General features: G+C 65.7%; 42 protein-coding genes and 1 pseudogene. 16 read left to right on the forward strand and 27 right to left on the reverse strand.

Translation table 11 applies throughout. The annotated features are described in order from the left end of the window. Positions 1-218: 218 nt before the first annotated feature. Together OC159_RS16140 and dapD are read right to left on the reverse strand one after the other, a co-directional pair. A complete protein-coding gene (locus OC159_RS16140; protein ID WP_265502197.1) occupies positions 219-671 on the reverse strand; it encodes a YaiI/YqxD family protein in 453 nt (150 codons plus the stop codon). Next, on the reverse strand, positions 671-1,492 hold the full coding sequence (dapD, locus tag OC159_RS16145) for a 2,3,4,5-tetrahydropyridine-2,6-dicarboxylate N-succinyltransferase (RefSeq protein ID WP_265502198.1): 822 nt from the start codon (positions 1,490-1,492) through the stop codon (positions 671-673). Before dapD ends, OC159_RS16140 begins: the two co-directional genes overlap by 1 nt. A gap of 105 nt (positions 1,493-1,597) precedes the next feature. Here dapD and OC159_RS16150 point away from each other — a divergent pair, with 105 nt between their 5' ends. Next, positions 1,598-2,431, forward strand: a complete 834-nt coding sequence (locus tag OC159_RS16150) for an LOG family protein (RefSeq protein ID WP_265502199.1) — start codon at positions 1,598-1,600, stop codon at positions 2,429-2,431. Between the two features lie 9 nt (positions 2,432-2,440). Here the strand turns inward: OC159_RS16150 and OC159_RS16155 are convergent, their stop codons facing one another. After that, complete coding sequence (locus tag OC159_RS16155; protein WP_265502200.1) at positions 2,441-3,322, reverse strand: DMT family transporter; 882 nt, start codon at positions 3,320-3,322, stop codon at positions 2,441-2,443. Between the two features lie 79 nt (positions 3,323-3,401). On the opposite strand from OC159_RS16155, the gene OC159_RS16160 reads away from it, so the two are divergent. Further along, a complete protein-coding gene (locus OC159_RS16160) occupies positions 3,402-3,893 on the forward strand; it encodes a MarR family winged helix-turn-helix transcriptional regulator (RefSeq protein ID WP_265502201.1) in 492 nt (163 codons plus the stop codon). Here OC159_RS16160 and rlmN read toward each other — a convergent pair. Beyond that, complete coding sequence (gene rlmN / locus OC159_RS16165) at positions 3,890-5,059, reverse strand: 23S rRNA (adenine(2503)-C(2))-methyltransferase RlmN (RefSeq protein ID WP_265502202.1); 1,170 nt, start codon at positions 5,057-5,059, stop codon at positions 3,890-3,892. The genes OC159_RS16160 and rlmN overlap by 4 nt on opposite strands. A gap of 129 nt (positions 5,060-5,188) precedes the next feature. After that, positions 5,189-5,710, reverse strand: coding sequence for an invasion associated locus B family protein (locus OC159_RS16170; RefSeq protein ID WP_265502203.1), 522 nt, complete (start codon positions 5,708-5,710; stop codon positions 5,189-5,191). A 151-nt stretch (positions 5,711-5,861) separates the two neighbouring features. Between OC159_RS16170 and OC159_RS16175 the strand changes: the two genes are divergently transcribed. After that, the gene (locus tag OC159_RS16175) at positions 5,862-6,848 is read left to right on the forward strand and encodes an asparaginase (protein ID WP_265502204.1); all 987 of its coding nucleotides are present in this window, start codon (positions 5,862-5,864) and stop codon (positions 6,846-6,848) included. A gap of 134 nt (positions 6,849-6,982) precedes the next feature. Here the strand turns inward: OC159_RS16175 and OC159_RS16180 are convergent, their stop codons facing one another. From OC159_RS16180 to OC159_RS16255, 16 genes are all read right to left on the reverse strand, one after another. Then, complete coding sequence (locus tag OC159_RS16180; protein WP_265502205.1) at positions 6,983-7,741, reverse strand: TSUP family transporter; 759 nt, start codon at positions 7,739-7,741, stop codon at positions 6,983-6,985. Positions 7,742-7,818: 77 nt separating this feature from the next. Further along, complete coding sequence (gene serB / locus OC159_RS16185; RefSeq protein WP_265502206.1) at positions 7,819-8,697, reverse strand: phosphoserine phosphatase SerB; 879 nt, start codon at positions 8,695-8,697, stop codon at positions 7,819-7,821. Positions 8,698-8,809: 112 nt separating this feature from the next. Next, on the reverse strand, positions 8,810-9,118 hold the full coding sequence (locus OC159_RS16190; RefSeq protein ID WP_265502207.1) for a tyrosine-type recombinase/integrase: 309 nt from the start codon (positions 9,116-9,118) through the stop codon (positions 8,810-8,812). Then, positions 9,088-9,837 carry a site-specific integrase gene (locus OC159_RS16195; protein WP_265502208.1) on the reverse strand — a complete coding sequence of 250 codons (750 nt, stop codon included), beginning with the start codon at positions 9,835-9,837 and terminating at the stop codon, positions 9,088-9,090. The genes OC159_RS16190 and OC159_RS16195 overlap by 31 nt, the downstream gene beginning before the upstream one ends. 166 nt (positions 9,838-10,003) lie before the next feature. After that, on the reverse strand, positions 10,004-10,510 hold the full coding sequence (locus OC159_RS16200) for a MerR family transcriptional regulator (protein WP_265502209.1): 507 nt from the start codon (positions 10,508-10,510) through the stop codon (positions 10,004-10,006). Positions 10,511-10,674: 164 nt separating this feature from the next. After that, on the reverse strand, positions 10,675-10,947 hold the full coding sequence (locus OC159_RS16205) for a hypothetical protein (RefSeq protein WP_265502210.1): 273 nt from the start codon (positions 10,945-10,947) through the stop codon (positions 10,675-10,677). After that, the gene (locus tag OC159_RS16210; RefSeq protein ID WP_265502211.1) at positions 10,944-11,234 is read right to left on the reverse strand and encodes a hypothetical protein; all 291 of its coding nucleotides are present in this window, start codon (positions 11,232-11,234) and stop codon (positions 10,944-10,946) included. The genes OC159_RS16205 and OC159_RS16210 overlap by 4 nt, the downstream gene beginning before the upstream one ends. Before the next feature lie 372 nt (positions 11,235-11,606). Beyond that, complete coding sequence (locus OC159_RS16215) at positions 11,607-12,302, reverse strand: RES family NAD+ phosphorylase (protein WP_322626739.1); 696 nt, start codon at positions 12,300-12,302, stop codon at positions 11,607-11,609. 49 nt (positions 12,303-12,351) lie between these two features. Then, on the reverse strand, positions 12,352-12,735 hold the full coding sequence (locus OC159_RS16220; RefSeq protein WP_265502213.1) for an MbcA/ParS/Xre antitoxin family protein: 384 nt from the start codon (positions 12,733-12,735) through the stop codon (positions 12,352-12,354). Positions 12,736-13,073: 338 nt separating this feature from the next. After that, on the reverse strand, positions 13,074-13,214 hold the full coding sequence (locus OC159_RS16225) for a hypothetical protein (protein ID WP_265502214.1): 141 nt from the start codon (positions 13,212-13,214) through the stop codon (positions 13,074-13,076). Between the two features lie 201 nt (positions 13,215-13,415). Beyond that, positions 13,416-14,600: a phage major capsid protein gene (locus tag OC159_RS16230; RefSeq protein WP_265502215.1), complete on the reverse strand. Its 1,185-nt coding sequence runs from the start codon at positions 14,598-14,600 to the stop codon at positions 13,416-13,418. Further along, a complete protein-coding gene (locus OC159_RS16235; protein WP_265502216.1) occupies positions 14,597-15,283 on the reverse strand; it encodes an HK97 family phage prohead protease in 687 nt (228 codons plus the stop codon). The genes OC159_RS16230 and OC159_RS16235 overlap by 4 nt, the downstream gene beginning before the upstream one ends. 152 nt (positions 15,284-15,435) lie before the next feature. Then, positions 15,436-15,675: a hypothetical protein gene (locus tag OC159_RS16240; protein ID WP_265502217.1), complete on the reverse strand. Its 240-nt coding sequence runs from the start codon at positions 15,673-15,675 to the stop codon at positions 15,436-15,438. Between the two features lie 874 nt (positions 15,676-16,549). After that, positions 16,550-18,046 carry a YfjI family protein gene (locus OC159_RS16245; RefSeq protein ID WP_265502218.1) on the reverse strand — a complete coding sequence of 499 codons (1,497 nt, stop codon included), beginning with the start codon at positions 18,044-18,046 and terminating at the stop codon, positions 16,550-16,552. Then, on the reverse strand, positions 18,043-18,924 hold the full coding sequence (locus tag OC159_RS16250) for a toprim domain-containing protein (protein ID WP_265502219.1): 882 nt from the start codon (positions 18,922-18,924) through the stop codon (positions 18,043-18,045). The genes OC159_RS16245 and OC159_RS16250 overlap by 4 nt, the downstream gene beginning before the upstream one ends. Further along, complete coding sequence (locus tag OC159_RS16255) at positions 18,921-19,175, reverse strand: hypothetical protein (protein ID WP_265502220.1); 255 nt, start codon at positions 19,173-19,175, stop codon at positions 18,921-18,923. The genes OC159_RS16250 and OC159_RS16255 overlap by 4 nt, the downstream gene beginning before the upstream one ends. Before the next feature lie 417 nt (positions 19,176-19,592). On the opposite strand from OC159_RS16255, the gene OC159_RS16260 reads away from it, so the two are divergent. The 5 genes from OC159_RS16260 to hspQ all read left to right on the forward strand — a co-directional run bounded on the left by OC159_RS16260 (position 19,593) and on the right by hspQ (position 24,117). Beyond that, the gene (locus OC159_RS16260; RefSeq protein ID WP_265502221.1) at positions 19,593-20,738 is read left to right on the forward strand and encodes a phosphoserine transaminase; all 1,146 of its coding nucleotides are present in this window, start codon (positions 19,593-19,595) and stop codon (positions 20,736-20,738) included. Between the two features lie 114 nt (positions 20,739-20,852). Beyond that, positions 20,853-22,442, forward strand: a complete 1,590-nt coding sequence (serA, locus tag OC159_RS16265; RefSeq protein ID WP_265502222.1) for a phosphoglycerate dehydrogenase — start codon at positions 20,853-20,855, stop codon at positions 22,440-22,442. 71 nt (positions 22,443-22,513) lie between these two features. Further along, the gene (locus tag OC159_RS16270) at positions 22,514-23,236 is read left to right on the forward strand and encodes a metallophosphoesterase (RefSeq protein WP_265502223.1); all 723 of its coding nucleotides are present in this window, start codon (positions 22,514-22,516) and stop codon (positions 23,234-23,236) included. Positions 23,237-23,239: 3 nt separating this feature from the next. Further along, positions 23,240-23,695: a CreA family protein gene (locus OC159_RS16275; protein WP_265502224.1), complete on the forward strand. Its 456-nt coding sequence runs from the start codon at positions 23,240-23,242 to the stop codon at positions 23,693-23,695. Positions 23,696-23,769: 74 nt separating this feature from the next. Continuing rightward, complete coding sequence (gene hspQ / locus OC159_RS16280; RefSeq protein WP_265502225.1) at positions 23,770-24,117, forward strand: heat shock protein HspQ; 348 nt, start codon at positions 23,770-23,772, stop codon at positions 24,115-24,117. On the opposite strand, the gene OC159_RS16285 is transcribed toward hspQ, so the two are convergent. Both OC159_RS16285 and OC159_RS16290 read right to left on the reverse strand, forming a co-directional pair. Continuing rightward, positions 24,118-24,624 (reverse strand): ATP-binding protein, encoded by a 507-nt coding sequence (locus OC159_RS16285; protein ID WP_265502226.1) that lies wholly within the window; start codon positions 24,622-24,624, stop codon positions 24,118-24,120. Continuing rightward, positions 24,621-24,953, reverse strand: a complete 333-nt coding sequence (locus OC159_RS16290) for an STAS domain-containing protein (protein ID WP_265502227.1) — start codon at positions 24,951-24,953, stop codon at positions 24,621-24,623. The genes OC159_RS16285 and OC159_RS16290 overlap by 4 nt, the downstream gene beginning before the upstream one ends. Positions 24,954-25,043: 90 nt before the next feature. Here OC159_RS16290 and OC159_RS16295 point away from each other — a divergent pair, with 90 nt between their 5' ends. The 4 genes from OC159_RS16295 (at position 25,044) to OC159_RS16310 (ending at position 29,577) form a co-directional block, all read left to right on the forward strand. Then, entirely contained in the window at positions 25,044-26,210 is a 1,167-nt protein-coding gene (locus tag OC159_RS16295; protein ID WP_265502228.1) for an acetyl-CoA C-acyltransferase, read from the forward strand. A gap of 174 nt (positions 26,211-26,384) precedes the next feature. Beyond that, on the forward strand, positions 26,385-27,794 hold the full coding sequence (locus OC159_RS16300) for a circularly permuted type 2 ATP-grasp protein (RefSeq protein WP_265502229.1): 1,410 nt from the start codon (positions 26,385-26,387) through the stop codon (positions 27,792-27,794). A 14-nt stretch (positions 27,795-27,808) separates the two neighbouring features. Further along, entirely contained in the window at positions 27,809-28,765 is a 957-nt protein-coding gene (locus OC159_RS16305; RefSeq protein WP_265502230.1) for an alpha-E domain-containing protein, read from the forward strand. A 2-nt stretch (positions 28,766-28,767) separates the two neighbouring features. Continuing rightward, positions 28,768-29,577 (forward strand): transglutaminase family protein, encoded by an 810-nt coding sequence (locus OC159_RS16310; RefSeq protein WP_265502231.1) that lies wholly within the window; start codon positions 28,768-28,770, stop codon positions 29,575-29,577. A 727-nt stretch (positions 29,578-30,304) separates the two neighbouring features. Here OC159_RS16310 and OC159_RS16315 read toward each other — a convergent pair. Beyond that, entirely contained in the window at positions 30,305-32,278 is a 1,974-nt protein-coding gene (locus OC159_RS16315) for a bifunctional 2',3'-cyclic-nucleotide 2'-phosphodiesterase/3'-nucleotidase (RefSeq protein ID WP_265502232.1), read from the reverse strand. A gap of 149 nt (positions 32,279-32,427) precedes the next feature. Between OC159_RS16315 and OC159_RS16320 the strand changes: the two genes are divergently transcribed. Beyond that, entirely contained in the window at positions 32,428-33,153 is a 726-nt protein-coding gene (locus OC159_RS16320) for an Ntn hydrolase family protein (protein WP_265502233.1), read from the forward strand. A gap of 101 nt (positions 33,154-33,254) precedes the next feature. After that, a complete protein-coding gene (locus tag OC159_RS16325; protein ID WP_265502234.1) occupies positions 33,255-35,525 on the forward strand; it encodes an NADP-dependent malic enzyme in 2,271 nt (756 codons plus the stop codon). 44 nt (positions 35,526-35,569) lie between these two features. Here OC159_RS16325 and trhO read toward each other — a convergent pair whose 3' ends face one another. After that, on the reverse strand, positions 35,570-36,445 hold the full coding sequence (gene trhO, locus OC159_RS16330; protein ID WP_265502235.1) for an oxygen-dependent tRNA uridine(34) hydroxylase TrhO: 876 nt from the start codon (positions 36,443-36,445) through the stop codon (positions 35,570-35,572). Between the two features lie 38 nt (positions 36,446-36,483). Next, a complete protein-coding gene (locus OC159_RS16335; RefSeq protein ID WP_265502236.1) occupies positions 36,484-38,082 on the reverse strand; it encodes an SLC13 family permease in 1,599 nt (532 codons plus the stop codon). 123 nt (positions 38,083-38,205) lie between these two features. Here OC159_RS16335 and pncA point away from each other — a divergent pair, with 123 nt between their 5' ends. Beyond that, positions 38,206-38,802, forward strand: coding sequence for a bifunctional nicotinamidase/pyrazinamidase (gene pncA / locus OC159_RS16340; RefSeq protein ID WP_265502237.1), 597 nt, complete (start codon positions 38,206-38,208; stop codon positions 38,800-38,802). Between the two features lie 65 nt (positions 38,803-38,867). Further along, complete coding sequence (pncB, locus tag OC159_RS16345; RefSeq protein ID WP_265502238.1) at positions 38,868-40,160, forward strand: nicotinate phosphoribosyltransferase; 1,293 nt, start codon at positions 38,868-38,870, stop codon at positions 40,158-40,160. A gap of 130 nt (positions 40,161-40,290) precedes the next feature. Here the strand turns inward: pncB and OC159_RS16350 are convergent. Beyond that, a pseudogene (locus OC159_RS16350) lies at positions 40,291-40,644 on the reverse strand (IS5/IS1182 family transposase); the annotation flags it as partial.

The following is a 40,644-nucleotide window of genomic DNA, read 5'->3' on the forward strand; positions in this document are numbered from 1 at the left end:
TCGATAGCTGAACAGCGACCGGCTCTATCCGTCCGCTCCGCGCATGATGACCCCCGCCGTCCTCTTCCAGGCAGCAAATCATGTTCTGCAAACCGCCTCGAGAGCCGACTGTTTCAGCGGCCTGTTAAAGGGCGCGCCATGTCGCGTCGCCGGCCCCTCCGGCCGGTGCCGTGGCAGCGCGCGTCCGGGCCTCGATGGTCCGGACGCGCGCTTCCCGCTCAACGTTTCAGCGCCCGGCCCAGCTCGCGGTCCAGCGTCTGCAGGAACCGCGCCCGATCCGCCTTGGCGAAGGCCGCGCCGCTGCCCTGACGGAACGGGTCGGCGCTGCGCAGGTCCGCCATCAGGTCGCGCGTCGCCAGCCGAGGCCCGATATTGGCCGCGTCCAGCACCTCGCCCGCATGGGTCAGCACCGCCGCCCCTGCCTTGATGCAGCGATCCGCAAGCGGCAGGTCGCCCGTCACCACCACGTCACCCGCGCCGCAATTGTCCGCGATCCACTTGTCGGCCTCGTCAGGCCCCTCGGCCACGATCTGCAGCCGAACCAGCGGATGCGTCGGCATCCGCAGCCCGCCATTGCAGACCAGCACCATCGGCACACCCATGCGGACGGCCACCCGCTCGGCCTCGGCCTTGACCGGGCAGGCATCCGCATCGATGTAGAGCGTGCTCATCAGTCGCGCAGCAGCTCGTTGACCGAAGTCTTGGACCGCGTCCGCGCGTCCACGCGCTTGACGATCACCGCGCAATACAGGTTCACGCCGTTCTTCGACGGCATCGACCCCGACACGACGACCGATCCCGCCGGAACCTCGCCATACATGACCTCGCCCGTCTCGCGGTCGACGATCTTGGTCGACTGGCCGATATAGACGCCCATCCCCAGCACAGATCCTTCGCGCACGATGCAGCCCTCGACCACTTCGGACCGGGCGCCGATGAAGCAATCGTCCTCGATGATGGTGGGTCCGGCCTGCAGCGGCTCCAGCACACCGCCGATGCCGACGCCGCCCGACAGGTGGACGTTCTTTCCGATCTGCGCGCAGGACCCGACCGTGGCCCAGGTGTCGACCATCGTGCCCGCTCCCACATGGGCGCCCAGGTTCACGAAGGACGGCATCAGCACCGCGCCCTTGCCGATGAAGGCCGACCGCCGCACGATCGCGCCTGGCACGGCGCGGAACCCCGCCTCGCGCCACTGGTTGTCGCCCCAGCCGTGGAACTTGGACGGCACCTTGTCCCACCAGTTCGATCCCTGCGGACCGCCCGACATCTCCTCCATGTCGTTCAGCCGGAAGGACAGCAGCACCGCCTTCTTCGCCCACTGGTTGACGTGCCAGTCCGCCCCCCGCTTTTCCGCCACGCGCAGCGCGCCGCTGTCCAGCTGGCGCAGAGTTTCCTCGACCGCCTCGCGCGTCTCGCCCCCGGTGGCGCTGGTGATCTCGGCGCGGTTCTCCCACGCGGCTTCGATGGCGGATTCCAGGGCTTGGGTCATGGCGGCCTCTCCTCGGGCAGGCGGGTGGGTGGAAAATCTCTCGACCGGGCTATATGCGTCGGGACAGGCCCGCGCAATCCGCGCAAGGGCGCAGACGAGGCTTCGATGACCGACACGCCCCAACCGGACCGCATCCACCCCCTGCCCCACAGCGACCAGGATGCCGACCGCGCCGCGCGCATTCCCGACACGCCCCAAACCCGCGCGCCCAGCTATCGCCTGGCCTTCACCGACCGCGACTTCCTTCTGCGGGACGAGCTTCGCCCGGTCCGCCTGCAGCTGGAGTTGCTGAAGCCACAGATGGTCATGGACGAACGCGGCATCGGGTCGACGGTGGTGATGTTCGGCGGCGCGCGCATTCCCGCGCCTGATGCCGTCGGGCAGGCGCGCACCAATGGCCTGGCCGCGCTGTCGAGATACTATGCCGAGGCCCGCGTCTTCGCGCAGCGCATGACAGAACGCAGCCTGGCCGCGGGCGGCGGCGAATTCGTCATCTGCACCGGCGGCGGCCCCGGCGTCATGGAGGCCGGCAACCTCGGCGCGGCCGAAGCCGGCGGCCAGTCCATCGGTCTGGGGATCGTGCTGCCGCACGAACAGGCGCCGAACATTCATGTCACGCCGGACCTGTGCTTCAACTTCCACTATTTCGCCATCCGGAAGATGCATTTCCTGATGCGCGCGCGGGCCATCACGGTCTTCCCCGGCGGCTTCGGCACCCTGGACGAGCTTTTCGAGGCCCTGACCCTGATCCAGACCGGCCGCATGGCGCAGGTCCCGGTCCTGCTGTTCGGGGCCGAGTTCTGGGACGGCATCATCAACTGGCAGGCCCTGGCCGATGCCGGCACGATCAGCGCCAGCGACCTGCAACTGATCCGCTATGTCGAAACCGCCGACGAGGCGGTCGACATAATCGACAACTGGCCGCGCCCCGAGTGCTGAGACTGACTGCTAGGCCGGCCGAGCCGCAGGGGCGCGCCGCATCAGCATCAGCGCGGTGCCCGCCCCGACCAACATCGCGGCCAGGGCGAAGTTCCGCGGCAGCGGCTCGGCGAACAGCCACAGTGCCCCGCCCGCGCCGGTGACGGCCGCGACCGGGCCCAGCAGCGACAGCGTGACCGGCCCGCCAAGGCGCTGCAGCTGGAAGAAGGCGACGTACTGGATGACGAAGATGGCCACATCCAGGCCGACCAGCCCCCGCAGCCCAGCATCGCGCCACAGCCCGATGGCGCTTCCGTCCAGCACCATCGCCAGCGGCACGCACGCCAGTCCGCCCATCAAGAGCGTCAGCGCCGACAGCGCCATGGGCCGCGCCCCGGCAGGCCAGAAGCGCGAACGATAGATGTTGCCTCCGGCAATCACCACCGGCATTGCCGTCGCCGCGACCAGCCAGCCCGTCGCGCCAGGGGGCAGATCGGTCAGCTTGGCCAGCGCCAGCGTAACGCCTCCGGCCAGGCCCAGCCCGACGGCCAGCGCCCGGCGGGGGTCGGCACGTTCCAGCCCCAGCAGGCGGGCCAGCGCCCAGGTCAGCAGGATCGGGAAAGCAAAGGTCAGCGCGATGTATCCCGCCCCGACATGCGCGACCGCCAAGTATCCCAGCGCCATCGGCCCCGCCAGCAGCGTTCCCGCCCCGGCCGCGAAGGGCAGCATCCGCAGAACGCCGCGCAGCTGCCCCAGCAGGCCTGCCAGGACCAGCTGCACCAGCCCGCTTCCCGCCATGACGACCGCCAGAAACCAGACCATCGGCGCCCCCGCATCCGACGCCATGCGAGAAATCAGGATCGTCACCGCCAGCGCGGCCCCTGCCGTCACCAGGCATCCCAGAATCGCCAAGCGTCCTTGCGCTTCCGTCATTGTTGCATCCCCGCTGCCGGTGCTGATATCTTGCCGAAAAGTAACTTGTTGGCAAGACATGTCCCAGCCTGACCGTGCGGCACGCGCCGCAGCCGCCTGGCGGCGCGAACGTCCCGAGATCGACGTGGAGGCGATGGAGATCATCGGCCGCCTGAACGAGCTGTCGGCCCTGCTGACGAGGCAGCTTCAGCCCGTCTTCGAGGCACATGGGCTGCAGGGCGGTGAATTCGACGTGCTGGCGACGCTGCGGCGGGCGGGGGCGCCGTACCGCCTGACGCCCACGGCGCTTTACGAGGCGACGATGCTCAGTTCGGGCGGCATGACGGCGCGGCTGGACCGGCTGGAGGCGCGGTCGCTGATTCGGCGCCTGCCGAACCCCCAGGACCGACGGGGCACCCTGGTCGAACTGACGCCCGAGGGGCTGGAGCTGATCGATGTCGCCGTCGTGCCGCATGCAGCGAACGAGACGCGCCTTCTGGCGGGACTGCCGCCCCGGGACAGGGCAGCACTGAACGATCTGCTGTCGAAACTGCGGGCGGTCCTGCCTTAGCCTGCCTCGGCGGCGATCTGGGCGCGCGACTTGCGGCCACGTTCGGTCGCGGACTTCAGCTGGCCGCAGGCGGCCATGATGTCCTCGCCCCTGGGCGTGCGGATCGGGCTGGCATAGCCCGCCTTGTAGATGATGTCGGCAAAGGCGCGAATCCGGTTGTTGCTTGACCGCTTGTAGGGTGCGCCGGGCCATTCGTTGAAGGGAATCAGGTTGATCTTGGCCGGAATGCCGCGGATCAGCTGGACCAGCCGGCGCGCATCATCGTCGCTGTCGTTCACCCCGTCCAGCATCACGTATTCGAAGGTGATGCGCTCGCTGTTCGACAGCCGCGGATAATCGCGCAGCGCCTCCAGCAGGGTCTGGATGTTCCAGCGCTTGTTGATGGGGACCAGCTTGTCGCGCGTCTCGTCCGTGGTGGCGTGGAAGCTGACGGCCAGAAGGCAGCCGATCTCCTCGGCCGTCCGGGCGATCTCGGGGACGACGCCGCTGGTCGACAGCGTGATCCGGCGACGCGACAGGGACAGCCCTTCGCCGTCCATGACGACCTTCATGGCGTCGCGCACGTTCTCGAAGTTGTAGAGCGGTTCGCCCATGCCCATCAGGACGATGTTGCTGATCAGGCGCGTTTCGTCCTTGGGCGCACCCTGCACCGGCCATTCGCCCAGGTCGTCGCGCGCGACCAGCAGCTGGCCAACGATCTCTCCGGCGGTCAGGTTGCGCACCAGCTTCTGCGTGCCCGTGTGGCAGAAGGAGCAGGTCAGCGTGCAGCCGACCTGGCTGGATACGCACAGCGTTCCGCGGCCTTCCTCGGGGATATAGACCGCCTCGACCTCGTGGCCGCCGGCGATCTTCAGCAGGTACTTGCGGGTGCCGTCGCTGCTGACCTGCCGTGTCACGATCTCGGGCAGGACGATCTGGAATCGGTCGGCCAGAAGGGCGCGATAATCCTTGGCAAGGTTGGTCATCTGCGCAAAGTCGCGCACGCCCCAGTGATAGATCCACTGCCAGACCTGGCCCACGCGCATCTTCGCCTGCTTCTCGGGCGTTCCCGCCTCGACCAGCGCGTCGCGCAGCTGCTCGCGCGTCAGTCCGACGATGTTCGTCAGGCCACCCTCGGGCAGCTTGCGGGGAATGGTCAGCACGTCCTGCGTGATCGGGGCGTTCATGGCGTCACCGGCAATTTGAGAGAAGACCCGCAGATAAGCCAAACGGGCCGGCTTTTCAACCGGCCACATCTGCTCTGCCCGAATCTCTTGCAAGGTGACGGGGGGCAGAGCGCCCCCCGGGTCGCCGCCTTATTGGCAGCGCTCCTTCGCGGTGTTCGTCGCGGCGGTGATGCCCGACAGGCTGAACGTGTCCTTCGTGGTCGTCCCGCGCGAGGAACGCCCGGTCACCACGGCCGAGGATCCGCCCCGCAACGCTCCGACCAGCGCCTCGTCTTCCGACGGGCTGCCGGTCCAGGCGCTCTCGCCCTCGGTGAAGAGGTCGAACTTGCGGCCGCCGACATCCACCTCGACCGTCGAATCCGGTGCAAACGGATAGCCGCCGGTGAACGAAACCTCTCCGTTCTGGCCGGGGCGATAGGCCACGTACAGGCGGATGTCACCGCGTGCGACCTCGGTCGGCTGGCCGTCGCGCGTGTTGATCGTCGACTTGGGCGGAGAAACCGCCCAGCATTCGCGCGGGCTGTCGGCCGCGAAGACGGTCCAGTCGCCCTCGGTGGCCACGACATTGCTGCTTTCTTGCGCGATCGCCGTGCCCAGCCCGGAGATCAGGACCAGGCTGGCGCCAATACCGCGCAGCGTAGTGGTAATCATGCTCTGGCCTCCTGCCATTCATTTCGCCGCTTTGCCCGGCGTTGTTCCCGATTGCTGTGGTCTTTTCAACCATCTGCCGCCAGAATAGCGAAATTCGCTGCCCGCAAAAGGGCGTGCAAGCACAATCGCGCAATTGTCAGGGAGAATCTTCATGCGTTCAGCCGAGATGATCGAGTTGTGGCGGGGCGACATGCGGGAAAGCCTGCATCGCGGCCATGCGGTCATCTGCGATGCGCATGGTGTGGTCGAGGCCTGGGGCAAGCCCTCGCAGGTGATCTATCCCAGGTCGTCGTGCAAGATGATCCAGGCGCTGCCGCTGATCGAAAGCGGCGCGGCCGATGCCGCGGGCCTGACGGACCGCCAGCTGGCCTTGGCCTGCGCCAGCCATTCCGGCGCGGCGGTTCACGTGCAGGGCGTCGGGGACTGGCTGGAGGGCCTCGGCATGGCCGAGGGCGACCTGCGCTGCGGCAGCCACATGCCGCGCGATCCGGCCGAGAACAAGCGGCTGACCTGCTCGGACGAAAGCCCGTGCCAGCTGCACAACAACTGCTCGGGCAAGCATGCAGGTTTCCTGACGCTGAACCGCCACCTGAAGGGCGGGGCCGAGTATGTCGCGCCGGATCATCGTGTCCAGCAGGCCGTCAAGGCCGCCTTCGAGGAGGTGACGGACCAGACGAGCCCCGGCTTCGGCATCGACGGCTGCTCGGCCCCGAACTGGGCCTGCACGCTTGAAGGTCTGGCTCGCGCCATGGCCCGCTTCGCGAATCCGGGTTCCGACCGCCGGGGGCAGGCCATGCAGCGCCTGGTCGATGCCATGCGCGCGCATCCGGACCTTGTCGCGGGCGAAGGCAGGTCCTGCACCGCGCTGATGCGCGCGATGGGCGGCACCATCGCGGTCAAGACCGGGGCCGAGGCCGTCTTCGTCGCGATCCTGCCCGAACAGGGCTTCGGCGTGGCGCTGAAGATCACCGACGGCACCGCCCGCGCCAGCGAGGCCGCCATCACCGCGCTTCTGATCCACCTGGGCGTGCTGGACGCCGCCGATCCGGTTGCGCAAAGCTATCTGAACGGTCCGATTCGGAACTGGCGGGGGATGGTCACGGGCAGCCTGCGCACCTCGCCCGGGTTTCCCAGCTGACGGCCGCCGATTCGCGAATCGTCACGAAACCGACGCGATTGCCTGCTTGAATGACTGCGCAGGATCGTCCCCCGCACCTGCGCCCCTGCAAGATCGGCCGGCGCCCCTTGGCAGAGCGGGCGCCGGCATTCCCGTCAGATCATCTGCCAGATCAGCCTCAGTGCCAGCACCGACGACGTGATCACCAGAAGCGGCTTGATCAACCGGGCGCCAATGCGGGATGCCAGCCGTGCCCCAAGCGCCGCCCCGGCGATCTGCGCGACCCCCATCGCGATTCCCAGCAGCCACAGCGGCTGGCCGACCAATGCAAAGGCCCCCAGGCCGCCCAGGTTCGACGCGAAGTTCAGAAGCTTCGTGTGCGCCGTCGCCTTGAGCACGCCATAGCCAGCCAGCGTCACGAAGCCGATCATGTAGAAAGCCCCTGCCCCCGGCCCGATCAGCCCGTCATAGAAGCCGATGAAGGGCACCACCGTCGCCGCAAAGACCCCGGCCGACAGCCGCCGCGTGCGGTCGAGGTCGTCCAGGCCCGGCTTCAGCGCGAAAAACAGGGCGATGGCGATCAGGATCACCGGCAGGATCAGGCGCAAGCCATCGGTCGGGACCGCGCTGACCAGCGTCGCGCCCACGGCCCCCGCCGCCCCGGCCAGCAGCGCCGATCTCCACTGGCTGCGCAGGTCAACAAGGCCGCGTGCCGCATAGCTGAGCGCCGCCGTCCCCGCCCCGAAGACACCCTGCACCTTGTTGGTGGCCAGCGCCTGCGCAGGCGGAACGCCGGCCAGCATCAGCACCGGCAGGGTGATCAGCCCGCCGCCACCCGCGATGGCGTCGACAAAGCCCGCGGCGAAAGCGGCCGCGATCAGCAGCGGGATCAGGTCGAGCGTCAGTTCGAACATGTTGGCAAGGCTCCGATGGGCACCGTCGTTGCGGACCGTTGCAGCCGGGCGGTCGCCGCCTGCAACGGGAATGGCACTTAGACAGTCACGAAATCTTCGGCCACATACCCCTGCAGATAGAGGAGCGCCGTCAGGTCGCCGTGATTGATCCGGATCTGCGCCTGCGCCGCAACGGCGGGCTTGGCATGCAGCGCGACGCCGGCTCCGGCCATGCGGATCATGTCGAGGTCGTTGGCCCCGTCACCCACGGCAATGGCATTCTGCGGCGTGGTGCCGAGGCGCGCGGCGATCTGCTGAAGCGCCTCGACCTTGGCCTCTCGGCCCAGGACTGGAAAGACGACGTGGCCGGTCAGCACGCCGTCCTCGATCAACAGGGTATTGGCGCGATTTTCGTCGAAGCCCAGCTTGGCCGCCACCAGCTGGGTGAAGGCCGTGAAGCCGCCCGAGACAAGCGCCGTATAGGCGCCATGCGCGCGCATGGTGGCAAGCAGCGTCGCGCCACCGGATGCCAAGGTGATGTGGTGCTGAAGAACGGTGGCGATCACGCCTTCGTCCAGCCCCGCAAGAAGTCCGACGCGTTCCAACAGCGCCTCGTGGAAGTTCAGATCCCCGTTCATGGCGCGGGCGGTGATGTCGGCGACGCGCGGGCCCACGCCGGCGAAGTCCGCCAGTTCGTCGATGCATTCCTGGTCGATCATGGTCGAATCCATGTCGGCGATCAGGATGCGCTTGCGGCGACCCTCGGCCGGCTGAATCGCCAGGTCGATGCCGATGGCCTGGAGGTCGGACCAGACCCGGTCGGCATCGGCAGGCGCCTGCGGGATGTCGAACTCGGCCGCGATGCCGGGGGCAAGGATGCGCGACGCCCCGCCCTGCCAGCGCGACGCCAGCCCACCCGGCAGATCGACGTCCAGGTTGGCGGCGTGGGGCGAGGCGATCAGCGAGACGGTGAACATGGGCGCATCCTTTTCGGCTGCCGAGGGTCTATGCCAAACATTTTCCTTGCGCCAGAGCGGCCGTGGCCTTAGGTCGGCCAGTGGGACACCCCTCCCCAACGAGGGGTCGCGTTCATGCACCTTTTCCTTTTATGTTTCTGTGGCTTAGGCTTCTGTCACCCGCCTCTTGTGTCGGGTTTGTGGCAAAGATTGCGTCCGTTACGGTGCGATCTTTGATAGCGTGAGCGTAGTGCTTCAGGACAATTCCCGCGTCCATCCAGCCGCCCATCTCAGCGACCGTCTTCACGTCGAAGCCTGCGTGAAGCATGATCGTTGCAAAGCCGTCCCGGCAGCTGTGCGGCGTCAGTCTCTTGATGCCTGCCCGCCTCACCACGCTGTCCCATGACTGCTTCACATTCTGCGCGTCGAGGTAGAAAAACACCGGCTCTTCCGGCTGCCGATTGCTCGGGATATTTGCCAGCCCGCCAAGACGGGCGGTTGCAGATGTGCGGTGCGGGTCCAAGGACGAGGCTTCCTGCCGCTCATGGTCACGACCCGACCGGACATATCCACGTCAGCCCAGACAACTCGGACAGCCTCGCCGATCCGCGCTCCTGTCCCGAACATGAACATGCAGAGCGCTGCCAGGTGCGGAAGCCCGTCTGCCTTGGCTTGGTCTGCAAAAGTGATGATCCACGCCAGATCCGCGGCCTCGCGCTTCTTCGCCTCAATCGGGAACCGCTGCACCTTGAGCGGCGCGCACCAGTTCAGAGTTGCGGCGTGGTTTATGATCGCCTGCGTCGGGACAATGACCTGCCGGTTGCGGGTGGCACCCGAGGCTCTGGGGTAGAGCGTCAGGGCCGATTGCCGGATGCTGCCTGCTGTAATGTTGCGCAGAGGCGTGTCCCGCCAATGGTCCTCGATCTTGTCCAGGAACCGCGTCGGCTTTTCTGCTAGGCGATATGCAATAGCCGCCTGCGCCATAGTCACGTCCGCCCCTGGTCCATCCAGGTGACGTTTCCACTCTCGGGCTTCAGCTTCCGCCGCGATCCGCAGCGCGAGGGCTTTGTCCGCTGTGCCCGTAGTGCCTCGTAGTCGCCTGCCGGCAGCAGTGCCGCTGAAGTGCCAGATTTTCCCGCGCTTGTGGATCTTGATGGGCATGGCTTGAAAGCCTCCATGAACAGAGCAACGTCACCGTCTGTCATCAGCGTCTTTTTCCCAATGACCCTGCAAGCGCCGATCGCCCGTGCTTTGTCCCTTACCGTCCGTTCTGAGACGCCCAGGTGGGCAGCCAGTTCAGCGGGAGTGATATGCACGGGCAAGAGGCTCATTCAGGCTGGCTCTCGTACTCTTCCCGCAGCGTCAGCTGTGCACTGATACCAAGGATGGTCATCACGTCATCGAAGACTCGGGAGGCATCGATAATCGTTGCGCCAGAGCCGCCAGGCATGGCCGCCGCATAAAATGCGAGCGCGCTGGTTCCCTCCTGAAGCAGGAAGGCATCTGCTCGTGTCGGGCTGACGATGAACAAGGTTCGGCTGTTCGGCACTCCAAAGGGAAGCCCCGGAAGCCGTCTAGGACGACCCGGCCGCGATGTGCCAACGTGAGCGAACTCAGCGGCAGATCGAGAGATCAGTTTGAGGTCGGTATGGCCGACATCCAAGAGAGCCTTCGCTATGGAGATCTCTATCAGATTGAAGAAGCTGAACGTCCGATGCTTCCCCGGCTTTCCACCTCCCTCAACGTGAGCTTGCCCTATGATTAGCCCGCGCTTCATCCAATTCTGCAGTTGATCGTTCGTGACGCCAGTCGCTCCAACGATTTCAGCGTTCACGAAGCGCCTTTGGAAGATAGACATGACGTGCTCCAAGTGGTTACTTGACCACTTATCGTCCACTCTTGCTAAGTTGTCAAGCGACCACTTAAATTCGCCCGCGGCCAAAGTGACCGCGGGCAAACTCCGTCATTCGTCCGGCTGCTGGTCATGCGGCGGCGGGCTCAGGCTGCATCGTCCTTCTTCCAGATCCCGTGGCCGGTCTGGCGTTGCAGGAATTCGGCACCCTCGATGACAACGTCGTTCAGGGCTTCGGCGATCTCCAGGACATCAGCCACGGCATTGGCTTTCTGGTCTTCGTTGCAGATCCCGCTACTGTCGTTCTCAAGCGCAAGGCGCGCCGTGAGGATGAGCGAGCCAACTGCGTAAGCGACGTGGTTAGCCCACTGCATCGGCTCATCGGTGCGGATGATGTCCTCGATTTTGAGCGGCTTCATGCTGCACCGCCTTTCGCCGCATGGTGCGCTGCGATGACGAGGCCCTTCTCGTCGTTCAGCCACACCCAATCGATCGACATGCCGGTGTCGTTGCAGTGGCGCAGGAAGGCGTCGGTGAAGGTGCGCTCGTCCTTGGACCCTTCGAGGATCTTATCCGCCGGGAAGGGTGCCGTCCCGGTCCATTCAGCGAACAGGGCGAGGCGGTCGCGGGTGCCGGCGGGCACGCCGGCCACATACTTGCGGGTTTTACCATGCGTGCCGGGGGTGTTATGGCAATGATCAGCCATGCTCGATCTCCTCTAAGATCGGGTTTCGGTTAGGGCCGGACGGAAATCTCACCTTCCGTTCGGCCTGAATTCGTGTTAACACGAGAGCATGAAGCCGTCAACTCGTGATAACATGAAATCGAACAAGCGCCCTCCCGTTACCGGTACGCTCGTCGGCGTTCGGCTCCAGCCTGACCTTCTCGCCTGGCTGGACGACGAACGGAGCAAGCTAGACCCCGAGCCGACACGGCCTGAGATGGTGCGAATTTATCTGGAAGAGCGGCGCGGGCGGGCGATCTTCAGAGACTAATAGCTCCCGCGCTTTCTACATTATAGGGTCCGAGGTGCTTATCCCGGACCAGCAGCCACGCCGCTATGCACTAGTCGTGCGTACTACGCACCGCTATCAGTTGTCGGCTTAAATTTATGCGCTAGTGCCCTCAATCTCGGGTCATCTAAAAACAATTCAACAGGGCAGTCGAAGCGAGTCCGAGGCATCTCCCGGATTGCCTGAGCCCCTCCCGGGCCAAGGAAGATGTTCCAGGTTTCGACTTGTTGCGGAGTGCCGACAAAGCAGCTGGGGTCCATTAGAGCAAGGTTCCGTCCGGTGCCGGAAGGCTCACGGACAGATTGGTAGCGTATCAACTGAAGCCCTTCGCCTTGGCCTAAGTTAGCGACAGCCTGGCATGCTGAATAGTTCGCTCTGTCAACCCACCTGTCATGATCTGCTGAAAGGGGGTGCTGTGTGAGATCCAGGGATCGCTCACAGGCGATCGATACACTAAACAGAGAGTATTGCTTCGCGTCGGAAGGAAATTTTGTTTCTGGAGATTCAGCGAAAAAAAGAAGTCTGTAGAATATCATTTCATGGACGGCGGTCCGACTGTCTTCCGCCGCATAGAACACGCCGAAAGAACTTGCTGCGGTCCTGAAGCGAGAGTCGTGTCGTGAGCGATACCGAAATGGCGTCGACAGCAAGAACCCGTGCCCTCGCGCTGCCACAGGAACCGGAGGCTTGGAGGATTCGAGAATGTCTTCGAGCAGCTCCTGCTCATCAGTGGTGTCAACGAGCTTCATCGTTGACACCATATGTTGAGCCTCAACGCACCTATAGATCTCTCTCTCGTAGGCCCTAAATTCAGACCGGAGCGCGGCGGCAGTCCAAGTATCTAAGAACGTCACTTAATCCCTCTGCATTCTTGATGAGGTCAACTGGCTTGCCGCCAAGGGCCGAGTTTTCATTCTGTAGCCAACTCGCTGCAACAGCATCATCACCGCCCGTAATAGCATCAAGAGAGCGATACATCCTGATCAAGAACACACTTAGTTCATATGGCTTCGTTCCCTCAACAAGAGTATGATTCCCGGTCTTCATCCGAGAGGCAGTTGCTGGAGACACCCCTACAACCTTCGCCAGATCACGGGCTCCAATGTTCAACCTCTCGCAAGCGTTCACAACAGCTTTTGTTACAACAAAGCTTCGTCCAGACTTAGTAGCCCGGTCATTCAGGGTTATGTTCATCGGTTCCTCACGCGGCGAAGCACTGTTTCATCAGCAGCATTTTTTAGTTTTTACCTCTGTAGAAACAGTACAAACAGAGGAAAGTTCCTGCAATAAAGAAGTGCAGAAATTTGTCACTTTGTCGCAGCTTCGCCCTAAGCTTCGGGGACACCTTCCGGCATGTGACGGCGGCCGATCGTCAGGTAGAACACTTCCGCAGGGCAAATTTTTGGGGGGCAAACGGCCGTCATGTGCATGTTCCTCTTACCTAATAGTTCACAATAGCTCATTTGCGAGGATGTTGCCGCGGGGGCTTATCCTGCGCGCGCTATCTCAGCCCACTGCCGCATATGTCTACCTCATGAGTAGCGCTTCCTGTGGTTCTGATTGATCCGCTGTACCTGCTGCGGCAGCGTCTTGTTGTTCTGATGGACAGCCTGCGCTGCCACATCGCCGCTGATCTGCTCGACACGAGCCTGCCAGTTGTCGCCATCGTCCATGACACGCGCACGTCGACAGACCCGCCCGCGGTCGACGCTTGGGCGATGACTGTTGCCAGGACGCGATTGGAATAGTCCCGCAGCACGGAGCCGCGTTCTTCAATGCTCAGGCTCCTGGGGAAGCCGGGGGAAGTGCTTTCATGTCAGGGCCTCTGCACGCTGAGAAAGGGAAAGGGGCGCCCTGCAGCGCCCCTAGTGGCCTCAGGCGGCGGCGAAGCTGCCGTAGGTCAGGGCCAGCGGGTCCTTGATCGCCATGGCGAGGCGTTCTTCGGCCAGGATCGCGACCAGGTTGCGGGTGAAGAAGTCCGCGTGCTCCGTGCTGACCATCACGACGGGCTGCCACCGGTCATAGATCGTCGCGGCGCGGCGGAAGGCGCCGACCAGGAAGGCGCCCTGTGTCATCGAAGCCGTTTCGACCACGGGCAGGCCAAAGAGGCGCGGCTCGACCGTATCGCCGGGATTGCCCAGAATGTACTTGCCGTCAGCGTCCTTGAGGGTCCGCATCCGCATCCAGTCGGTTGGGTGCACGATGATACCATCGGCCGGCAGGTTGGCCGTAGCGTTCTGCAGAATGGCCGCTGCGATCGTGTCAATCAGCGTCGGCCCGGTGATGCCCAGGCTATCGACGAAGGCCGTCGCGTTGGGGATCAGGCCCGTCAGGTTTCCACCCGTGCCGTCGCCGTTCAGCAGCTGGTCTTCCTCCTTCTCGCGCAGGCCGAAACGAAGCTCCGTGTCGATCAGGTCGCGCAGCTGGGGCGAGTCGCTGAGGACCTGGCGCGATGCCGCGATCCAGTGAGCGATGACCTGGGTATTGGCGCTCCGAGCTTCCAGCGCCATGTCCGACTTCGGCTTCAGCGCGCCCTCAGCCACGATATCGGCGCCGGTCGGGCGTTGGGTCTGGACGATGTACTCGGCCGAATTGCTGCTGATCTGCACGACGGGCAACAGGCTGCGAACTGTCAGTTGCTGCCGGGTCAGAAGCGTGACCTGCGGGTCGCGGGTCGGCGTGCTGAGGGAACCGCCGCTGGCTGCTCCGGTGGTGATGTCCTTCTGCTCGATCTCCATGCGGAAACGGCCGGGACGGCTGCGATCTTCCTCGAATTGCTTCAGTTGCGGATTGGCAGCAAACTGCGCGCCCCAAGTCTTCTGGACGTGGCCGAAGGGGTTGCCAGGGCGGCTCGCCTTGCGATCCAGGTCATCGACCATGTCGTGCGCGTCCTTGGCGACCTGCTCGACCCTCTCGAAGCGCTTCACGGTCTCGTCGATGTGCTGGCCGAACTTCTTCGCCAGGATCTCGAACGGGTCGCCAGCGTCCTTGGTTTCGATCAGGTGCTGACGTGCGGAGATGATGGCGCGGGCGCCAGGGTTGCGGAATTGGGCGGTCATGTGATCCTCATGCGATTGGTGGCCTTCTCGATCATGTCGGCCAGTTTCTGGGCGCGCTCTTGCGCAAAGGGGTCTGCTGTCAGCGCCGGGAAGCCTCCCGCCGCGAAGCGTTCTGCAGCCGCCTTTGGAAGCCCTGCTTTGCGCAGGAACTCGACGGCTTCGGGTTTCGTGGAAAGGAAGGGCGCCGCCTTGATGGCAGTCACTACAGCGTTGGGATTGGCCGGGGCCGAGACGAGGCTGATCTCCACAAGGTCGACCTCCTCAAGCGCCCATGCGCCTTTGCCGAGATAGCGCCGGCCATTCTCGGGCGTCACGAAGCCGATGGAGAAGGAAGCGATATCACCAGCGCGGGCATGCTCGAAAGCTTCGCGCCCACGTTCGGTCTTGAGGTTGAACTTACCGGTGACACGGAGGCCCTTGGCCTCGTCCTGGATCTCGGTCCAGTGGCCGATCGGGTCTTCGATGCGATGCTGCCAGAGCATCGCCGGTCGCGAGCCGCGCGAGGCATGGCTTGCAAGCGATTTCGTGAAGGCACCTTTGACGACAATGTCGCCGTGCCTGTCGGGCTCGCCGTCATAGGTCGAGGCCCATCCGGATACGATGCCATCGGCTTCGGCTTTCGCCTCAAGCTCGACAGCGGACGCGATCCGCAGGTCATCTGAGTATTTCTGAAGGGGGTTCATTTGCCACCAATGCAGACACGGAAAAGGACGGGGAAAACCCGCTTGCTTTGCCTCGTGCCCGGTGTGGTGGCCGGTGCGGTCGAAGGGTGCCGTCGGTATGGTGGCCGATCTGACCCTTCGAATATGGCATGAGCAGCGGAGAACATCAAGTTCTAGTGGCGCTGCACATCTTCTAGGTGGTCGAAGATGCCGCTTTCCACGGCGTCAGCGCATCTGCGGAATGCCTCGGCTGCCTCTTCTTTGCTGGTGAAGCTGACCATGTGTGCCGCCGCGAAGGTCAGCAGGCGGTCGAGCATCATTTCGGGCGATGCGCCGATGCTGCTGATCATGGTCCTGCCAGCCTTCGTGATGGTGCGGTCGCAGGCTTTTTTCTGCTTCTCGGTAGGGGTCATCGTGTCGTTCCTTTCAGGGGAAGAGCCGCTCATTGGAGCGAGCGAGGGCGGCAAAACTCAGATGTCTTCAATTGTGGATGCGCGCTTCACGTCAGATGCTCTGAATTGTGAGCGCGCGCTTTTTGTAGTCTCGCCGGTCCTGAGCAGCGCACCGGCCAGGCTTTCGATGGGGGCGGGGGTCTGCCTCGCGCACGCGCGCGCACGAGGACGGAAAAACTGTGTTAGCAAACGACGCGCTTACTCACAGCGGTCCCATGCTGGGCGGTTCGTGGGCTTTCGAGGGGGGCGGGGTCACAGTCTGCTCCGACGACGCTCTGCATGCCATTGCCGGTGATGCAGCATGCACAACCAGCGCACTGCCATGGGCCGGTCATAGTCGTCGTGGTGGCCGTGGATCACAGCGCCTGCTTGGCCGTGTATAGCGCCGCATACCTCGCAAGGGCCGCGCTCGATGAGCCCTCGCCTGATGGCTGATGCCAAGGCGACATGCGCCCACTTGGCTTGCGGGTTGTTGCGGTCCCACTTCAGCTGAGGCGATGCAGCCATCAGGTTACCAGGCGCGCTCATGTCCATGCCCTCGGGTCGCGCGGGTCATCGGTTGCCGCGTAATCCTCGAAGGCGAGAACCACGGCAGCACTGACGGCGGGCGACATGGCCGATGAGCCATACTGACGGACTGACAAGACTGACAGAACCTCTGCCGATGCATCCGCTCCACTCTGCGCAGGAGCCATACTGACAGCCTGACGATACTGACAGAACCCACGCTCTGATTGCGCCTCTACGTTCGCAATCCTCCCAGAGTTGGGTTTTGTCAGTTCTGTCAGTGTGTCAGTACGCCACTCACCGGCCTTTGCCGCTTGAAGCCATCGGGTCATGCCTGAACCTCCAACACGATCGGGTTGACGGAGAACAAACGCTTAGGGGCGCCGCCTTTCGGTCCAGGGGGAACCTCGACTGCGCGGACCAGATCAGCACTTTCGAGTGCGCGGATTGCCGGGTTGATTGTCTCCATGTCCAACAGGTGCGCCCGCTGTTTCCGCCGCACCTCGCGGGCAGTGAAGGTCTTCCAGCCTTCCTCTTGGATCAGTGCAGCAAGCGCCCTGGCGGAACGCTGGGCAGGACCGCCGATGTGCTCGGCATAGGAGCGGCGAGCCATAGGCAGCAGGTAGCTCTCGACCAGATGCGCCGCACGGCCGAAGTGCTGGACCGTGATCTCGCTGGGCATGTCAGCCTCACCACTGGCCCAATCCAGCATTGCCATGACCAGCGACAGCCGCACTGCCAGTCCCGGCAGCTTGCCGATGAATGAAAGCAACAGCCCTTCGGCGTCTCCCTCCCATCTCCGGACCTCCAGACGGAAGGCGTCGAGCATGTCCCGTGCGGCCTCAGAGAAAGGGACAAACCACGGTCGCTGGCTGCCGTCCTCATCTGTCGGCATCTCCAGCGCCAGGAGGCGCCCGATAGCCGCGTCAATGAATGTCTCATCGTGGATACCATCAGGCCGCTTCACAGGCGCAGGATGCGGCCACACAGGCGCGAACCTCGCCAGCAGCCCGTCGTCGTCGGACTTCAGCAACAGGCTGCGCAGCTTGTCCGGCTGGATGCCTCCGAGAACTCCGATGGTCAGCCGGTCCACATAGACCGGATCTCGCCCCATCCTCTCGACAGAGAAGGAACGTCCGCCATAGGCTTCCAGCCAGAACGGCCGGTCAGATCCGCCAGAATAGCGCGACATGCCCTGCAGCCATCCTGCCAGTTCGTCTCTGGCAAGCAGCGTGCCCCGGGGCTGCCCTGCCATGATGACGGCCAGCTTCTCGACCGTGGCGTCTGAGACAGCCAGTCGAGGCATGACGGGCTCGGGACCGGGATTGGCAGATGCCGGCTTGGACGGCGGTTCGTCCCCCGCTTTGATGGCTGCCTTGACCGCCTCTTTCCAAGCGCTCTCCGCCAGCTTGGCGACTTCGGCCTTGCTCCGCCACTCCTCCAGGTCGTTCCGGGCAGCTTCGCGCAAGCCACGCTCGACCCGCTTGAGCGGAACCAGAACAGCGTCGATCGCTGGCGACTTTCCCGCCGACGGGCTGCCGATCACGACAGACCAGATGACCGGCGGCTCAGCCCAGCCCTGCCACGGCGACACCCAGCGAGTGTTCCCAATGAGAGAGCCACAAACTGACAGAACTGACGCAACGACGTAATCAGGCGGCGCGCCCTTGGCGACAGCTGCACCACGCAGCCAGGCAGCCCACTTCGGCAAGAACAGATCATCCAGCGCCAAGGCCGGCGGCTCCGGCAGATCCGTGCGCAGAAGGCGCGTGTCGGCGTCCGGCCATTCTGGCTTGAAGGGGATAGGTTCGGGCATCGCGTTCATGTGCTGGCCCCTTTCATCTGCAGAATGTCGTTCCAGTCGCGCCCCTGTGGCGCTGGAAGCAGGCTGACCGCCCAGCCCAAGGCATCGGCACGCTCGGCCAGCTTGTTGGCTGTGGTCATGCCCGCAGGATCTCCGTCGCTGGCGATAGTCAGGCGCTGCGGGTGGTCCGGAAGGCGCAAGCCCGCAACGCCGGGTGCGGACAATGCCGCCCAGATGCTCACAGGCCCGCGCAGCAGGCCGCTGGCGAGGCTCAATGCCGTCTCGATCCCCTCAGCTACTACAAGGGGTCCATCGGCCTCAGTGAGTCGCACAGCGCCTCCCATGGCCGCGCCCTGCATGGCCTTGGCTGGCTCAACATCTGCCTTCCCGCTTCCATCGGCGCGCAGATAGGTGCGATGGATCGCAGCCCACGGCAGCCCCTCGATCAGGGCCACCATCGCCGGATACCGCTTTGCCGTCGGGTGCCAGCATTCAGGATGGAAGCGCAGCGTTGACGGCAGGGGGCAAGTAATACCCCGACCGCGCAGATACCGCTCCGCAATTGTGCCGCCGATCGGCAGTGCCTCGTTCCACGTCGCCAGCGCCTTGCGTTCGACCCGCTCGGCCTCCGCCCTGTCCTCGGCTTCCCGTCGGGCGACATCGGCAGCGCTGGGCGGCGTATAGGCTCCGCTGCCCTTAATGAGGCCGAGCCCTCGCAAAGCGTCCAGCACGTCAAGGAAGTCGCAGCCCGCTTTGCAGGACAGCAGTAGACGGCCGTCGTGACCGTCCCCGAGCGTCAGAGAGGGGCGCCTGTCTCCGTGCGCCGGGCAACAGGCCAGGCCATAGCTGCGATGCCATTTCCCGCGAAGGGCAATGGTCAGGGATTGCGCGTCGCTCATTTCGCAGTGCCTTTCAGCATCGCATCCACGGCAGGCGCGACAGCCTCGGCCATGAGGTCGGGCAAGCTGCGTGCATAGACATAGACCGGCTGGGCGGTCGGCCTGTCTTCGATAGCCTGGGCAGCTTCCAGCGCCGCCTCTATCGTCGGGTGACTGGCATGTTTCATGATGCCGCCGCGGACTCTGAGAATGATATCAAAGCCGGGGGTGACGCCGGGATAAATGCGGACGTCGAAGATCTTGCGGGTCATAGCCGACCCTCCCCATAGACCAAGGGTGCAACCAGCGCGGCTCGCTCGGCGGTCAAACCGTGACGGTAGGCCAAGTGCAGCACGCGCAGGGCAGCGATACCGTCCATCCGCAAAGGCGTTGCCTGAGGGGCATGGCCGGCGTATAAGTCCTTCGAGAAGTTTGCCGCTTCGAAATTTGCCCCGGTTGCGCCCGCCAGCGCGCCGGGGTTTTTGCTTTTCGCAGCGGGAACACTCAGCGAACTGCCTGTGTCAGATTTGTGCCACGCCTGCCCGCGCGTTCTCGCCCCGTTCTGCCTCAACCCGCAGCATTCAGCAGGGGTGGAAACAACGGGGCTTGCAGTAAATTCAGGGGGAGCGTATGTCCGTCCGTGGGACACCCCTCCCCAACGAGGGGCTTTTAGCTGGAAGGCTAGTCACATGACCGATCATGCGATCCCGGCTGCGCGGCCGGCAAATCCGCGCTTTTCCTCTGGCCCCTGCGCCAAGATCCCCCATTACACTCTGGACATGCTGTCGGACGCGCCCCTTGGCCGTTCGCATCGCGCCGCCATCGGCAAGGCCAAGCTGGCCGAGGCGATCGAGTTGACGCGCGAGGTTCTTGGCGTTCCGACCGATTACCGCATCGGCATCGTCCCCGGTTCCGATACCGGCGCGGTCGAGATGGCGATGTGGTCGCTGCTGGGCCAGCGCCCGGTCGAGATGCTGGCCTGGGAAAGCTTTGGCGAGGGCTGGGTCACCGACGCGATCAAGCAGCTGAAGCTGGACGCCACGGTGCGGAAAGCGCCTTACGGAAAGATCGTCGACCTGGCAGAGGTCGATTTCGACCGCGACGTGGTTTTCACCTGGAACGGCACCACCAGCGGCGTGCGCGTGCCGAACGGCGACGCGATCCCTGCCGACCGCGACGGGCTGACCATCTGCGACGCGACCAGCGCCGCCTTTGCCATGGACCTGCCCTGGGACAAGCTGGATGTGGTCACTTTCAGCTGGCAGAAAGTGCTGGGCGGCGAAGGCGCGCATGGCGTCGTGATCCTGTCGCCTCGCGCCGTTCAGCGGCTGGAAACCTATACTCCTGCATGGCCCCTGCCCAAGATCTTCCGCATGACCAAGGGCGGCAAGCTGATCGAAGGCATCTTCAAGGGCGAAACGATCAACACGCCGTCGATGCTGGCGGTCGAGGATTACCTGGTCGCGCTGAAATGGGCGCAGTCGGTCGGCGGACTGCCGGCGCTGATCGCGCGGGCGGATGCCAATGCCGGCGCCGTGCGCGACTTCATCGCCGACAAGGACTGGATCGCCGACCTGGCCGAAGATCCGGCGACCGCATCGACGACCAGCGTCTGCCTCAAGTTTACCGATCCGGCCATCAAGGACGGCAACGCCTTTGCCAAGGCCGTCGCCAAGCGGCTGGAGAAGGAAGGCGTCGCGCTGGACGCCGGCGCCTATCGCGACGCGCCTGCCGGGCTGCGCATCTGGTGCGGCTCGACCGTCGAGGCATCTGACGTCGCGGCGCTGATGCCGTGGATCGAATACGCCTATCGCGCCGAACTCGCCGCCCAGTAAGCCGAACGGCCGGGGGACGTTGCGCCCCCGGACCCCGCAGAACATTTCCAGACCCAAGCAGGACATGCGTCGGCGCGGCCAAGGGCCCGGGCGCTTTGATGAAGGATGAATGACATGCCGAAGGTTCTCGTCTCCGACAAGCTGTCGGAAACCGCCGTTCAGATCTTCCGCGATCGCGGCGTCGAGGTCGACTATCTGCCCGACCTGGGCAAGGACAAGGACAAGCTGGCCGAGGTGATCGGGCAGTATGACGGACTGGCGATCCGCTCGGCCACCAAGGTGTCCGAGAAGCTGCTGGAGAACGCGACCAACCTGAAGGTGGTGGGCCGCGCGGGCATCGGGGTCGACAACGTCGACATCCCCGCGGCCAGCAAGAAGGGCGTGATCGTGATGAACACGCCCTTCGGCAACAGCGTCACCACCGCCGAACATGCTGTCGCGATGATGTTTGCCGTCGCCCGCCAACTGCCCGAAGCCAGCGTCAGCACCCATGCCGGCAAGTGGGAAAAGAACCGCTTCATGGGGGTCGAGCTCTTTAACAAGACGCTTGGCGTGATCGGCGCGGGAAACATCGGGTCCATCGTGATCGACCGGGCGCTGGGTCTGCACATGAAGGTGCTGGCCTATGACCCCTTCTTGTCCGAGGATCGCGCCAAGGACCTGGGCGTAACCAAGGTCGAGCTGGACGACCTGCTGGGAAAGGCCGATTTCATCACCTTCCACGTGCCGCTGACCGACAAGACCCGCAACATCCTGTCGCGTGAGGCCATCGCCAAGCTGAAGAAGGGCGTGCGGATCATCAACTGCGCCCGCGGCGGCCTGGTCGACGAGGAAGCCTTGGCCGAGGCGCTGAAGGACGGCCGCGTGGCCGGTGCGGCCTTCGACGTCTTTGCGGTCGAGCCTGCGACGGACAGCCCGCTCTTCAACCTGCCGAACGTCGTCGTGACCCCGCACCTGGGCGCATCCACGACCGAGGCGCAGGAAAACGTCGCCCTGCAGGTGGCCGAGCAGATGTCGGACTACCTGTTGACCGGCGCCGTTCAGAACGCGCTGAACATGCCGTCGGTCACCGCCGAGGAGGCCGCCGTGATGGGCCCCTGGATCAAGCTGGCCGGCCACCTGGGCGCCTTCGTGGGCCAGATGACGGACGAGCCGATCAAGGCGATCAACGTCCTTTATGATGGCCTCGTGTCCGAAATGAACCTGAACGCGCTGAACGCGGCCGTGATCTCGGGCGTGATGAAGGCCACCAATCCGGACGTGAACATGGTCTCGGCCCCGGTGATCGCCAAGGAACGCGGGGTGCAGGTCTCGACCACGCGGCAGGACAAGGCCGGCGCCTACGAAGGCTATATCAAGGTCACCTGCGTCACCGCCACGCGCGAACGATCCATCGCAGGGACCGTGTTCAGCGACGGCAAGCCGCGCTTCATCCAGATCCGCGGGATCAACGTGGATGCCGAGGTCGGCAGCCACATGCTGTATACCCGCAACAAGGACGTGCCCGGCGTGATCGGCGCGCTGGGGATGACGCTTGGCGACCTGGGCGTGAACATCGCGAACTTCACCCTGGGCCGGGCCGCGAACGGCGCCGACGCCATCGCGATCCTCTACCTGGACGAGGCGATCGGCGACGCGGCTCTGGCCGCGCTGCAGAACACCGGCAAGTTCCTGCAGGCCCGCCGGCTGCAATTCGAGGTTTGACCTTCCCGCCGCACGCCCCTAGCCATGGGGCGTGCGGCCCTTGCCTGCCGCGCGCCACGGTCAGGTGACGGATGCGACTTTATGCGATCGGCGACATTCACGGACAGCTGGAGCTTCTGAAGGCGGCGCATCGGCGCATCTTCGACGATGGCGGGCCGGACGCGCCCATCGCTCATGTCGGCGACTTGATCGACCGCGGTCCCGACTCTCGCGGCGTGGTCGACTACCTGTTGCGCGGCCGCGATGCCGGGCGCCCCTGGGTCGTCATGCGCGGCAACCACGACCGCTTCCTGCCCGCCTTCATCGACCGGCCCGACTGGATCGACCCGGGCCTGTCGTCACGCCAGCACTGGGTGGATCATCCGGGTTTGGGGGCGGCGGCCACGCTGCAGTCCTATGACATCGATCCCGATCAGCCCCGCGATGCGCTGCTGGAGGCCACGCGCGCCGCGGTGCCCCGGGCGCATGCCGACTTCCTGGCGTCGCTGCCGCTGTGGTTCCTGCATCCGCTGGCGCTGATCGTCCATGCCGGCGTCAGGCCCGGCATCGACCTGCGCGACCAAGCCGAGGACGACCTTGTCTGGATCCGCAAGCCGTTCCTGGAAAGCGATGCCGACTTCGGCCCGCTGCTGGTCCATGGCCACACCGCGCTGGAGCGTCCGGCGCTTTACCGGAACCGGCTGAACCTGGACGGCGGCGCCGCTTACGGCCGCCCGCTTTCATCCGTGGTGATCGAGGACGGTGCCGTGCACCTGCTGACCGACGAGGGCCGCGTGCCCATGCAGGAGGAGTGACGGATGCGGATATTTCTTGCCGCCGCGATGATGCTGGCCACGACAGCCCAGGCCGACGAGGTCGCGCGGGTCGGCGTCGACTGGGTCGGAAACGACATCATCGTCGAGGCGATCCAGGACCCCGAGGTTCCCGGCGTCACCTGCCACCTGGCCTATTTCAGCCGCTCGGTCCTCGACCGGCTGAGCCAGGGGAACTGGTTCGAGGACCCCTCGAACAGCGCGATCGAATGCACGCGCACCGGTCCCATCGACGCATCGGGCCTGACGCCCGGAGAGGACGGCGACAACGTCTTCAGCCAAAGCCGGTCCTTGATCTTCAAGTCCCTGCAGGTGCGGCGCATCTTCGACGCCGAGAACCGCGCCCTGATCTATCTGGCGCATGGGGCGCAGGTCACCGAAGGGTCGGCCAAGATGTCACTGGCGACGGTGCCCCTTCTGCCAGAGGATCTGGCCCCCTGAGGGCGGCCCGGTGGACACAAGCGGCCCATCGCGCTAGAAGGCCGGCTGTGATTCAGGATGACGGATGCCGTTCGATGGAAGCCCACCGGTTTCAAGTACCAAGCCGCACGGCCAAATACTGCCTGGGCCAGGTCGTCCGACACCGCAACCGCCCCTTCCGCGGGGTGATCTTCGACGTCGATCCCGAGTTCGCCAACAGCGAGGAATGGTACGAGTCCATCCCCGAGGATTCGCGCCCCGACAAGGACCAGCCATTCTATCACCTGTTTGCCGAAACCGAGGCGACCTACTATGTCGCCTATGTCTCGGAGCAGAACCTGGAACTGGACAGTTCGGGTGACCCCCTGGACCACCCCGAGGTCGGCGAGATGTTCAGCGCCTTCGAGGACGGGCGCTACTTCCTGGCCGTGCCGGTGAATTGATCACGCCTCTTCGGTCTGCGCGAAGGGGATGCTGAAGGCCAGGTAATTGCGCTGGCTTTCGCGGTAATAGCAGAGCGCTTGCGTCAGGTCCTGGATCAGGAACCAGCCGAATCCGCCTTCGGGCAGGTCGTCCATCACCAGCGCCGGAAGGCTGCGCGGCAGGACGCATTCCTCGGGCAGCGAAACACCGTCGTCGGTCAGTGCGCAGGCCAGGCCGTTGGCGTGGCGCACGATGCACAGGTGGATCACCGGCAGGCGCGCATCGCCTTCGGGCCCGGCGGCGGCTTCGGGCGCATGTTCGGCGACGTTGTTCATCACCTCGGCCAGCACCAGTTCCAACCGGCCCAGCGTATCGTCGCTGACCTCTCTGTGGAAACGCCGGCGGATATCCTGCAGCGTATCGCGCACGGTGATCGGACGGGCGCTGAGGACGCGGTGGAACATCGGCTGGACCTGGGTCGAGGCATGGGTGCCGCGGCCAGGTTCCGACCGTTCGATGGGTGTCATTCACGAAGCTCCTTCTGAGCGGTGAGGGGACGGATGTCGAAGACGCTGTCCATGCGCGTCAGGCGAAAGACACGTTCCACGTTGGGCGTCAGGGCGCAGAGGACCATGCCGAGGTTCTTCGGCAAGCTCTTGCGGACGGCGATCATCGCCCCCAGCCCAGAACTGTCCATGAAGTCAACGCTGGCCATGTCCAGATGGACCGGCTTGCGGCTTTTCAGGACGATCTCGCGCAGCTTGTCCTTGAAGGGGGTCGCAATGGCCGCGTCGATCCGCGGCTCGGTCACCTTGATGGCCAGGTGGGTTTCGACATCCTCGACGATGAACTGCATGGTCTGGTCCTTTCGACGCTCCTGCTGCCTGACTAGACGGGAAAGGTTACCATCCGGTAAGCGTGGTTCCCGAGGGTGGCGGAGGAAACCATGACAAATCGACAGATCTTCGTGCGGGGTGCGGCGCGAACGCCGATGGGAGGGCTGCAGGGCGCGCTGTCCGGCGCGACGGCGACACACTTGGGCGGAACGGCGGTCGCGGCGGCCCTGTCGCGGGCGGGGCTTGCGCCCGACGCGCCCGAGGCGCTGCTGATGGGCTGCGTGCTGCCGGCGGGCCAGGGGCAGGCGCCGGCGCGTCAGGCGGGCTTCGCGGCAGGGCTGCCGCAATCGGTGCCCGCAACGACGCTGAACAAGATGTGCGGATCGGGGATGCAGGCCGCGATCATGGCGGGCGACATGATTCTGGCGCGCCATGCTGACCTGGTCGTCGCCGGCGGGATGGAGAGCATGTCGAACGCCCCCTACCTGCTGCCGAAGATGCGCGCCGGCGCGCGGCTGGGGCATGCGCAGGCGCTGGATCACATGTTCCTTGACGGGTTGGAGGACGCCTATGACAAGGGCCGCCTGATGGGCACCTTTGCCGAGGATTGCGCTGCGGAATTCGCCTTCTCCCGCCAGGCGCAGGACGACTATGCGCTGGCCAGCCTGACCCGCGCGCAGGCGGCCATCGCCTCGGGCGCCTTCGCGGCCGAGATCGCGCCAGTGACCGTGACGGGCCGCGGCGGCGAAACGGTCGTCGATACGGACGAACAGCCCGGACAGGCGCGGCCCGACAAGATCCCCCACCTGAAGCCCGCCTTCCGCAAGGACGGCACGGTGACGGCGGCCAACAGCTCGTCGATCTCAGACGGGGCGGCGGCGCTGGTGCTGTCGGCCGATGCGCAGGGCGCCATCGCGCGGATCGTGGGTTACGCCAGCCACGCGCAGGCGCCGGGGCAGTTCCCGACCGCCCCGGTCCCCGCCGCGCAGAAGCTGCTGGACCGGATCGGCTGGACCACCGCGGATGTCGACCTGTGGGAGGTGAACGAAGCCTTTGCGGTCGTTCCCATGGCCTTCATGGCCCGCATGGGCGTGTCGCACGACCGGGTAAACGTCAACGGCGGGGCCTGCGCGCTTGGCCATCCGATCGGCACATCCGGCGCGCGGATCATCGTGACGCTGATCCACGCCTTGCAGGCGCGGGGGCTGCGCCGTGGCATCGCGGCCATCTGCATCGGCGGCGGAGAGGGCACGGCGCTGGCGGTCGAGCTGAACTGAACTGTCCAAAAGCGGTGCAACCTGCTGCCGGATTGCCCATTCCGGCGGCAGTGAAACCCCGTCCCTGCGGAACCCTCGGGCAGACTAGCCGGTTCCTCTGTGGACTTCGACGGCCGGGCTGCGGAACATCGGATCGACGCAGACCCGCGAAAGGCCGCGGAGATGGGGGAAGTCATGAGTTCCTATAACGAGATGTACGAAGGCGACCGCGTCCGGGACCCCTATGCCCGGCTGCGCGACTGGGTCGAGACGATGCCCGACGACTTCCGCCAGATGAAGCAGGCCGAGGCCGAGGCGCTGTTCCGGCGCATCGGCATCACCTTTGCCGTCTATGGCGAAGGCGGCGACCCCGACCGCCTGATCCCCTTCGACATGATGCCCCGCGTCTTCGAGCAGGCGGAATGGCGCAGGCTGGAACGCGGCATCAAGCAGCGCGCCCGCGCCCTGAACGCCTTTCTGCGCGACGTCTATGGCCGGGGCGAGATCATCCGCGCGGGCCGCATCCCCGCCCGCCTGGTCTATCAGAACGAGGCGTACGAGAAGGCCGTGGTCGGCGTCGTGCCCCCGCGCGGCGTCTATTCCCACATCATCGGCATCGACCTTGTCCGCACCGGGAAGGACGAGTTCTACGTCCTCGAGGACAACTGCCGCACGCCGTCGGGCGTCAGCTACATGCTGGAAAACCGCGAGATCATGATGCGCATGTTCCCGCAGCTGTTCCGTGGCAACCGGATCGAGCCGGTGGACCAGTATCCCGAGCTGTTGCGCCGGACGCTGGAATCGGTTGCGCCCGCAAAGTGCTCTGACCGGCCGACCTGCGTGATCCTGACGCCGGGACATTTCAACAGCGCCTATTACGAACACAGCTTCCTGGCCAACCTGATGGGGGTCGAGCTGGTCGAGGGGCAGGACCTGTTCGTGGACGGCGAATTCGTCTATATGCGCACCACCACCGGGCCGCGCCGCGTGGACGTGATCTATCGCCGGATCGACGACCCGTTCCTGGACCCACTGTGCTTCCGCCCCGATTCGATGCTGGGCATCCCGGGGCTGATGGATGTCTATCGTTCGGGCGGCGTGTCGATCTGCTCGGCCCCCGGGGCGGGCGTGGCCGACGACAAGGCGGTCTATACCTTCGTCCCCGAAATGGTGCGCTTCTACCTGGGCGAGGAGCCGATCCTGAAGAACGTCCAGACCTGGACGCTCTGGCGTGACGACGACTACCGGTACGTCATGGAGCACCTGCCCGAGCTGGTCGTGAAGGAGGTCCACGGGTCTGGCGGCTACGGCATGCTGGTCGGTCCCAAGTCCACGAAGGCAGAGATCGCGGCGTTCCGCGCCAAGATCGAGGCCAATCCATCGAACTACATCGCCCAACCCACGCTGGCGCTGTCGACCTGCCCCACCTTCGTCGAGGAAGGCATCGCGCCACGCCACGTCGACCTGCGGCCCTATTGCCTCTGCGGCGACCGGATCGAGCTGGTGCCGGGCGGCCTGACGCGTGTGGCCCTGCGCGAGGGATCGCTGGTCGTCAATTCCTCGCAGGGCGGGGGCGTCAAGGACACCTGGGTCCTGTCGGAATGAGGGGGAGGAACACGATGCTCAGCCGCACGGCCTCGAACCTGTTCTGGATGGGCCGCCACCTTGAACGCGCCGAAACCGCCGCACGCCTGCTGGACGTGGGCCAGCGCATCACGCTTCTGCCAAATACCGAGGCGGGGTACCAGAACGAGTGGAACTCGCTTCTGCAGGCATCCGGAACGGCGCAGATCTTCGCGCAGAAATACGGAGAGATCACGCAGGAGAAGATCGAGGAGTTCATCTTCTTCGACCGGCAGAACCCGTCATCGGTCGCCTGCTGCCTTGAAAAGGCGCGCGAGGCCGGGCGCATCGTCAGGACTGCGCTGACCAGCCAGGTCTGGGACGCGCTGAACATGGCCTACCAGGACCTGCGCAAGATCGAGCGTCAGCCCCGCGCCACGCTGGACACCGGGTTGCTGACCGACTTTACGACCGGCCACACCTCGACCGTGCGCGGCGCGATCAACGCGACGCAGCTGCGCAACGACGGCTGGCATTTCATGAACCTGGGCTATGGGCTTGAACGGGCGGACGCGACGGCGCGCCTGCTGGACGTCAAGTATTTCGTCCTTCTGCCCCGGATCGAGTTCGTGGGATCGGGCCTCGATACATACCAGTGGCAGGTGATCCTGCGGGCGCTGTCGGCGCACCGGTCCTATCACTGGGCCTATGGCGGCGACATCACGGCGGAAAAGGTCGCGGATTTCCTGATCCTGAATGGCGAAAGCCCCCGGTCGCTGATCACGTCACTTTACGAATCGGTCTGGCACCTGGACGGGCTGGTGCGCCGCTATGGCGACACCACCCCGGCGACGGCGCGCGACAAGGGCCGCGAGGTGCTGACGGCGCTGCAGGGCCGCGACATCGAGATGATCTTCGACGAGGGCCTGCACGAATTCCTCAGCTGGTTCATCCGTGAGGTGTCGGAAATCTCGAACCTGGTGCACCAGGACTATCTTCTGGGAGGGGCATGACGATGAAGCTGCAGATTTCCCACGAGACCGTCTATCGCTATGCCCGGCCCATCCGGAACCTTGTGCAGAGCCTGCGCCTGACGCCCTCGGCCTTCGAGGGCCAGAAGACCCACGAGTGGCTGATCGACGTGTCCGGCGGCATCCGCGGCCCCGGCTTCCGCGACGGCGCGGGCGACTGGATCGAGGGCTGGACCGTCCGCGGCCCCGCCGAGGAGGTCACCGTCAGCATCACGGGCCGCATCGATACGCGCGACACCGCGGGCGTCCTGCGCGGCCACCGAGAGATGATCCACCCGATGACCTATCTGCGCGACACGGACGCCACGCGTCCCGACAGTGCGCTGCGGGACCTGGCCGGTCAGGCGGACGGCCCCACCGATGCCCTGGGCCTGGCGCACATGCTGTCGCAACTGGTCAGCGACCGCATCGCCTTCCGGCCCGGCGTCACGAAATCGGGCACAACGGCGGCCGAGGCACTGGCCCTGGGCGAGGGCGTCTGCCAGGACCACACCCACGCGCTGATCGCGATCGCGCGGACGCGTGGCCTGCCGGCGCGCTACGTGTCGGGCTATCTGCATTCGACCATCGACGGCAAGGCACACGACGCCGCCCATGCCTGGGCCGAGATCCATGTCGGCCAACTGGGATGGGTCGGCTTCGACGCCGCCAATCGCTGCTGCCCGGACGAACGCTATGTCAGGCTCGGCTCGGGTGCCGACGCATCCGACGCCGCGCCCATCCGCGGCGTGGCCCTCGGCACCGGCGCCGAGGAGCTGGACGTCCGCGTGCGGGTCGAGGAGATGACACAGTAGCGTCGCCGGCGCATCCTCCGCAGTCCCGAACCGCCGCGTCATCGGCGTCTACGACCGCCATGACAGCACCGCAGCCTGGAAGGCGTGCGCCCGGGCCGGCACCGGCAGAAGCGCAGTCGCGCCTTCCGCAGACACCGTGGGCGTTTTCCGTAGCGTGCCATTGTTGGCGTCGACCTGACCCCGGCGTGCCTTTCGTTCTGCGGGTTTGTAATCGGCGGTTGTGTCGATGGCGCCGGGCCCAAAGCTCTCGCATCGCTCAAGCGTCCAGCCCGAAGCTGTCCCCCAAGAGGGGCAACGACCAGCACCGGTTCGGGACAAAGGCAACGGATCGGCGCATGCGCGCTGCGGGCACGCTTCCCACCTCTCCGCCTGACCGACATCCTTTTCTCGCGGCAGAGCCGGTCGAGCTTTTCGGCTTCATCAACCTGCCCCACGCTCGGGCATCGGCCCCATCCGCCGAACCGCAACGTAGCGCCGCGATCTCTTGCATGGCGTTGCGGAGCTCCGGGTTGTCGGAAGGTCGCTCGCGCCGCACCGTCTTCGGAACGACACCGCTGAGGGTGGACGCATGTCGCAGGCGGGACGGCCGGAGGAGGGACAGGGTCACGGATCGACACCTTGCGGTTGCGCCTCCGCTGCGGTCAGCCGGCCTGGGCAGGCGCAGCCGCTTGCCCGCCGGCTGATCGCACGCAGACACGCGCTGCAGCCACTGGCCGCCGCGGGCGTGTCAGAGCGTGATGCGATAGCGGGCAAAGCCGCCAGCGGCCTCTCCGGCAGGTTCGATCTGTAGCGAAGTCACGTCCTTCAGGTATCCAGCCGCCCCAGGTCCTGTGTCGAACAGCAACGTCGCCCCGTCCAGCGGCGCAAAGGTCCAGTTGCCGTCGGCGGCGGGGTCGATGCTGCCCTGCTCGACGATGTAGCGGACGATGACGTCACGGTTGGTGTCCGGACCCTCGAAGACGATCGTGGATCCGTCTGCGCCGGGGAATGCCCCTCCGCCCTCGGCACGATAGTTGTTGGTGGCGACGATGAAATCGGCCTGCGGATCGATCGGTCGACCGTCGAAGGACAGGTCCACGATCCGGTTGGCAGCGGCATTCACGACGGCGCCGTCCTTGTCGAACCGGGCCGGCTGCGACAGGTCGATCCGGTAGGTCAGGCCGTCGATGACATCGAAGTTGTAGGATGGAAAATTCGTGTTCACCAGCATCTGGTCCTTGCCGCCCGGCGTGATCCGGTTGAACGCGCCGGCGCTGCGTTCCAGCCAGTCCTTGACCTGGGCCCCGGAGATCCGCACAGCGCGTGCCGTGTTCGGATAGAGGTAGAGGTCGGCCACGTTCCTGATCGCGATGTCCCCCGCCGGCACGTCGGTATAGTAATCCGCGCCGCCACAACCGCCCGCCTTGAAGGGCGCGGCCGCCGACAGGATCGGCAGGTCCTCGTGCTCGGTTCCCGCCAGCATCTGCCGGATGTACCAGGTTTGCGCGTTGGACACGATCTGCACGGACGGATCGTCAGCCACCATCGCGAAATAGCTATAGAGCGGCGCGCTCGTCCGTCCGACCGGCCGGCGGACGTATTCCAGCGTCTGCTGGTGTTCCTCGGCCGTAACGTCCTTGATCGCCGCAACGCTTTCGACGAGGGGCACGACGTTGTTGTCGGCATCACGCTCGAATATCGGGCGAGCCTCGACCTCGTGGCCGGCGACGATCCAGCCGTCGCCCTGACGCTGCAAGAGCAGGTCGACCAGCCCCATATGCGAACCCCAGAAGCCCGCCATGACCCCCGGCTTGCCGCCGATCGTGCCGGCCTGGATGTCCACGCCGTCGAACCCTTCATAGTCGGAACCGGGGAAGACCAGGTGCGAATGGCCCGTCAGGATCACATCGACGCCGTCGATCTGCGCCAGCGGAATGGCCGCATTCTCCATTCCCGGTTCGGCCTCGACACGGCCGATGCCGGAATGCGACAGCGCGACCACCAGATCGACGCCCTCGGCCCGCAGCCTGGGCACCCAGGCCTCGGCCGCCTCGACGATGTCGCGGACGGTGACGCGGCCTTCCAGGTGCGCGCGGTCCCACTGCATGATCTGCGGCGGCACGAAGCCGATGATGCCGATGCGGATGGGATGCGCCTCTCCGGCGCCATCGACCAGTTCGCGGTCCAGAACCGCATAGGGCGGCATCAGCGTCACGTCATCGGCCGGCGTGTCGCCACGTTCCGTCACCACATTGGCGCAGACCACGGGATAGCCTGCGGCAGCCAGGCTGCGCTCCAGGAACTCCAGTCCATAGTTGAACTCGTGGTTGCCAAGCGTGCCGCCCTCGACCCCCAGTTCGTTCATCGCCTGGATGATCGGGTGGCTCTGGCCTTCCTCCATCCCGCGCTCATAGGCGATGTAGTCGCCCATCGGGTTCCCTTGCAAGAAGTCGCCGTTGTCCAGCAGCAGCGTGTTTTCCGCCTCGGCCCGCACCGCCCGCACAAGCGCCGCAGTCCGCGCCAGTCCGACCGTGTCGATCGGCTTGTCGGCATAATAGTCGTAGGGCCAGACGTGGACGTGCAGGTCAGTCGTCTCCATGATCCGCAGATGCGCCTGCCCCGCCTCGGCCCGGGCCGAGAATGGGTGCAGGACGGTCAGTGCAATCCCGGCGGCACTGGTGGACAGGAACCCGCGGCGGGTCAGGGGAAACGGCTTCGTCATGGCGTGGTCCTTCGGTTCGACGTGCAAAGCCTGCACGATCTCCTGGCCCCTTGCCAGAGCGACCCGGCAGTTCCGTGACAGCTTTCGCGTTGCAGCACCGCCCCCGCGACCCTAGTCTGCGCGCTTGACGTCACTTGGAAAGACTGCCGATGACCTATTGCGTCGGATTGAAGCTGGAAGCCGGGCTGGTGCTGCTGTCGGACACGCGCACCAACGCGGGCCTCGACAACATCTCGTGCTATCGCAAGATGTTCTTCTTCGAAAACCCCGGCGAACGGATCATCACGATCATGACCGCCGGGTCGCTGTCCGTCACCCAGACCACCATCGCCCGCCTCGAGGAGGCGATCGAGGACGAGATGGCGGACGAGAAGACCTCGATCCTGAAGGCACCCACCATGCTGCGGGCGGCCACGATCATCGGCGATACCCTCAGCCGGACGCGCCGCGACATCGCGGAACAGTGCCGCGACCTCAGGCAGCAGGCTTCGGCCAGCATGATCGTCGCGGGCCAGCGCCGGGGCGGCGACATGCGCATGTTCCTGATCTATCCCGAAGGCAACTTCATCGAGGCGACGGACGACACGCCCTTCCTGCAGATCGGAGAGCACAAGTACGGCAAGCCGATCCTTGACCGCGTGGTGACGCCGCAGACCAGCCTTGCGGATGCACAAAAGGCGGTGCTGCTGTCGATGGATTCGACGCTGCGGTCGAACCTGTCGGTCGGCATGCCGCTGGACCTTGCCGTGATCGGACGCGGCGCCTGCGCCGTCAGCGCCCGCCGCCGCATCCAGGACGGCGATCCCGATTTCGCGCAGATGAGCGCGGCCTGGTCGGCGGCCTTGCGCGAGAGCTTCGTCAAGGTCACTCTCTGACCGGTTCGGACGGCCTCCCGACCCGGCCCCGGCATCCCATCTGCGTTGAATGCCATCGGCGCCCGCGCTAATCAGGCCCGACACAGCCCGCCGAGGATCACATGACCGACAAGACCAGCCGCACCCGCATCACGCCCGAGGAGGCGCTGGCCTATCACATGGAGCCGCGTCCGGGAAAATACGACATCGTCGCCTCGACCCCCATGACGACGCAGCGCGACCTGTCGCTGGCTTATTCTCCGGGCGTCGCGGTCCCCGTGCAGGCCATCGCGGACCGCCCCGAGACCGCCTACGACTATACCACCAAGGGCAACATGGTGGCCGTCATCTCGAACGGGACGGCGATCCTGGGGATGGGAAACCTGGGCGCGCTGGCCTCGAAGCCGGTGATGGAAGGAAAGGCGGTCCTGTTCAAGCGCTTCGCCGACGTGAACGCCATCGACCTGGAACTGGACACCGAGGACGCGGACGAGTTCATCAATGCCGTCAGACTGATGGGGCCGACCTTTGGCGGCATCAACCTGGAAGACATCAAGGCGCCCGAATGCTTCATCATCGAGCAGCGCCTGAAAGAGCTGATGGACATCCCGGTCTTTCACGACGACCAGCACGGCACGGCGGTGATCTGCGCGGCGGGCCTGCTCAATGCGCTGGAACTGTCGGGCAAGCGGATCGAGGACGTGAGGATCGTCCTAAACGGCGCGGGCGCGGCGGGCATCGCCTGCCTCGAGCTGCTGAAGTCGATGGGCGCACGGCATGACAATTGCATCATGTGCGACACCAAGGGCGTCATCTATCAGGGCCGGACCGAAGGGATGAACCAGTGGAAGTCCGCCCATGCGGTCGTGACCGACGCCCGCAGCCTGCAGGACGCGATGAAGGGGGCAGACGTCTTTCTGGGCGTCAGCGCCAAGGGGGCCGTGACGCAGGACATGGTCGCCTCGATGGCCGACAATCCGGTCATCTTCGCCATGGCGAACCCCGACCCAGAGATCACCCCCGAGGACGCCCATGCCGTCCGCCCCGATGCGATCGTGGCCACCGGGCGCAGCGACTATCCCAACCAGGTGAACAACGTCCTGGGTTTCCCCTACCTGTTCCGCGGCGCGCTGGACATCCACGCCCGCGCCATCAATGACGAGATGAAGATCGCCTGCGCCGAGGCGCTGGCCAGGCTGGCGCGCGAAGACGTGCCCGACGAGGTCGCCATCGCCTATGGCCGCAAGCTGCAGTTCGGCCGCGACTACATCATCCCGACGCCCTTCGATCCGCGGCTGATCCATGTCGTGCCGCCCGCCGTGGCGAAGGCAGGGATGGACACGGGCGTCGCGCGCCGCCCGATCATCGACATGGAGGGCTATGTCCAGGCGCTGAAGAACCGCATGGACCCGACGGCGGCCATCCTGCAGGGCATCCACGCCCGCGCCCGCCAGGCGCAGGCCCGGATGATCTTTGCCGAAGGCGACGACCCGCGCGTGCTGCGCGCCGCCGTCGCCTGGCAGCGCGGCGGCATGGGCCAGGCCCTGGTCGTCGGCCGCGAGGCCGAGGTCAAGGCCGAGCTTCAGGCGCTTGGTCTGGGCGATGCCTATCGCGAGATCAGCGTCGTCAACGCCGCCAACAGCCGCCACATGGAGGCGTATCACGACTTCCTCTATCAGCGGCTGCAGCGCAAGGGCGTCGACCGAGAGGACGCGACCAAGCTGGCCAACCGCGACCGCCACATCTTTGCCGCGCTGATGCTGGCCCATGGGCACGGCGACGGGCTGGTGACCGGGGCCACGCGCAAGAACGCGCCGGTGCTGGCGCAGATCGGCCGCGTTTTCGACGTGCGCCCGCAGGATGGTGCGGTGGGCATCACCGCCGTCCTGCACAGCGGCCGGATCGTGCTGATCGGCGACACGCTGGTCCATGAATGGCCCGAGGCCGAGGATCTGGCCGACATCGCCACCCGTGGCGCCGCCGTCGCGCGGGGCCTGGGGCTGGACCCGCGCGTGGCCTTCCTGTCGTTTTCGAACTTCGGCTACCCGGTCAGCGAACGGGCAACCAAGATGGCCGAGGCTGCGAAGGTCCTCGACAGCCGCGGCGTCGATTTCGAATACGAGGGCGAGATGACGGTGGACGTCGCGCTGAACATGGATGCCGCCGCGCGCTATCCGTTCAGCCGGCTGACGGCGCCCGCCAACGTGCTGGTGGTGCCGGCGCGGCATTCGGCCTCGATTTCGGTCAAGCTGATGCAGGAATTGGCGGGCGCGACGGTCATCGGTCCGATCCTTACGGGCGTGGCGCGACCGATCCAGATCTGCTCGACCAATTCGACGGTGAACGACATCCTGAACATGGCGGCCATCGCGGCGGGCGGTGTGCAAGGCTGAGGACGCGGGGGATCCGTCCCCGGCACCTCACGGCAGAGAGGGCGTCAGGCGTCGCGGTCGAACTGACGCTGCCGGTCGCGGAAACGAGCGCGGTCGGCGTCGGTGTATTCCGTGGCGCAGCGGTGGCAGCAGACGCCTTCCTCGTATTCCGCGCGGTCCCGATCCTCGGGTGCCAAGGGACGGCGGCAGGCGTGGCACATGCCGTGGCGGCCCTGCGCCAGGCCGTGGGTCAGGCTGACGCGCTGGTCGAAGACGAAGCATTCGCCCTGCCACGTGCTGTCGGCCTCTGGGACCTCTTCCAGGTATTTCAGGATACCGCCCTGCAGGTGACAGACGTCATCCACCCCTTGCGAGATCAGGAAGTTCGTCGCCTTTTCGCAGCGGATGCCGCCGGTGCAGAACATGGCGATGCGCTTGCCCCTGAACCGGTCGGCATTGTCGGCCCACCAGGCGGGAAACTCGCTGAAGCTTTTCGTGCCCGGATCGATGGCGCCTTGGAAGGTGCCGACCTGCACTTCGTAATCGTTGCGCGTGTCGATCACGGCAACGTCGGGTGCCGCGACCAAGGCGTTCCAGTCGGCCGCCGCGACATAGCGGCCGACCGCCGCCGTCGGGTCGACATCGGGTTGGCCCATCGTCACGATCTCGCGCTTGAGGCGGACCTTCATGCGGCCGAAGGGCGGCGTGGTGGCGGCGCTTTCCTTCCAGTCGAGGCCATGGAACCCCGGCCAGGCGCGGATGTGGCCAAGCACCGCCAGGATGCCTTCGCGCGGGCCGGCGACGGTGCCGTTGATCCCCTCGGGCGCCAGAAGCAGCGTGCCGCAAAGACCACCGGCCCGGCACAGGTCCAGCAGCGGCGCCTGCCGGACAGCAGGATCGGGCAGGCGGGCAAAATGGTAAAGGGCGGCGACGGTCAGCATGGGCGTGCCCTAGCGCGCCCATGCCCGGCCGTGCAAGATCAGAATTCCAGCCCCAGGGCGAGGCCACCCAGAAGATAGGTCAGCACCGTGATCAGCAGGATGCCGACGACGTTCAGCACCGCCCCGCCCCGCGCCATCTGTGCGATGGTGACGGTGCCCGTGCCGAAGACGATGGCGTTCGGCGGCGTGCCGACCGGCAGCATGAAGGCGCAGGTCGCCGCCAGCGCCGCCGGGATCAGCAGCGTCATCGCGTCCGCGCCAATCCCCAGGGCCACGCCGCCGAGGATCGGAATGAAGGTCGCGGCCGTGGCCGTGTTGGACGTGATCTCGGTCAGGAACAGGATGATCGTCACGACCGCAGCGACCAGCAGGATCGTCGGCAGCGCGCCGAGGCCCGACACCTGTTCGCCGAACCAGCCGTCCAGACCCGACGCAGCCACGGCCGACGCCAGGCTGAGCCCGCCGCCGAACAGCAGCAGCACCCCCCAGGGCAAGCCGCGTTCGGCATCCCGCCATTCCAGCACCATCTCTCGGCGTCCGCGGCCGGGCAGCAGGAACATGACGATCCCCGCGCCGATGGCGATGGCCGTATCGTCGAGACCGCCAAGCCAAGGGACCGCATCTTCGACCCCGGGGATCGAGGCGAGCAGCCCCGGCACGACCCAGAGGAATGCGGCGCCCAGAAAAACATAGAGGACCATCCGTTCGCCCTGGCCAAGCGGGCCAAGTTCGCGGACCTGGTCCTCGATCATCTGGCGGCCGCCCGGGATCTCGGGCAGGTCGAAGCGGTACAGGACACGGGTCATTAGCACCCAAGCGATCAGGATGAAGGCGAAGGCCAGCGGCGTGCCGAGGATCATCCATTCCAGGAACCCGATGTCTCGTCCCAGTTCGTCCGCGGCATATCCCGCGACGATGGCGTTGGGCGGGCTGCCCAGCAGCGTCCCAAGGCCGCCCATCGAGGCGGACCAGGCGATCGACAGCACCAGGCAGACGCCGAACGCGCCGATATTCCTGTCGCGCACCACGTCGGTGATGGCGGCTCCACCGCGCAGCGCATCTTCGGCGGCGGCCCCGTCCTGACGCGATCCGCGCTCGACCACGAGCGACAGGACCGACAGTCCGATAGGCAGCATCATCAGCGTGGTCGCGGTGTTGGAGACCCACATCGACAGGAAACCCGTGGCAAGCATCATGCCCAGCACGATGCGCCGCGGCGCGACGCCCACCCGGCGCAGCGTCAGCAGGGCGATGCGCGTGTGCAGGCGCCACTTCTCCATGGCGATGGCGATCAGGAAGCCGCCGAGGAACAGGAACACGATCGAACTGGCATAGGGTGCCGTCGCTTCGCCGACGGTGCGGTCGGTCAGCGCGGGGATCAGCACGATGGGCAGCAGCGCCGTAGCCGACAGCGGGATCGCCTCGGTCATCCACCAGACGGCCATCAGCGTGCCGATGGCGGCGACGGTTCGCGCATCGGGCGACAGTCCCTCTTGGCCGCCCAGGGCCCACCAGACCAGGGCCGCGAGGACCAGCCCCAGCAGCCGCAGCCCCCAGATCATCCGGGCCGGGCGCCGCGGATGGTCACTCTCGTCCTGCCCGACAGGGCGTTGCTGATCGTCGTCGATGCCCATCATGTCCTCCGCTTGCTGGGGCCAAGCCTATGGCGGCAGGGCCATCAGGGCAATTCGCAGCGCGCCTGCGGGTTGCATCCCGGCGCAAGCGGCGCTTCATTGTTCCGGAAATTTTCGGAGATCGCCATGAGTTGCGCCCTGATCGTCATCGACATGCAGAATGACTTCTGCCCTGGCGGCGCGCTGGCGGTCGCGGACGGTCATGCCGTCGTCGATCCGATCAACGCGATGATGGGCGACTTCGATGCCGTGATCCTGACGCAGGACTGGCACCCCGCAGACCACGCCAGCTTTGCCGACGACCTCGAGGGCGCAGCAGCGTTCTCGACGGTGCAGATGCCTTACGGGCCGCAGGTGCTGTGGCCCCGCCATTGCGTGATCGGCAGCCAGGGCGCGGCGTTTCATCCTGGGCTGGACGTCTCGGCCGCCGACCTCGTCCTGCGCAAGGGCTTCCGGGCAAGCATCGACAGCTATTCGGCCTTTTTCGAGAACGACCACCGGACGCCGACGGGGTTGGCCGGGTATCTGCACGACCGCGGCATCACCGATCTGACATTCGCGGGCCTTGCGCTGGACTTCTGCGTCGCCTGGAGCGCGATGGACGCCGCCCGCCTGGGGTTCCGCGCGCGGGTCGTCGAGGACGCGTGCCGCGCCATCGACCTGGACGGCAGCCTTGCCGCCGCGCGCCGGGCCATGGCAGATGCCGGGGTCACGCTGGCCTGAGGGCGCCCTTGCACGACCCGCACATTCCGGGCACCAAGGGCGAAACATCACGGGGTTCCGCCGACATGGCCGACATCGCCACGCGCGTCTACAATCACAAGTGGAAGATCGACCCGATCGTCAGGTCGCTGATCGACAACGACTTCTACAAGCTGCTGATGTGCCAGTCGGTGTTCCGCAACAGCCCGCAAACCAGCGTCACCTTCAGCCTGATCAACCGCAGCAAGCAGGTCCGCCTGGCCGAGCTGATCGACGAGGGCGAACTGCGCGAGCAGCTGGACCATGTCCGCGGCCTGTCGCTGACGCGCGGGGAAAGCACCTGGCTGCGGGGCAACACCTTCTACGGCAAGCGCCAGATGTTCCGTCCCGACTTCATGGAGTTCCTGGAGGGGCTGCGCCTGCCCGCCTATCATCTGGACCGCCGCGACGGCCAGTTCGAGCTGACCTTCGAGGGCCCCTGGCCCGAGGTCATGCTGTGGGAGGTCCCGGCCCTGTCGATCCTGATGGAGCTGCGGTCCCGCGCCGTCCTGAAGGACATGGGCCGGTTCGAGCTGCAGGTTCTCTATGCGCGCGCGATGACCCGGCTCTGGGAAAAGATCGAGGCGCTGCGCGCCTTGCCGGACCTGCGCATCGCCGATTTCGGCACCCGGCGCCGGCACAGCTTCCTGTGGCAGGACTGGGCCGTCCAGGCCATGATCGAGGGGCTGGGAAAGCGATTCACCGGCACCTCGAACTGCCTCATCGCGCAGCGCCGCGACATCGAGGCGATCGGCACCAACGCGCACGAACTTCCCATGGTCCACGCCGCGCTGGCCGAGGACGATGCCGCGCTGCGCCGCGCGCCCTATGACGTCCTGGCCGACTGGCATGACGAACACGAAGGCAATCTGCGCATCATCCTGCCCGACACCTACGGCACCAAGGGTTTCCTGGCCGGCGCGCCGGACTGGCTGGCGGGCTGGACCGGCATCCGCATCGACAGCGGCGATCCTGCCACGGGCGCCGAAACGGCGATCCGCTGGTGGCAGGACCGGGGCGAGGACCCGCAGAACAAGCTGATCATCTTCTCGGACGGGCTGGACGTCGACCGGATCGTGGCGCTGCACCGGCAGTTCCATGGCCGCGTCAAGGTCAGCTTCGGCTGGGGCACGCTGCTGACGAACGACTTTCGCGGGCTGGTGCCGGGCGACGGGCTGGCGCCCTTCAGCCTTGTCTGCAAGGCCATGGCGGCCGACGGTCGCCCGACCGTAAAGCTGTCGGACAACCCGTCCAAGGCGACCGGCCCCGCGGCCGAGATCGCGCGCTACAAGCGCGTCTTCGACATCGGGCAGCAAGCGACGCAGCCGGTCACAGTCTAGCAGGCCGCTGAAATATCCGCCGAACGGGACGTGTTTCCCGTCTTGGCGATCGATGAGGATCATGGTCGGGGTCTTCGGCACTGGAAGGCATGGGTGCCTCATGGGTGCCTGATGCCCGGTCCGGTGATTGCGCCCCCAGCAACCGAGGCAGCCGGGCCAGGTTGTTGGCCGCCGTTGTCAGGATGAAGCGGGACCTCAGCCGTTCGACACCGCGGCAAACGGTCCTGGCCATGCCGCCGATGGCCTTGGCGCGGCCGAAGGGCTCCTCGATCCGCTTCCGGTGCCTGATGGAGAAGGCATAGCCTTGGTGTCGGGTGGTGCGTCCGTCGACTGCCGGATGCCGCGGCGCAGATCGGCCACGACGCCGGCGGCATCATGGGCCTTGTCAGCTTCCGGGTTGAGCCAGGAGAGTGACGATGCGCCATATCAAGCGCGGCCTTCCGTTCGGCATGACCGTCGGCCTGGGTCAGGTCACCCTGGACAA

It is taken from the genome of Paracoccus beibuensis (assembly GCF_026162625.1).
GTDB lineage: Bacteria > Pseudomonadota > Alphaproteobacteria > Rhodobacterales > Rhodobacteraceae > Paracoccus > Paracoccus beibuensis.

Coding starts and splice junctions, on each gene's coding strand:
- OC159_RS16140 (WP_265502197.1), bottom strand. CDS start 671: ATGAGCACGCTCTACATCGATGCGGATGCCTGCCCGGTCAAGGCCGAG.
- dapD (WP_265502198.1), bottom strand. CDS start 1,492: ATGACCCAAGCCCTGGAATCCGCCATCGAAGCCGCGTGGGAGAACCGC.
- OC159_RS16150 (WP_265502199.1), top strand. CDS start 1,598: ATGACCGACACGCCCCAACCGGACCGCATCCACCCCCTGCCCCACAGC.
- OC159_RS16160 (WP_265502201.1), top strand. CDS start 3,402: ATGTCCCAGCCTGACCGTGCGGCACGCGCCGCAGCCGCCTGGCGGCGC.
- rlmN (WP_265502202.1), bottom strand. CDS start 5,059: ATGAACGCCCCGATCACGCAGGACGTGCTGACCATTCCCCGCAAGCTG.
- OC159_RS16170 (WP_265502203.1), bottom strand. CDS start 5,710: ATGATTACCACTACGCTGCGCGGTATTGGCGCCAGCCTGGTCCTGATC.
- OC159_RS16175 (WP_265502204.1), top strand. CDS start 5,862: ATGCGTTCAGCCGAGATGATCGAGTTGTGGCGGGGCGACATGCGGGAA.
- OC159_RS16180 (WP_265502205.1), bottom strand. CDS start 7,741: ATGTTCGAACTGACGCTCGACCTGATCCCGCTGCTGATCGCGGCCGCT.
- serB (WP_265502206.1), bottom strand. CDS start 8,697: ATGTTCACCGTCTCGCTGATCGCCTCGCCCCACGCCGCCAACCTGGAC.
- OC159_RS16195 (WP_265502208.1), bottom strand. CDS start 9,837: ATGCCCATCAAGATCCACAAGCGCGGGAAAATCTGGCACTTCAGCGGC.
- OC159_RS16205 (WP_265502210.1), bottom strand. CDS start 10,947: ATGAAGCCGCTCAAAATCGAGGACATCATCCGCACCGATGAGCCGATG.
- OC159_RS16210 (WP_265502211.1), bottom strand. CDS start 11,234: ATGGCTGATCATTGCCATAACACCCCCGGCACGCATGGTAAAACCCGC.
- OC159_RS16215 (WP_322626739.1), bottom strand. CDS start 12,302: ATGGTGTCAACGATGAAGCTCGTTGACACCACTGATGAGCAGGAGCTG.
- OC159_RS16220 (WP_265502213.1), bottom strand. CDS start 12,735: ATGAACATAACCCTGAATGACCGGGCTACTAAGTCTGGACGAAGCTTT.
- OC159_RS16225 (WP_265502214.1), bottom strand. CDS start 13,214: ATGGACGATGGCGACAACTGGCAGGCTCGTGTCGAGCAGATCAGCGGC.
- OC159_RS16230 (WP_265502215.1), bottom strand. CDS start 14,600: ATGACCGCCCAATTCCGCAACCCTGGCGCCCGCGCCATCATCTCCGCA.
- OC159_RS16235 (WP_265502216.1), bottom strand. CDS start 15,283: ATGAACCCCCTTCAGAAATACTCAGATGACCTGCGGATCGCGTCCGCT.
- OC159_RS16240 (WP_265502217.1), bottom strand. CDS start 15,675: ATGACCCCTACCGAGAAGCAGAAAAAAGCCTGCGACCGCACCATCACG.
- OC159_RS16245 (WP_265502218.1), bottom strand. CDS start 18,046: ATGAACGCGATGCCCGAACCTATCCCCTTCAAGCCAGAATGGCCGGAC.
- OC159_RS16250 (WP_265502219.1), bottom strand. CDS start 18,924: ATGAGCGACGCGCAATCCCTGACCATTGCCCTTCGCGGGAAATGGCAT.
- OC159_RS16255 (WP_265502220.1), bottom strand. CDS start 19,175: ATGACCCGCAAGATCTTCGACGTCCGCATTTATCCCGGCGTCACCCCC.
- OC159_RS16260 (WP_265502221.1), top strand. CDS start 19,593: ATGACCGATCATGCGATCCCGGCTGCGCGGCCGGCAAATCCGCGCTTT.
- serA (WP_265502222.1), top strand. CDS start 20,853: ATGCCGAAGGTTCTCGTCTCCGACAAGCTGTCGGAAACCGCCGTTCAG.
- OC159_RS16270 (WP_265502223.1), top strand. CDS start 22,514: ATGCGACTTTATGCGATCGGCGACATTCACGGACAGCTGGAGCTTCTG.
- OC159_RS16275 (WP_265502224.1), top strand. CDS start 23,240: ATGCGGATATTTCTTGCCGCCGCGATGATGCTGGCCACGACAGCCCAG.
- hspQ (WP_265502225.1), top strand. CDS start 23,770: ATGGAAGCCCACCGGTTTCAAGTACCAAGCCGCACGGCCAAATACTGC.
- OC159_RS16285 (WP_265502226.1), bottom strand. CDS start 24,624: ATGACACCCATCGAACGGTCGGAACCTGGCCGCGGCACCCATGCCTCG.
- OC159_RS16290 (WP_265502227.1), bottom strand. CDS start 24,953: ATGCAGTTCATCGTCGAGGATGTCGAAACCCACCTGGCCATCAAGGTG.
- OC159_RS16295 (WP_265502228.1), top strand. CDS start 25,044: ATGACAAATCGACAGATCTTCGTGCGGGGTGCGGCGCGAACGCCGATG.
- OC159_RS16300 (WP_265502229.1), top strand. CDS start 26,385: ATGAGTTCCTATAACGAGATGTACGAAGGCGACCGCGTCCGGGACCCC.
- OC159_RS16305 (WP_265502230.1), top strand. CDS start 27,809: ATGCTCAGCCGCACGGCCTCGAACCTGTTCTGGATGGGCCGCCACCTT.
- OC159_RS16310 (WP_265502231.1), top strand. CDS start 28,768: ATGAAGCTGCAGATTTCCCACGAGACCGTCTATCGCTATGCCCGGCCC.
- OC159_RS16315 (WP_265502232.1), bottom strand. CDS start 32,278: ATGACGAAGCCGTTTCCCCTGACCCGCCGCGGGTTCCTGTCCACCAGT.
- OC159_RS16320 (WP_265502233.1), top strand. CDS start 32,428: ATGACCTATTGCGTCGGATTGAAGCTGGAAGCCGGGCTGGTGCTGCTG.
- OC159_RS16325 (WP_265502234.1), top strand. CDS start 33,255: ATGACCGACAAGACCAGCCGCACCCGCATCACGCCCGAGGAGGCGCTG.
- trhO (WP_265502235.1), bottom strand. CDS start 36,445: ATGCTGACCGTCGCCGCCCTTTACCATTTTGCCCGCCTGCCCGATCCT.
- OC159_RS16335 (WP_265502236.1), bottom strand. CDS start 38,082: ATGATGGGCATCGACGACGATCAGCAACGCCCTGTCGGGCAGGACGAG.
- pncA (WP_265502237.1), top strand. CDS start 38,206: ATGAGTTGCGCCCTGATCGTCATCGACATGCAGAATGACTTCTGCCCT.
- pncB (WP_265502238.1), top strand. CDS start 38,868: ATGGCCGACATCGCCACGCGCGTCTACAATCACAAGTGGAAGATCGAC.